Raw genomic sequence first — 57,671 nt, forward strand, 5'->3', positions numbered from 1 at the left:
TTATAGCGCACCGGGGGGCTTGCGGCAAGACCCCGGGGGTGCCTCAGGATGGTCGGCCGAGGCCGGACCCCGCGGAAAGAGGAGCCGTGCGGAGCCGCTGCTCGACGCGGTGAGCGGGGAAGGGCCGTCCGTACCCGCGCGGACCGCGCGGGATCGTCGCACCGGGCCGACGCGTGCCATGACCACGGTCGGCCCCCATCGGAGCCAAGGACGTGAACCCCCTGACCACCAGTGCCTTCGACCTTCCCGACCGCCTCTCCCCCAAGGCCGACCCGGCGCTGATCGCCGACGACGAACAGCACTTCGCGGCCGTCGCGGAGTGCCTCGAGCAGTCGGTCGCCGAGGTGTCCGACCGCCTCGGCGTCCTGCGCAGGGCGCCCGGCGGCACCGGCCGGGAGGCGATGGACCGGGACGTGGAGATCCACCGGCTCACCGCCCGCCTGCGCGTGCTGCGTCGCTTCGGCCTCGACCTGTGCCTGGGGCGCATGGTCGGCGCGGACGGCTCCGGGCCCGTGTACGTCGGACGGCTCGGCCTCACGGACGGCGCGGGCCGCCGGCTGCTGCTGGACTGGCGCTCCCCCGCGGCCGAGCCGTTCTTCGGGGCCACCCACGCCCGCCCGATGGGGCTGGCGAGCCGCCGCAGGTACCGCTGGACCCGCGGCCGGATCAGCGACTACTGGGACGAGGTCTTCGTCCCGGACGGATTCGCCGGGCACGCCGCGCTCGACGACCAGTCCGCCTTCATCGCCAGTCTGGGCAGCAGCCGGTCGCCCCGGATGCGGGACGTGCTCGGCACCATCCAGGCCGACCAGGACGCCGTCATCCGGGCGGGGTCCCGCGGCACCCTCGTCGTCGACGGCGGTCCGGGCACGGGGAAGACCGTCGTCGCGCTGCACCGCGCCGCCTACCTCCTCCACTGCGACCCCCGCGTCGGCCACCGCCGGGGCGGCGTGCTGTTCGTCGGTCCGCACCGGCCCTACCTGGAGTACGTCTCCGACGTCCTGCCCAGCCTCGGCGAGGAGGGCGTGCGGACCTGCGTCCTGCGGGACCTCGTCGCCGAGGGGGCCTCGGCGGGGACCGAGGCCGATCCGGAGGTGGCCCGCCTGAAGTCGTCCGCGGACCTGGTGAGGGCGATCGAGACGGCCGTCCGGTTCTACGAGGAGCCGCCCGCCGAGGGGATGACGGTCACGACCCACTGGTCCGACGTCCGGCTGAGCGCCGACGACTGGGCCGCGGCGTTCGAGGCGGCGGAACCCGGCACTCCGCACAATGAGGCGCGCGACCAGGTCTGGGAGGAACTGCTCACCATCCTGGTGGCCAAGCACGACGACGAGGCCTGGGCACAGGACGGCGACGTCCCGGCCGACCTGCTCCGCAGGTCGCTGGCGCGGAACAGGGAGCTGGTCACGGCCTTCGACCGGGCCTGGCCGCTGCTCGAAGCGACCGATCTCGTCGAGGACCTGTGGTCGGTGCCGGCCTATCTGCGCAGGTGCGCTCCCTGGCTCGGCCCCGACGAGGTGCGCAAGCTGCGGCGCGCGGACCCCCGGGCCTGGACGGTGTCCGACCTGCCGCTCCTGGACGCGGCACGGCAGCGGCTCGGCGACCCGGAGACGGCCCGGCGCAGGCGCCGGCGCGAGGCACTCGTCGCCGCCCGGCACGAGCGCATGGCGCAGGTCGTCGACAACCTGATCGACGCCGCGGTCGACTCCGGGGCCGACGGCGACGACGGCGAAGGCCTGGTGACGATGTTGCGCGGCGAGGACGCCCGGGTCAGCCTGGTCGACGAGTCCGAACTGCCCGTCGCCGACCCGGATCTGCTCGCCGGCCCGTTCGCGCACGTCGTCGTGGACGAGGCCCAGGAGCTGACCGACGCCGAGTGGCAGATGCTGCTGCTGCGCTGCCCGTCCCGGAGCTTCACCGTGGTCGGGGACCGTGCCCAGGCCAGGCACGGGTTCACCGAGTCGTGGCGGGAACGGCTCGAGCGGGTCGGACTCGACCGGATCGAGGTGGCGTCCCTGAGCATCAACTACCGGACGCCGGAAGAGGTCATGGCGGAAGCCGAGCCGGTCGTCCGGGCCGTGCTCCCGGACGCCAACGTACCGGTCTCCGTCCGCGGCAGCGGCGTTCCCGTCGTCCACGGATCCGTCGCGGAGCTGGACTCGGTCCTCGACACCTGGCTCGCCGCACACGGCGACGGGACCGCCTGCGTCATCGGTGCTCCCGCGTTCCGGGCGACGTCCCGCGTCCGGTCGCTGACCCCGGAGCTGTCGAAGGGGCTCGAGTTCGACCTGGTCGTCCTCGTCGACCCGGAGGCGTTCGGCGAGGGCGTCGAGGGAGCGGTCGACCGCTATGTCGCGATGACCCGGGCGACCCGGCAACTCGTCGTCCTCACCAGCCCCTGACGGCGGCCGGACACCCGTTCCCGGCCGAGCCGGGTGCGGTGCGGCCCGCGGGCCGCGGGCGGGCGGGGGCGGTCCACGGCGTACGGTCGGGGTGCAGGCCCTCGAGCCGGACCGTCCCGGACGGGACCGGCACCCCGCGCAGCCGTACCGCCCCGCACAGAGGAGAAGCGTTGCACCCCGACACCCCACCGCCGGCCGGAGCCGAGGCCGAAACGGAGACCGACGCCGCCTTCTGGCGGGAACGCCGGGTGTGCTTCCTCGCCACCCGGCGCCCGGAGGACGGCAGTCCGCACCTCGTGCCCGTCGGGGTCACCTACGACCCCGAGACCCGTGTCGCCCGCGTCATCAGCGACGCCCGGAGCAAGAAGGTCCGCAACGTGCGCCGGTCCGCCCCGGGGACCGTGGTCGCCGTCAGCCAGGTCGACGGCCGGCGCTGGTGCACCCTGGAGGGCCCCGCCGTCGTCAGGGACGACGCCGAGTCCGTGGCCGAGGCCGAGCGCCGCTACGCCGAGCGCTACCGGCAGCCGCGCGTCAACCCGAACCGGGTGGTCATCGAGATCACCGTCACCCGCGCGCTGGGCACCGCCAAGCCGCCCGGCTGGTGACGCCACAGGTCCGCGCGGCGGCTCCGGCGGCAAAGGGGTGATCCGCGGGACGGGCGGACGCCCGGCCGGTTCACCCCTGGTGACACGCGGCCGGGGCGGTGCGCGGAACGGCCGGACGGGGCCGCCCGCCGCGTGGCGGGCGGCCCCGTCCGGCCGCGCGTGCCCGGTCCGCCGGGTCCCGGCTCAGCCGACCGGCGCCGCCGGGTCCTTGCCCGCCGGCGCGGCGTCCGGGGCGCCGGCCTCCTCGGCGAGGCGCTCCATGCCGCTGGTGGTCTTCAGCGGCTTCTCCTTCAGGAACACCACGGCGACCAGCGCGAGCAGCGCGAACGGCGTGGCGACGAGGAACAGGTCGGCCGTGGCGACGCCGTAGGCGTGCTCGACGACGGCCCGCACCGGGGCGGGCAGCGTGGACACGTCCGGGACGCTGCTCCCGCCCGAGCCCTCACCGGCCGGCACGGTGATGCCCGCCTCCCGGAAGCCCTTGGTCATCTCGCTGGCGACCCGGTTGGCGAGGATCGCGCCGAGGACGCTGGTGCCGATGGTGCCGCCCATGCTGCGGAAGAAGGACAGCACGGAGGTCGCGGCGCCCAGTTCGGCGGCGGGCACGTCGTTCTGGGCGGCGAGCACCAGGTTCTGCATCAGCATGCCGACGCCGACGCCGAGCACCGCCATGTAGAGGCTGAGGAGGGCGAAGGGGGTGTCGGCGTCGATCGTGGAGAGCAGCCCGAGACCGACGGTCATGGTGACCGCGCCCGCCACCAGGTACCGCTTCCACTTGCCGGTCCGGCTGATCACCTGTCCGGCGACGGTCGACGACACCAGCAGGCCCATGATCATGGGCAGGCTCATCAGACCGGCGACGGTCGGCGACTTGCCCAGGGAGATCTGGAAGTACTGCGAGAGGAAGACGGTCCCGCCGAACATGGCGACACCGACCAGGAGGCTGGCGACGGTGGTCAGCGTCACCGTGCGGTTGCGGAAGATGTCGAGCGGGATGACCGGCTCGGGGGTGCGGGCCTCCACGAGGACCGCGGCGAGCAGCAGCACCACGCCACCGCCCGCGAGGGCGGCGGTCTGCCAGGAGATCCAGTCGAACTCGTTGCCGGCCAGCGACACCCAGATGAGCAGCGCGCAGACACCGGCGACGATCAGGAAGGCGCCGAGCCAGTCGATCCGCACCTCGCGCCGCGCGGTGGGCAGCCGCAGCGTGCGCTGCAGCAGCACGATGGCGAGCAGGGCGAACGGCACGCCGATGAAGAAGCACCAGCGCCAGCCCAGCCAGGAGGTGTCGACCAGCACACCGCCGATCAGCGGTCCGGCCACGGTGCCCACGGCGAAGACGGCACCGAAGATGCCGGCGTACTTGCCCAGTTGGCGGGGCGGGATGATGGAGGCCATCACGACCTGCGCGAGGGCGGTCAGACCGCCCGCGCCGATGCCCTGCACGACCCGGCTGAAGATCAGCAGGCCGATGCCTTCGGAGAAGCCCGCCAGCAGCGAGCCGACCACGAACATGCCCAGCGAGAGCTGGAGCAGCAGCTTCTTGTTGAAGAGGTCGGACAGCTTCCCCCACAGGGGCACCGTCGCGGTCATGGCCAGCAGTTCGGAGGTGACGACCCAGGTGTAGGAGGACTGGCTGGCGCCCAGGTCGGCGATGATCGTGGGCAGCGCGTTGGACACGACGGTGCCGGCCAGGATCGCGACGAACATGCCGGCCATCAGGCCGGACATGGCCTGGAGTATCTGCCGGTGGGTCATGGAGGTGGGAGGCGCGTCGTCGGGCGCCGGGGGTGGGGTCACGGGATCTCTTTCGGTGATGGTCGGACGGTCCGCACGGGCCGCACGGCGGCACAGGGCGGCGCGCTCGTGGGCGCGGACCGGACGGCTGGGACGGTGGCCGCGGCCGGAAGCCGGGCGGCCGACGCGGTGACTCAGGCGGGAGGAGCCGGAAGGCCGGCGGCGAGGAGGGCGAACACCTCCCGGAAGACGTCGGGGAAGGCCGCTTCCTCCTGCCGGGCGCACCAGTGCTCCACGCTGATCCGCACCGCGGTGCCCGCCACCGCGGCCAGCAGCCGCGGGTACAGGTCGAGCGCCCTGCGCCGTTCCTCGTCGGAACCGGCTCCGGGGGCGGGCACGGACGCCGGCCGGCCGCCGGAGCGGATGCGCGCGGCGATGACCTCGGCCAGTTCGGTCTCGTCCGCCAGGTGCGCGCCGAGGCTGCGCACCAGCAGGTGCGGCGAGGCGTGCAGCACCCGGGCGTGCAACTGCCACAGCTCGTGCTGCTGCTCCGCCTCGGCGAGTTCCGCCGCCATGGCGTCGCGCAGGGCCTCCAGCGGGGAGAGCGCGGCCGGCGCGTCGAGCACCGCCTGTCGCATCCGTGCGCCCGCGTCCGCGTCGATCACGACGAAGGCGTCGTCGCGCGTGTCGAAGTAGTTGAAGAAGGTCCGTACGGACACCCCGGCCGCCGCGCTGATCGCCTCGGCGGTGACCTTCTCCGCACCGTGCTCGGCGGCCAGCCGCACCGCGGCCTCGGCGAGCGCGGCACGCGTCGCCCGCTTCTTCCGCTCCCGCAGACCGCCCCCCGCGGCACCCTTCTCCGACACGACGTGCATGCTATGCAAAGATGCACGTCGTGCAAAATTAATAACGGGTCCGCTCGGGCCCCGGTGGCCGGCGGGCCGGCCGGAAGGACCCGTCACCGGGTCCGGCGCGCCGGGGCCACCGTCCGCTCCTCGGCGTCGTCGCACCGGGCCGGCCGTCCCCGCACCCTCCTGAGCGCCTCCGCTGGCGCGGCGGCGCGGGTCCCGGCAGCGTGGAAGGGCGCGGAGAACGACTGCTGAGCGAGGTGGCCATGCAATCCTCCGAAGTACCCCGGGTGGTCGTGGGGGTGGACGGATCCCCCTCGTCGTACGCCGCCCTGCGGTGGGCGGAACGCTACACACGGGTCGTCGGCGGTGTCGTCGAGGCGGTCCACGTCTGGGACACGCCGTCCTCCCGGGGCTGGAGCGGACCGGCGATCGACCCCGCGTTCGACCTGCAGCAGGCCGAGGAGCGGTTCGCGCAGGAACTGCGGACGGTCTTCCCGGACGGGCCTCCCGCCGGACTGAAGGAGCACCTGGTCGAGGGCGACCCGTCGGAGGTGCTGATCCGGGCCTCGGAGGGGGCCGCGCTCCTCGTCCTCGGCCGCCGGGGGCGGGGCGGCTTCACCCGAGCGATCCTGGGGTCGGTCAGCCAGCGCTGCGCCCAGCACGCGGCCTGTCCCGTCGTGGTGGTCCCCCGGGACCGGGATCCCGGGCACTGACCTCCCCACCGGTCGCGGCCGGCCGTTCGCCGCCGGCGCACGTGCGGGGGCCGCTCGGGCCCGCCGTGTCCCCGGCGCGGGCCGGCGCGGCGGCCACGCCTCGGGGCGCACGGCCGGAAGGCGCGGAGGACGGCCGCGGTGTCACGCGTCCTGGACGCGCCGGAAGGGGCGGTCCGCCTCCAGGGCGAACGCCACCTCCAGGAGCGTCCGTTCGCTGCCGGGGCGGCCGGAGAACATGACGCCGATGGGCATCCCGTCCTCCGTCGTGCTCACGGCCGGCACCGAGAGCGACGGTGTGCCGACGACGTTGTCGAGCGGTGTGAACGCGACGTAGGCGAGGATCCGCTCGATCAGCGCCGGGTAGGGAACGGCCGGGCTGAGGCGGCCGATCGGCGGTGTGGTGTGGGCGAGCACGGGGGAAAGGAGGAGATCGAGCCCGCGGAACGCCGCCGCGTACGCCTCCCTCGTGCGCTTCAGCCTCCGCAGCACGCCCGGGGTGCGCCGCCAGTTCTCCAGGTAGGCCTCGCGCAGCCCCCGGCTGAGGCCGTCCATGCGGTGCCGGTCGAAATCCGCGCCGAGGGTCCGGCCCGTGGCACCGATGAGGAACGACAGCAGTCCCCAGTAGGTGAGGAAGTCCTCGGTGAAGCGGGGGTCGAGGGCCGGCTCCACCGGCTCCACGGTGTGGCCGAGGCGTTCGAGCGTCGCCGCCGTCTCCGTGACGGCCGCCCGGGTCGCGGGGTCGCAGCGGACACCGTTCGGGGAGTCCAGCAGGAACCCGATGCGCAAGCGCCGCTCCGAGGGGCCCTCGACCAGGCCCAGGGGCGGCAGCTTCGGGTTGCGCCAGTACCTCTCGGCGGCCGCGAGGAACGCGGCGGTGTCCCGCACGGAACGGCTCACGACGCCGTCGGAGACGATGTCGAGGGGCAGCCGGTGGCTCAGGGCGTTCGCCAGGACCCGGCCGCGGGTCGGCTTGAGGCCGACGAGTCCGCAGCAGGCGGCGGGGATGCGGATCGAGCCGCCGCCGTCGTTGGCGTGCGCGATCGGCACCGCCCCGGCAGCGACGAGCGCCGCGCTGCCGCCCGACGAACCGCCCGCCGAGCGGCTCGTGTTCCACGGGTTGCGGACGGGCTCGGCGCCCTCGTACTCCGTGGTCGGGCTGAACCCGAATTCGGGCAGCCGGGTCTTGCCCAGCACCGTGACGCCGCTGCTCAGGAACTGCCGGGCGAACGGCGCGTGCCGCCGCGCGGCCCTCGGGGTGAAGGCCGTGCTGCCGTGGCCGGTGGGCAGGCCCAGGTAGTCGGTGTTGTCCTTGACGAAGGTCGGCACCCCGGCGAAGGCGCCGGCCGCCCCCGTGGCGTGCACCGGGGCGTCGATGTGCACCTGGACCGCGTTGAGCCGCGCCTCGACCGCCCGTACCCGCTCGGCCGCGGCCCGGGCGGCCTCGGCGGCACCGACCTCCCCCCGTCGGATCGCCTCGGCGAGACCGACGGCGTCGTGTTCGCCCAGGGCGTCGTCCCGGAAGGCGTGCACCGTGGTCCGTTCCTCGAAAGTCGTCACCGCTACCCCAGCCCCGGCCGTGTGCATGGTCGTCCACCATCATTCCTTACCGGCGGGTAACAGGCGAGGGGGCCGGAGCCGCCCCTCGGGATGACGCGCCCGCGGACGCCCCTCGGCTCCCCCCTCCCCCGTGGGCGAGCGGGTTCTCACGACTCCGCGCCACGGGGGTTCCCGCACCGCCGCCGCCTCGGCGGCACGGCCGCCCACCGCCACGGCCGCGCCCGGGCCGCCCCGGCGTCCGGCGTGGTGACCCCGCCGGACGCCGGCGCCGCCGCCCGCGCACGGGCCGCGCGCACGCCGGCGGCGGATCCGCGGCAGGGAGGGCGGGGGGCTCCCCGGACGTGCCGCGGCAGGGATGAAGCGGCTCTCTCCCGAGAACGCGCGCGGTTCCCCCGCGCGCCGGCTTTCACACGCTCTTTTTTGTGTCACGTACATGACGGAATTGTTGACGGCGGGTCAACCCTCTTGTCCTGTACATGATTTATGGGTGAGGCTTGCTCGCGGCCCGGGACGGAACGCAACGCTCCAGGCCGGGGTGCGCGATCACGCGCGCCCACCCCCACAGACGCGTGCCCCACCCAGGCGCGCCGCCTAGAGGAGGATTCCCTCGTAATGGCACAACTGCGTAGCAAGAGAATGCGGTTCGCCGCGATCGCCGGTGTCGCGACGGCCGCCCTGGCCTGCGGGCTCACCTCGGTCCCCGCCCAGGCCGCACCCGCCGAGGGCACGGTGCTCGCCGCCGGCTCCCCCACCGCGGTCAAGGACAGCTACATCGTGACGCTGAAGAAGGGCGCCGGGTTCAAGGCGTCCTCGGCCGCGGGCAAGGACCTGGTCGAACGGTACGGCGGCAACGTGAAGAAGACGTTCGGCAGCGCGCTGAACGGCTACACCGCCGCCCTCTCCGCCACCGAGGCCAAGCGCCTGGCCGCCGACCCGGCGGTCGCCTCCGTCGAGCAGAACCAGCGGGTGAGCATCACCGCCACGCAGTCCAACGCGCCGTGGGGCCTGGACCGCATCGACCAGACCTCGCTCCCGCTGTCCCGCACCTACACCTACCCGGACAGCGCGGGCAGCGGTGTCACGGCCTATGTCATCGACACCGGCGTCCGCATCACGCACCAGCAGATCAGCGGCCGCGCCAGCTACGGTTACGACGCCGTGGACGGCGACACCATCGCCTCCGACGGCAACGGCCACGGCACCCACGTGGCCACCACCATCGCCGGATCCACCTACGGGGTGGCCAAGAAGGCGAAGATCGTCGCCGTGCGGGTGCTGGACAACAACGGTTCCGGGACCACCGCCGGGGTCATCGCCGGCGTCGACTGGGTGACCAAGAACCACTCCGGCCCCTCGGTCGCCAACATGTCGCTCGGCGGCGGCGTGTCCACCACCCTGGACACCGCCGTGCGCAACTCCATCGCGAGCGGCGTCACCTACGCGGTCGCCGCGGGCAACAGCAACGCCAACGCCTCCTCCTTCTCCCCCGCCCGGGTGACCGAGGCCCTCACCGTGGGCGCCACGACCAGCACGGACGCCAGGGCGAGCTACTCCAACTACGGCTCGGTGCTGGACATCTTCGCCCCCGGCTCCTCGATCACGGCCGGCTGGCACACCGGTGACACCGCGACCAACACCATCTCCGGCACCTCGATGGCGGCCCCGCACGTCGCCGGAGCGGCAGCGGTCTACCTGGCCGGCCACACCTCCGCCACCCCGGCCCAGGTCGCCTCGGCCCTGGTGAGCGGTGCGACCACCGGCAAGGTGACCAACCCCGGCTCGGGTTCGCCGAACCGGCTGCTGAAGCTCGTGCCGTGACGTCCGGTTCCGCGGCCCGTCGGTGATCCTGTGATCGGCCGGTCCTGAACCGCGGTGCCCCGGAGGCCGGCCCGTCCGCCCGCCTCCGGGGCACCCCGGCGTCCCGTGGCGGGATGCGCCCCGGTGAGACCTCCCGTGAAAGGCAGGACGACCGTGCGTTCCCCCGAATCCGTCCACGACCGCCGCCGCCTGCGCCAGTGGCTGGCCGGTGAGGCCCTCGCCGACGGGGTCTCCCGGCGCGACATGTTCCGGCTCCTCGCGGCGGCCGGTCTCGCCGGTGCCGTTCCCGTGTCGCTCGGCGCTCCCGCCGCCGCGGCGACGGGCATCCGGGGCGCGGCGGACGCGCCCGGCATCGTCAAACCGCTGCCCGACGCGTGGTTCACCGTCCGCGGCACCAACGCCGAGACCCGGTTCGCCTCCCTCGCCGGAACCGGCTACCACACGCCCAACGACCGCTTCTTCGTCCGCAACCACACGGCGACCCCCGTGCTCGCCGCCGACGACTGGTCGCTCACCGTCTGGGGCGACGGTCTCGCGCACGGCCGCCCCGTCGAGTTCACCCTGGACGACCTCAAGCGGCTCCCCTCCGTCACCCGCAGCGCGTTCGTCGAGTGCGCCGGCAACGGCCGCAGCCTCTTCGCCACCCAGCAGGGCCGAAGCGCCAGCGGCACCGCCTGGACGCTCGGCGCGATCGGCGCCGCCCGCTGGCGCGGCGTCCGCCTCGCCGACGTGCTCCGCCGCGCCGGCCTCGGCCACCGTGCCGTGGACGTCATGCCCCGCGGTCTCGACGCCGACTACGTCACCGCTGACGGCATCGACCTCGGCCGGGTCCGCCGGCCGCTGCCCCTGTCCAAGGCGCTGGACGACGTCCTGCTCGCCTACGAGATGAACGGCGAACCGCTGCCGCACGACCACGGGCACCCGGTGCGCGTGCTCGTGCCGTCCTGGATCGGCATCGCGTCCATCAAGTGGGTCGGCGACATCCAGGTGTCCGCGCGACCGTTGTACTCGCCCTGGAACACCGACTTCTACCGCCTGTTCGGCGACTCCCACCCGGCGGAGGGCGGCGCCCCGCTGACCCGTCAGACGCTCAAGAGCGCCTGGGAGCTCGACCGGGACGCCGGCCTGCGGGCGGGCACCGTGCACCACCTGACCGGCCGGTCCTGGTCCGGGACGGGCGGTGTGGTCCGGGTCGAGGTCAGCACCGACGGCGGCGGCACCTGGCGCACGGCCGGGCTGCACGACGCGCCCCGCCGCCACGGCTGGGTCCGCTGGTCCACCCGCTGGCGGCCGCCGGCGCCGGGCCCGTACACCCTGCTGGCCAGGGCGACGGACTCCACCGGTCGTACCCAGCCGGACACCACGGTCCACAACACCCAGGGCTACCTGTTCGACGCGGTCGTGCGGCACCCGGTGCGGGCCCTGTGACCCGCGCCGCCGTCAGGAGGCCGCTTCCTGCGCGTAGGCGCGGTGTCGGGCGTCGGTGAAGGTGTACGGGGGCCAGGGGCCCAGGAAGCGGATGCGGACGGCGGGCTGACGGGCCCGCACCTCGCTCAGCACGGTGCCGACGGCGTCGATGTCCTCGTGCCGGACGAGCAGGGCGGCGGACAGGACGCCCGTCTCGTCGGCGGTACGGTGCGCGGGCCCACGGTCGCGGAAGTCCTCGGCGACGGACAGCAGGCGCTGCCGGATCTCGGCGTGCAGCGAGTCGGCGAGTCGTCCGGCCTCGTTCCGGGCCTGCTGCTCCCGCTGCTTGGCCAGCAGCCTCCGCATGCCGGGGGACCGGCCGTCGAGCCCGGCCTCCCGCGCGCCCTCCTCCGGGTCGCCGGCCGCGGCGGCCGTGCGGTCCACGGTGATCTCCACCCGCAGTTCGCACCGTCCGGCCAGTTCCTCGAGCTGTCCGGTGATGTCCGCTTCCTGCTCGGTGATCCAGTCCGCCAGACGTCGTTCGGCGCTCCGGCCGGACGCGGCGTCGTCGGCGACCAGGACGTTGAAGGTCATCGGCAGGATGCTGCCGGTCCGTTCCCAGACGGCGGTGACCGCCCGGTTCTGCTCCGCCACCCAGCGGCGCACCTGCTCGTCGTCGCCCTGGAAGGGGGCCGGCGTGGCGTCGTGCACCAGCGCGGCGACGGTGGTGCCGGGGACGCCGACCAGCCGCAGCGGGCGGCCGTCGAGTCCGGTGACGCCGTCGGCGGCGCCCTGCCGGTCCGGGACCAGCGCGTACACGTACAACGCGGTGTGCTCGGTCATTCGCCCGCCTCCTCCGCCCAGCGCCGCGGGTTGATCAGCTTGTCCACGACGTCGTCGACCACCTCGTCCAGACCGCGGTGCAGATCGGCGACCGAGGAGACGATGCCGTGGTCCTCCTTGATCTGCTCCAGCGCCTCGTCCAGTTCCAGCAGGGCGTCCGCCAGGCGCTCGGCCTCCTCCGGGGTCAGGTCGCCGCCGTTCATGCGGCGCAGCGCCTGGCGGTCCAGCGCCTCCTGGATGACCTCCACCAGGGTGACCACCAGGGACAGCACTCCGTGTTTGAGGCTGTTCTCGTCGACGGTCAACGGCATGTCGGTTCCCCACCCTCCTGCTGCTGTGCTCGGTTCCTCGTCCGCCCGCTCATCCGGTCGCCGCCACGGGACGGGCCGGGCCCAACCGCTCCACCCAGGCAGCCGGATCGTCGGCGGCCAGCCGCACCTCGTCCCCCGCGGTGGTGCGCAGCGCGAGGACGCTGCCCTCCCCGGCGGGTCCGTGCCCGGGCAGGCGCCGCGCCCCGGCGATGTGCGCCGTGGGCAGCACGAGCGCCGGCCGGGAGTCCACCGGGGACTTCCAGGTCAGCCGGTCGGCGGTCAGCCGGGCCTGCCCGCCGCGCCACAACGGGCCCGACCGGCGCGGTTCCCGGTACCACAGGTGCCCCTCGGCGAGCGGTGGCTCCTCCTCGGCGGCGGCCCCGGGCGCAAGGGCGGGCGCGAGGCGGCCGGCGCGGGCCCGGGTGAGCAGGTCGTGCAGCGTCTCCGGTTCCCGGGCCGAGAGCACCTCCTGCCCGCCGTCGGCCACCGTCACCTTCAGGCGCAGGCGCTCCTCGCCGCCGACCGTCCGCTCCGGCTCCAGGCGCACGGCGCGCACGGCGGCGAGTTCGGTCTGCCACAGGATCTCCCGCGGTTCCTCGCGCAGGACGACGAGACGCTGGTCGGTGAGGTAGACGGTGCCGGGCCGCCAGCCGGTGTAGACGCCCTCCGTCAGCAGATGGCCGCCGCTCGTCCGGTGGACGACGCCCTCCCCCTCCCTGAGGTCGAGGGCGCGGCGGGCGGCGGACCGCTCGGCCCAGGCGCGGGTGGCGTCGTCCCAGTGGCGCATCATTCCGTACTCCAGCATCGTCTCCATCCCGGCGACGGCCGCCCGGATCGAGACTCCGATCAGCGGGATGTCGGCCACGGCGACGATGAGGTCCAGGTGCAGGACCGCGCCCTTGTTCAGCAGGACCTCCACCAGGTCGTCCAGGGTCACCCGGGGGTCCCGCGTGGGCCGCATCGGGGACCGGTCAGCCGTCACGCCGCTGCGCCTCCCGCTCGGCCGGGGACGGTGCGGACGCCCCGTCGGCCCCGTCCCCCTCGACGGCGGCGGTGCCGTCCTGGCCCGCGGTCACGGCCGCGGGGGCGTGCTCGGCGCCGTCCCGGGAAAGGGCCTGGGCGCTGCGCCACCCGCACCAGGGACACCACTGGTTCAGCAGTTGCTCGACGGGAGCGCGCTTGCCGCACGCCGGGCAGGTCTCCTTCTCCTCCCGGGTCTCACGCCACGCGGCGGTCTCCGTGTCCGTGCCGGAGGGGAACTCCAGCCCGTAACGGGCAGCCGTCTCGAACGAGGCCAGCGCCGCGCGCAGCCGGATGCCGAGCAGTTCCACCCCGGCCACCGAGACCATGATGTCGGCGTTCAGCACGAGGCCTTTGTCCAGCAGGGTCTCGACCACGTGCGCCAGGCTGCCCTCGCCGTCCCGCCTGGGCTGCATCGGGGTCACGGCCGCACCCGGCACCGTGCGGGCGGACGGGTCGCGCGGGGGGACCGCCGGGGGGAACCCGCTGTCGCTCGGCGTGATCCTTTCGGGATAGCTGCTCATTCCAGCCGTTTAACCGTTCTTCCGTCACTCACACACCGACCGGACGGCCGACGGGCACGGACGGGGTGCCGATCGGCCCGCCCGCGCACCGGGTGTCCGCCGGGCGGGCCGACGGCGCGGCGGGGTGCCCGCCGGGCGGCGCGCGCCCGGCGGGACGTGCCGGCCCCGCTAGGAGAGCACCTCGTCCATGGACTCCTCCCGCCAGCGGCGCAGGAGTTCGTGGAAGGCGACGGCGCCGTGCGGGTAGGCGGTCGGGCCGCCCGGGCGGCCGCGCCCTTCGCGGTTGTAGTAGCCGGGAGTGCACTCGGCGTGGAACCGCTCGTGGTCGGGCGCGCCTTCCGCCAAGGCGGCGATCCAGGCGTCCTCGGCCTCGCGGGACGGTTCGACGAGGGCGCCCCCGGCCTCGGCGAACGCCATCGCCCCGGGGGGCGCCGCCACCGGCATCGCCGTGAACGCCGACCCGGCCGCCCACGGCCCCGCGGCCCTCGGCCCCCACTTCGTCAACCTCGGCCGCCTGGCCCGGCCCGAGGAACAGGCCGCGGCCATCCTGTTCCTCGCCTCGGACGCGGCGAGCAACATCAACGGCGCGATCCTGCCGGTGGACGACGGCTGGGCGGCGGTGTGACGCCGCGCCGGGTGCGCCCCGGCTTCCCCGGCCGACGCCTCACCGGTCCCCGTGGTGCTCCACCGGGGTGACGATCGCCCCGGGCAGCGCGTCGGCCCGGCCCTCACGGGCCCGGGCCCCTCCCCCTCGGTTCGGGACCGCGGCGGGCGCGGGGGGCCGTCAGCGCGGGCGTGTGACGAAGACCTGCCGGTCACCGGCGGTGGACGACTCCCCCAGCAGGTCCCGCGGCACCGCGTCGTACGCCACCGCGCGGCCGTGCGCGTCGAGGGTCGGACCGGACGCCGGCCTCTGGTTGGCGGTGCCGTCGGGCCGGGCGGTGACCATGTCCGTGCGGCCGGTGCGCAGGTCCAGCAGGTAGATCACCTGGAGCGGGCCGCGGGGCTCCCGCTCCTCGGCCGCCACGAAGGCGATGTGCCGGCCGTCCGCGCTCAGGCGGCCGGTGTGCGTGGCGAACTGCGGCTTGGGACCCAGGATGTGGCGCAGCGTTCCGCTCCGCAGGTCCTTGAGGAAGACGTCACCGGTGTCGTTGGTGCCCCTGGGCCGCAGGGTGCGGCACGTGAGGCGGAAGACGACGTGGCGGCCGTCCGGGCTCATCACCGGGTCGTCGACGCCGCGTTCGGCCGGGTCGTCCACGCACTCGGGGTCGACCCGTACCCGCTCGTCCGTGCGGCGGTCGAGTGCGTAGACGTGCGCCTCGCGGTCCTCGGGGGCGTCCGCCCCGGGGTCCGACGCCAGGTAGGCGACGTGCCGGCCGTCATGGCTCAAAGACGGTCTCGCGACCCGTTGCTCCTCGCCGGCCAGGGGGTCGTCGAGCCACTCGCCGGTGCCCCGCCGAAGGTCGCGCAGACGGATGAGGGAGCGCTCCGCCGCGTCCTCCGTCGGTCGGGCCGTGAAGGTGACGTACCTTCCGTTCCCGCTGATGAGCGGCGCGTTCGCGTTGCTGAACCGGGCATGGACGCCGTCGCTGACCGGTTCGGTGCGGCCCGTGCGCACGTCGTACACATGGGCCCGGGTCCCGTCCAGCGTCGGGAAGGCCACCCGCGTGCCGTCGGCGCTGAGGGACGGGGCGGTGTACGGCGCCCCCTTGTCCATGCCGTCGGTCAGGTCGCTGGCCCAGTGCACCCGCCCGGTCCGCAGGTCCTTCACGTAGACGTCGTGGACGTCGTCGGTGTCGCCCGGCGCCAGATTCGAGGCGCGTGACCAGAAGGCCACGTAGCGCCCGTCGGCGCTGATCGCGGCGTGCCGGCTCTGCTCGTTCCCCAGCACGTCGTCGGACGTGACGTTCGCGTATTCCGTGCCCGGCTTCAGTTCCAACGCCCCCGCGGGCGTCGTCTGCACGGCCGCGCACGCCGTCGCCACGGCGGCGACGGCGGCCGCTCTCCACCCAAGACGCATGCTTCCCCCCGGTCGACACGTCTTCCCCGCCCCGCGGCCGGGGCTCGCCTCCATGCAACCGGCTCGCAGATGCGCGGTCAATGCGCCCCTTTCCGTACAACCCGCGGGCCCGACCGGCCGTCCGCGCCCGCGCGTCCGGGAGGGGCCGCCCCGCGGACCGGCCCGGGACCGCCCGCGACAGGGCGTCCGGCCGCCTCGTGGCGGGGTCCGCTTGACCTTGACACCGTGACAAGGTCTTCACTGCGGCCGAGGAGGTGGTCCCGATGACCCTGCCGGAAGAGGACACGAACACGCCGCGGGCTCCGCGGGGGCTGGAGAGCAGCAGTCCGTCGGTGCGGCTGCGGACGGCGATGAGGATCGGCACGACCCCGGACCCCCGGTTCGTCGACGAACTCGTCGAACGCTGCGCGATCGAGCCCGATTTCTCCGTGCGCGAGACGCTCACCTGGGCCCTGACCCGCCACCCGTCGTCGACGACGGTCCCCCGACTCGTCGACGAACTCCGTTCGGAGCGTGCGCAGGCGCGGAGCCAGGCGTTGCACACGCTGTCCAAGATCGGGGACCGGCGGGCGTGGCCGGCGGTCACCCGGGCGCTTCTGACCGATGCCGACGACGAGGTGGCGCGGAGCGCCTGGCGGGCGGCGGTCGCCCTGGTGCCCGAGGGGGAGGAGCCCGGGCTGGCCGGGGTGCTGGCGACACAGCTCGGGCGCGGCGGGCGTGAGACGCGGTTGAGCCTCAGCCGGGCGCTGGTCGCGCTCGGCGAGGTGGCCGTGCCGGTCCTGCGGGGCGCGACGGCGGATCCCGACCCCCGTGTACGGGAGCACGCGATCGCCACGCAACGGCTGCTGCGGGACCCGGACGCCGCGTTCGGGTTCGCGATCGAGGAGGCGAAGCGCATCGTGGCCCTCGGCACGAACGGCCAGGAGGAGTGAGAGACCGTGTTGATCGGTGAGGTGGCACGACGGTCCGGGGTCAGCGCCCGCATGCTCAGGCACTACGACTCGCTCGGCCTGGTGCGGCCGACGGGGCGTTCCGGGGCCGGCTACCGGGAGTACTCCGAGGAGGACGTCCGGCGCATCTTCCACGTCGAGAGCCTGCGGGCGCTGGGGCTGTCGCTGCGGGACGTCGGGCGCGCGCTGGACGACCCCGGCTTCGCGCCCTCGGAGCTGGTCGACGACCTCGTCCGCCGGACCCGAGAGCGCATCGCGCGGGAGACGGAGCTGCTCACGCGGCTCCGCCGGATCGGCGCCGCGGAACCCGCCGACTGGAAGGACGTCCTCCAGACCGTTGCGCTCCTGCAGGCCCTGGGGTCGGAGAACGCCGGCCGGCGCCAGCGCGCGGCCCTGTCCTCGGTGGTGGAAGGGCCGGTGCCCGTGGAAGCGCTGGTCGAGGCGGTCCTGAGCGAGACGGACCCGAACGTCGCCGGAGCCCTCCGGTGGGCACTGGCGCAGTCGGACGGCGGCGGATGGGCACTGCTGGCGGAGGGCCTCGGCTCACCGGTGGCCGAGGTGCGCGCGCGTGCCGTCCGGGCCGTCGCCGAGTTCCCGGACGACGGGGCGACCGCACTGCTGCGGGACGCCCTCACCGACTCCGACCTCGTGGTCCGCCGGCGTGCGGCCCTGGTGCTGGGGGCACGCGGAGTGGCCGAGGCGGTCCCGACCCTCATCGACATGATCGTCGAGGAGGTGAACGACGTCGACGCGGCCGACGCGCTGAGCACGCTGGCGAGTGATCCCGCCCGGGCGGACCGGATCGCCGCCGGGCTCGTCGACCGCCTCACCCACGGCACCACCGGGGCGTTCGCACGCCGACGACTGACCCAGGCGCTCGCCGACGTCCCGGGGGACGCGGCGTCACGCGCCCTCGCCGACCTGTCGCACGACGAGGACCGCGCCGTCGCGCTCACCGCGGCCTACGTCCTCGAGCTGCGCAAGGCACGCTGACGGTCCCTTCCCCGACGTCGGCCCCCGCCTCCACGGACGGGCGTGCGGGTCGCCCGCGCACGGGCTGCCGCCTCGGGCGCGGGCGACGTCGTCGGGGTTCACCGGTGCCCCGTCGGCCCCGCCTCCGTGTCGAAGGCCACGAAGCGCAGTTCCGAGGTGTACCGGCGTCCCTCGTCGTCGCGGAGCCAGGTCTGCTCCGGCGTGGGCAGCATCTCCGTGATGGTGACCGTGCCCCGCGGGTCCCTGCGGGCCAGCCGGCGCAGCGTCTTGGCGAGGATCGTGACGTACACGGGGCTGTCGAAGTCGACGTAGAACGGCCGGGGTTCGGCCGGGGAGACGACGAAGACGTAGCGGGGCAGGCCGAGTCGGGCGCGCCAGCGCCGGGCGCGGACGAAACGGCGGGCCTCGTCCTTGTCGTCGGCGAACCCGGCTTCCGACGCGGGCAGTCGCCAGGTCTCCCGGGCCACCACCAGCCGGTCGACGGTGACGCGCGGCGTGTGGCCCTCCTGGGGCAGGAGCCGGAAGAGGTCCATCGACAGGGTGGTCAGGACGTGCGAGAAGACGTCCGCCACCGGGAACCGCGCCCCGTCCGGAAGCCGGACGACGAGGTCGCCGTCGTGCTCCTCGACGACGGCGTCGGCGCTGTGCACGGCCCGGGGGCGGGCGGGGTCCGCGGTGAAGTCGGTCAGGGCGACCTGGTAGTCCCGGGGCCGCAGCAACGTCTGCCGGACCCGGGCGGACAGGCGGGCGCGGTGCTCCTTGGGGATCAGCGGCAGCAGGCGCGGTCCGGGGTGGTCCCGGTCGGTGAGCCGGACCAGTTCGCCGGCGTCCGGGTGCTGGTGGGTGAAGAGGGAGGCGCCCAGCGTGTTGGCGGCCAGGTGGAGTTCCCCGAGGACGAGGGTGAAGTCGCCACGGGCCACCGCCTCGGGGCCGTCGGCGGCGACCATGACGTCCGGACTCAGGTAGCGGGCCGCCGTCCAGCCGCCGGAGCCGGTGAAGGCCTCCCGCACCGCCGCCTCGATGTCCGCGGAACGGACGGCCACGCGGCGGGCGTCCGCGGGGGCCGCGAGGATCCGCCGCCAGGTGGCGGCGAACTCCTCCTGGAGCTCGTCGGCGGTGGCCCGCGCGGTCCCGTGCAGCACCGGCAGGCAGGCGAACCAGAAGGAGGCCAGGTCGACCGGCCCCTCGGCGGCGAGGCGTTCGTACACCGCGCGCGTCCCGGTCCGGACGGCGGCGGCGAGCCGCGAGGTGAGCCAGCCGGCGCTGTCCATCAGCAGTCGCAGCGGGCGCAGCGCCTCCAGCGCCTCGGGACCGAGGCGGGCCGTCGCGGAGCGGCGGGAGTCGGAGTACACCAGCGCCCGGCACGGCGCGGTCGATACGGACTTCTCCCGTACGGCGGCGGTGTCGGTCAGCTCGGTGAACTCCCGCTCCAGGTCGGTCAGCGCGCCGACCAGCGCGTCCACGTCGCGGGCGGCCGCCACCGCCGCGCGGCCCTCCTCCAGCCGGTCCAGCGCGGCGAGCCCCCGCCGGCGCGGTTCCGGCGCGCCGACGGTCTCCAGCCAGGCCCGCAGGTCCCGGTCGGGGTGGGTGCCCGCGGGCACGTCCAGGCGCCACACCACCCAGCGGCGGGCGACCAGGTCGGCGAGAACGGCGGGCACGTCGTGGTCCGGGAGCGCGGCGGCGATCGCCCGCGCCGGGCGGACGCCGTCGCAGAGGGCGAGGACGGCCGCGGCCCCGGCACCGACCGTCACCGGACGCCTGCCGGGCACGCGGACCCGGTCGCCGTCCACCGTGACGAAGGGCACCCGGCGGGGGGCGACCCACTCCCGCAGGCCGGGATCGGCGTCCAGTGTCCTGGCCAGCGCGTCGATGCCCCAGCTCGCCCAGTAGACGGTGGACTCGGCGATCAGCCCGGAGCCGGTGTCGACGGTGACGGCGTGCGGCGCGGCCGGGTCCCAGCGGCCCCAGCCGACGGGGCCGAAGAAGCCGATGGTGTCGTTCTTCACGCAGAACCGCTGCCAGTAGTGGGCGACCAGTTCCTCCCGCTGGCGGGGCATGCTGCTGCGCTTGTCCACGCCCGGCCTCCAGCGCAGGAACGGGGCGATGCCGGAGGTGAGCACCGGACGGTTCTGCCAGGCCACCGCCTCCCGGAAGGACGGCGCGCGGGCGATGTCCTGGAGGGTGTGCGCGGTCTCCACGGCGGCGTCGGCGAAGAGGCGGGCGAAGTCCGCCCAGTCGGCGCCGTCGAGGGGGGCGTCCGCGTCGAACTTGTCGGCGGCCTCGGCCAGTCCGGGCGGGGCCAGGCGCAGCACGCCGTCGGCGGGGAAGCCCGGGCCGCGCAGGGCGAACTGCTCCCACAGCCGCCAGCGGCCGAGGGACGGTACGGGGTCTTCGGTCATGGCGGGGCTCTCCTTGGCGGACGCGGTGCGGGCAGGGGGTGCGGCGGGGAGGGCGGGACACCGGGGCCGGTGCGCCCCGGCCTCCCGGCTCCCGGTCCCGGTGCGGGCCGCACCGGGGGCCGGGGCCGTGGGGCGCGCGGGGGTGGGTGCCGGGCGGTGGCCGCGGGGATCAGGCGCGGCCGTGGTCGGCGTCGACGACCTCGGCCAGGTCCCGCGGCGTGGGGTAGGCGAAGACCAGGGAGACCGGCACCTCCGCGCCGAGGATCTCCTCGAGGCGTCCGGTGATCTGGAAGGCGGTGAGCGAGTCGCCGCCCGCCTCGTAGAAGTCGGTGTCCTCGGTCAGGTCGGGCAGGCCGAGCACGTCGCGGAAGATGTCGACGAGCAGGTCGGCGGTGCGGGTGGCGATGGCGGCGTTCTCGGTCATGGTGTGCGCTCCTCGATGGTGGTGGTCGCCACGGGCGTCCGTGCGGGTGCGGCGGTGCCGGTGCGGTGCGGGACGTGCAGGCGGGCGGGGGTGTTGCCGCCGGAGACGACGGCCACGGCCCGTTCGCGGCGGCCGGCGCGCAGGGCTCCGGCCAGGGCGACGGCTCCGCTGGGTTCGGCGTCGACGCCGAGGCGGTGCAGCAGGGCGGCGGCGGCGAGGATCTCGGCGTCGCCGACGGCGATCAGGTCGTCGACGCGGTCACGGATGATCGGGTAGGGGACGCGCCCCGGCCGCTGGCCGCGCAGGCCGTCGGCGACGGTGGTGCAGGGCGGCAGCTCGACCGGGTGTCCGGCGGCCAGGGAGCGGGCGTAGCGGGGTGTCCGGGCCGGTTCGACGCCGACGATCCGGACCGGGTGGTCCGCGGCGGCGAGGCAGACGCCGGCGAGGAGTCCGCCGCCGCCGGTCGGGACGTACACCGTCTCGGTGCCCGGGGCGTCGGCGAGGAGTTCGGCGCCGACCGTGCCCTGCCCGGCGACCACCAGGGGGTGGTCCGAGGAGGGCACGAGGGTGGCGCCGGTCTCCCGCGCGAGCGCGCGGGCCCGTTCCTCCCGCTCGGCCACTCCCCCGCCCACCCGGACGGTCTCGGCGCCGAGCGCGCGGACGGCGGCGGCCTTGGCGGGGTCCGCGCCCGCCGCGAGGACGACGGTCAGGCGGATGCCGAGGGAGCGGGCGAGCCGGGCGAGGGCGATGCCGTGGTTGCCGGACGAGCCGGTGACGACCCGCTCGGCGTCCAGCGCCAGGACGGCGTTGGCGGCTCCGCGCGTCTTGAACGAGCCGCCGTGCTGGAGGTGTTCGGCCTTCAGCAGCAGTTCCGGGCCGTGCGCCGTCCGCACCGGGCCGCGCAGCAGGGGCGTGCGGCGGACGTACGGGGCGATGCGGACGGCGGCCGCGGCGACGTCGGCGGGGCCCGGCAGGGTGCCGGCCGTGGTCGGCCGCAGGCCGGTGGCGGTCACGGGGCGCTCCCGGCGACCAGCCTGCGCCGGTCCGTCTTGCCGCCGCGGGTGGTGGGCAGCGTGTCGTGGCGCCGGAAACCGCGGGGCATCAGGTGCGGCGGCAGCGAGCGGGCCAGGTGGGCGCGGAGTTCCGCGTCCGTGGTGGCGGTCAGGTCGCCGGTGACGTGGGCGGCCAGGTAGACGCGTCCCCGGTCGTCGGTGTGCGCGGTCACCGCGGCGCCGCTGACGCGCGGGTGGGCCAGCAGCGCGCCCTCGATCTCGGCGGGGTCCACCCGGTAGCCGCGGATCTTGACCTGCCGGTCGGTGCGGCCGGCGTAGGTCAGGCCCTGCGGGCCCCACCGGCCGAGGTCGCCGGTGCGGTAGAGGCGGGCGCCGGGCGGGCCGCAGGGATCGGGCAGGAAGCACGCGGCGGTGCGGGCCGGGTCCCCGCCGTAGCCCCGGGCGACGCCGGCGCCGCCGATGTACACCTCGCCCACGGTGCCGTCGGGGACGGGGACGAGGTCGGCGTCCAGCACCCGGACGACCGTGCCCGGGCGGGGCACGCCGACCACGTCGGCGGCCGTGTCGGGCTCGGCGGGGACGACGTGGCGGGTGGTGGTCATGGTGCACTCGGTCGGGCCGTACTGGTTGACGAGCGTGCCCGGGACCACCCGCCGGCCGCCGGCGGTGAGGAAGGGGCGCAGGGACTCCCCGCTGGAGGCGACCAGGGCGACGCCGGCCAGCGGGCCGGCCGGGTCCGGTTGTCCGGCCAGGTGGGCCAGGAAGGACGGGGTGGTGCTGAGCAGCGCGGTCACCCGGTGTTCGCGTACGGTGCGGGCGAAGTCGGCGGGCCGCAGCAGCCGGGAGCGTTCCACGATCACCAGGCGGGCCCCGGCCAGCAGCGGGGCGAAGGTGTCCCGCAGGGAGGCGTCGTAGCCGAGCGGTGCCGTCTGCAGGGCCACGGTGTCCGGACCGAGGCCGAAGGCGCGGGCGGTGTCGCGCAGGTAGGCGTCGAGGGCGTGGTGCTCGACGAGGACGGGACTGGGTTCGCCGGTGCTGCCGGAGGTGTGGCTGACGTAGGCCAGGGCCTGCGGGTCGACCCGTGGGGGCGGTGTCGCGGGACCGTCCGGCGCGGTGGCGGCGGGCCGGTCCAGGAGGATCGCGGGCAGGCCGGTGTCCAGGGCGCGGGCGTGTGCGGAGGTGGTCAGGAGCAGGCGGGCGCCCGCGCTGCGGAGGAAGGCCGCGAGGCGGTCGCGGGGCTGGGTCACGTCCAGGGTGAGGAAGGCGGCTCCGCAGCGGATGACCGCGGCCGTCGCGGCCACCGCGTCGGCGCCGTGCTCGACGGCGACGGCGCACACCGTCTCCGGCCGGGCGCCGTGGGCGCGCAGCAGCCGGGTCAGCTCGTCGGTGCGGGCGGCGAGACGGCCGTAGGTGATCCGACCGGCGGGGGTGTCCAGCGCGACGCGCTCCGGGTGGCGGGCGGCGTGTGCGGCGAGGTCGTCGGCGACGGTGCGCATCACGCCTCCCCGGTGCCGGTGACGGTCAGGTCGACGGCCACGAAGCGGAGTTCGGAGGTGTAGCGGTGCCCGTCGGCGTCGGTGAGCCAGGCCTGTTCGGGGGTGGGCAGCATCTCGCTGACCTTCAGACGGGCCCCGGGGTCCTCGCGGGCGAGCCGGCGGGCCGCCTTGGCGAGGATGGTGATGTACACGGGGCTGTCGAAGTCGACGTAGAACGGGCGGGGTTCGGTCGGGGAGACGACGAACACGAAGCGGGGCAGGTCGTGGCGGCGCTGCCAGTGCCGGGCACGGACGAACCGGGCGGCCTCGCTCTTCTCGTCGGCGAAGTCGGCGTCGCGGACGGGCAGGTGCCAGGTCTCGCGGGCGACGGTCATCCGGTCGATGGTGATGCGCGGGGTGTGCTCGCCCTCGGGCCGGAGGGTGAAGCGGTCCATGACGCGCTGGGTGAGCGTGTTGGCGTAGGCGTCGAGGACGTCGTGGACGGTGCCGTCGGGCAGGACGGCCGTCAGGCGGCCGTCCCGGTCCTCGACGCGGACGTCCGCGCTCGGCACCACGTGCGGGCGGTAGGGGTCGCCGGTCTGGTCGACCAGGGTCACGCAGGTGTCCTCGGGCCGGTCCAGGGAGGGCCGGCTGCGGGTGGACCACTTCAGCGGCAGTTCCTTGGGCAGCGTGGGCAGCAGGCGGGGGGCGGGGAAGTCGCGGGTGGTCTCGGCGACGAGCCGGTCGCGATCGGGGTGCTGGTGGACGAAGAGGGAGGCGCCCATGGTGTTCAGCGCGCAGTGCATCTCGCCGAGGACGAGGTCGACGTCGCCGCGGGCGAGGGCGTCCGCGTCCTCGGCGACGACCAGGACGTCGGGGCTGACGTAGCGGGCGAGGGACCAGCCGTCGCCGGGCTCGTCGAACTCGTGGCGCACCCGGTCGGCCAGGTCGGCCGCGGTCAGGCGGACGCGGCGGGCGCCGGCCGGGAGGTCGAGGATCCGGGCCCACTTGGCGCGCAGTTCGGCCTGGACGGCGTCGATCAGGTCGCCGGCGTCGGGGTGCGGGGAGGGCAGGGTGTGCATCCACAGGGTGGCGAGGTCCACCGGGGTGCCGTCGGCGCCCAGGCGGGCGTGGACGGTGCGCAGGCGGGCGCGGACGGCGTCGGCGAAGCGGTTCGTCATCCAGCGGGCGGCCGTCAGGCACAGCTGGAGGGGTTCCAGGTGCTCCAGCAGGGCGGGTCCGGCGGTGGCGGTGGCGGACCGCCGGGCGTCGGAGTACACCAGCCCGCGGCAGGGGGCGGTGCGCGCGCCCTTGGCGCGCTGGGCCTCGCTGTCGGTGAGGGCGGCGAAGTCGGCCTCCAGGGCGCCGATCGCGGCGGTCAGCGCGGTGGCGTCGGTGCCGGCGGCGCGTACGGCGTCCCGGCCGCGCTCCAGCACGGCGAGCTTGGCGAGTGCCCGGTCGCGGGCGGCCCCGTCGGGGACGCGTTCGAGGATGCGGCGCAGGGCCAGGTCGGGGTGGGTGGCGGCGGGCACCTCCAGGCGCCAGGACACCCAGCGCCGGCGGACCAGCTCGCGCACGGTGCCGTCGGCCTCGTCGGCGTCCAGGCCCAGTTCGGCGGCGAGGGCGGCCACGTGCCGGGTGCCGTCGCAGTGCCGGAGCACGGCCTGCTGGAGCTCGCCGACGGGCTGGGCGGGCCGCCCCGGGACCCGTACCGCGCCGTCCTCGCAGCGCACGAAGGACATCCGGCGCGGCGGGATCCACCGCATCAGCTCCTCGTCCTCGGCGAGCACCTTGGCCAGGGCGTCGACGGCCCAGCCGGAGAAGTAGACCTCCTGCGCCGCGAGGAAGCCCCGGCCGGCGTCCACGGCGACGGCGTGCGGCGCGGCCGGGTCCCAGCGGCCCCAGCCGACGGGGCCGAAGAAGCCGATGGTGTCGTTCTTCACGCAGAACCGCTGCCAGTAGTGGGCGACCAGTTCCTCCCGCTGGCGGGGCATGCTGCTGCGCTTGTCCACGCCCGGCGTCCAGCGCAGGAACGGGGCGATGCCGGTGCGCAGCACGGCCGGGTTCTGCCAGGCGAGGGCCGCCTGGAAGCGGGGCCGGGCGGCGACCTCCTGGAGGTGGCGGGCGGTGTCCACGGCGGCCGCCGACACCTCCTCGGCGAAGGCCTGCCACTCGGGTCCGGACAGATCGGTGCCGGGGCCGAACTTGTCGGCGGCCTCGGCCAGTCCGGGCGGGGCCAGGCGCAGCACGCCGTCGGCGGGAAAGCCCGGGCCGCGCAGGGCGAACTCCTCCCAGAGCCGCCAGCCTCCGCCCGGCAGCAGGACCGGTGCGTGCTCGTCCGACATCGCGTGCTCCTTCCGGAAAGGGGGTGCGCGGGGAGGCCGCGCGGCCCGGCCGGGCGGTGGTCGCCGGCCGGGCTGCCGGGCTCCCGGCCGGACAGCACCGTCCCGCGCCGGGGGCGGCACGCACCAGAGAAGATCCGGCAGCAACGCGCGCCGCGGGCTCGGCGCGTTCGTCCCTGCCCCGGGCGGGCGGCCGCCCGGCACGCTGGCGGCGTCGGCCCCTACCTGCGGCCGGCCCCATCACCTGCGGGAGGTTCACCGTGACGCAACCCCACTCCACGGCCGGCGCGGGCACCGGCGAGGCCCGTCCGGACACCGACGAGGTGTACCTCGTGGTGCGCAACGACGAGGAGCAGTACTCGATCTGGCGGGCGGACCGCGAGGTGCCCGCCGGCTGGCACCCGGAGGGCCGGCGGGGCAGCCGGCAGGAGTGCCTGGACCACATCGGCGTGATCTGGACGGACATGCGCCCGCTCAGCCTGCGCCGCCGGCTGGCCGGGGCGGATGTCTGAGCCGCGGGCGGGCCGGCTGCTGGACCGGCCGGCGCACGCCCCGCCGCCGGCGCCGCCCGGGCCGCCGGGCCCGGCCGTGCTGGACCTGTCCGGGCTGCGGCACCGGACGCGGGCGCCGGGCCCGCGCGCCCTGCGGGGACCGCTGGAGCTGTACCTGGCCCACGTCGGGGTCCAGGACCGGCGCACCCTGCTGGACGCGCGGGAGCTGCTGGACACGGAGGAACGGGCCCGGGCCCGCGCGTTCCGGCACGACCGCGACCGCGACGCGTACGTGGTCGCGCACGCGGCCCTGCGCGACGTGCTGAGCGCGCTGCTCGGCGTGCGCGCCGAGGCACTGCCCCTGGCGCGGGAGCCGTGCGCGGGCTGCGGCGGGCCGCACGGGCGGCCGGTCCTGCGCACGCCGGGTGTGCACTTCTCCCTGTCGCACAGCGGGGACCTGGTGCTGGTGGCGCTCGCCCCGGCACCGGTCGGCGTCGACGTGGAGGGTCTGGCCACGGCCCGGGCGGTGCTCGGCGCGCAGTCGGCGCTGCACCCGGCGGAGGCGGACGAGCTGGCGCGGCTGCCCGCGCACGAGCGTCCGGCCGCGTTCACCCGCGCCTGGGTGCGCAAGGAGGCCTACCTGAAGGGGCTGGGCACGGGGCTGGTGCGCGACCCGGCGCTGGACTACGTGGGCACCGGGCCGCTGCCGGCCCTCCGGGAGCCGGGGTGGAGCGTGCGGGACGTCCCGGTCCCGGCGGGGTACGCGGCGGCGGTGGCCCTGCGAACGCCCTGAGGGCGTACGGGCGAACACGGCGGGGGCCGGTCCGGTGGACCGGCCCCCGCCGTGGTGTCGCGGCGTGGCCGCGCAGCCCGGTGTCCCCGAGGGGGCGGGAGCACGATGCCTTCACCAATGACTCACCGACACAAGGGAGTCGGCGCGCTACGATCACCGGCGTGACCGCTCCGGAACCGACCATCGTCGCCACCTCCGGGGGGCATCGCGTCGGCGCGCGCACCCGGGTCCTCTTCGACTCCCTGGTCCACCACGCGGTCGACCTCTCCGGTGTGCACGGCAGGCGCCCCCGCGTCCTCTACCTGGGCACGGCGGTGGGCGACGCCGAGCACGTCACGGCACGGGTGGGCGAGGCCGCCCGGGTCGCGGGCTTCGACCTCACCCCGCTCCACCTCTTCCCGATGCCGAACGTGGAGGACGTCGAGGGCACGGTGCTCGACCACGACGTGGTCTGGGTGATGGGCGGCTCGGTGGCCAACCTGCTCGCCGTGTGGCGGGTGCACGGACTCGACGAGGTCCTGCGGCGCGCGTGGCGCGCCGGTGTGGTCCTCGCCGGCGTGAGCGCGGGCTCCATCTGCTGGTACGAGGGCGGCACGACGGACTCCTTCGGCCCCGAACTCCGCCCGGTGACCGACGGGCTGGGCCTGCTGCCGTACGGCAACGGGGTGCACTACGACAGCGACGGGGGCCGGCGTCCGCTGATCCACCGGCTGGTCGCCGAGGGCGTCTTCACGACGGCCCACTGCACCGACGACGGGGTGGGACTGGTCTACCGCGGCACCGAGTTGGCCGAGGCCGTGACCGAGCAGCGGGACAAGGGCGCGTACCTGGTGCGCCGGGACGGCGATCGGACCGTGGAGGAGCGGATCGAGCCGCGGCTGCTTCCCGCGCCCCCCGGCTGACGGACGCACCGCGCCGCGGGGGCCCGGCCGCGCGGGAGGACGGGAGGCGGTGCCCGGCCGGTGCGGCCTCGTGTCCACGGCCTCCCCCTCCCCCGCGTTCGTCCCGTGCCCCGCGTCACACCAGGCCGTGGCGTACGGCGTGGGCGACGGCGTGGGCCCTGTTGCGGGCCTGCAGCCGGGCCATGATCTCGTAGATGACGTTCTTGACGGTGTGCTCGGAGCAGCCCAGCAGCAGGGCGATGTCCGCGTTGCCGTACCCCTCGGCCATGAGGCTCAGCACCGAGGCCTGACGGGCGGTCAGGGCGGGCCGGCCCCCGCCGTCGGCGGCCGGGTCACCGGGGCGCGCGCCACCGGTCAGCAGGTGGGAGAGCTCCGGGTAGGGGATGCTCGGGTGCGGGTGGGCCGCGCGGCGCACCGCCGCCGCCAGGCTCTCCTCGGTGAGGTCGGCGGTCCGCAGGACGACCGCCCCGGCCCGCAGCGCGAGCCGCAGGTCCGTCCGGCCGACGGTGTCGCACACGAGGACCAGCGGGCCGGTGTCCGGCCGGCCCCGCAGGGCCCGGGCGACGTCGGCGGCGGCGACCACGGTGACGGTCCCGGGTCCGCCGTGCTCCGGCGCGCAGGCCAGCCCGGCCCGGCGGGCCACGCCGCGGACGCGGTCCGCGCCGTGCGAGGGCGTGATGCGCAGGACGACGGGTGCGGGCGCCGGGCCGGCACCGGGCACGGGGGGCGCGGCGGCCAGGGTCGCGGTCACAGCAGACCCGCCCGGAGCGCGTAGGCGACCGCGTGGGCGCGGTTGCGCAGCCGGAACCGCTGGGTGATGTCGTGGACCACGGTGGTCACGGTGCGCGGCGAGTAGGCGAGCCGCTGGGCGATCTCGGCCGTCTCGTGGCCGTCGGCGAGCAGCCGCAGCACCGAGCGTTCCCGGTCGGACAGCATGCCCTCGGCCCAGCCTCCGGTGCCGTGCCGGACGTCGGCCGGGCGGTCCAGGAGCTGTTCGAGCAGGCGGGGCGGCAGGGTGCAGTCGTCGCGGGAGGCGGCCAGCACCGCGTGGGCGAGGCGGGGCGCGTCCGCGTCCCGGCGCGGGAGCAGGCCGCGGGCGCCGGCGGCGAGGGCGTGCAGGACGTCGCCGGAGGCGAGGGCGCCCGCCACCAGGACGACGGCGGGGCTGTGTCTCAGGGCGCGGGTGGCGCGCACCATGTCGAGTTCGGCCGGTCCGAGGCGGTCCACGGTGAGGACAGCGACCCGCGCGTCCGCGGGCTCGCACACGGTCAGGTCCGGGCAGGCCAGCAGGGTCGTGCGCGTGCCGGCCTCCAGCACCGGGTCGAGGGCGACCACGCCGACGGTCACGGGTGCTCCCATCTGCTACTCCTAGGTAGTTCGTCCGCCCGGTCGTGCACGCTCCGGGCGGTGCTGCGGTGGGGACTGCGCACCACCGTGCCGTGGGCGGGGATGCGTGGGCATCGGTAACCGGTCCCCACCTTTCCGGCCGAGGGGGCCGTCCCCGTCGGCGTCCGCTCCCCCGCGACCGCCTCGCCGCCCGTCGTGCGGCGCCCGCCGGCGGACCGGCGCGGTGGCGGTGATCTGCGGGTGGGGGTCCGGGGGCCGGTGCGGGGGCGGGTGGGAGCGGGCCCTGGGGGTCCGTACCCCGAAGAGCGGGGGCACAGGGGGGCCGACGCACACGCCGGGTGCTGGCACAAGGGCCGAACGCGCAGAACCGCGTCCCCCCGCGGCGGCCCGCTACCCATGCGCGCCGACCGGACGAGCAGGCCGCCGACCTGCGGCTTCCTCGGTCGGCGGGCCGGCCGGCGCGTGGAGTGCGGCGGGGGCCGCGCAGAATATGGGGGACGCTTACCCATGTGGGGGGTGCGGCCGGTCTGCGACCTTCTTTCCCGTGACTGAGACCGCCAGCCTCCCGACTCCCCGGAGCACCGACCTCCCGCCCTCGTGGTGGGCGCCGGCGCTGTCCCTCGCGGAACGGCTCGCCGCACCCGGCCTTCCCGGGGCGCCCGCCGAAGCCGCCGCCGTGCCCGCCCCGTGGGCCGCCGGGGACGCCGAGGGTTTCGCCCTGCGGCTGGCCCACCTCGGCGTGGCCGGCGCCACCGCCGCGGCGCTGGCCGGCGAGTCCGCCGAGCGGCTGGCCGGCCGCACCGCCAAGCCCGACTGGGCGTGGTACGCCGAAGCCGCCCTGGCGAACGCCGCGGAGGAGCCGGCGGGGCCGGCCCGCGGAGGCGAGGGACCCGACGCCTTCGCTCCCGTCGTGCGGCCGATCGTCGCCTTCGCCACCGCGCGGCTGGCCGAGCTGCTGCCCGCGGCCGCGGAGGGCGAACCGGCCGTGTGGCGCGACGCGTTCGCGCGGCGGCTGACGCACCAGCTGGTCCGGCAGGCGGCGCGGACCCTGGTCCACGAACTCGACACGGCGCGGCGCGCCGGACGGCTGGCCGGTGCCGGCGCGCGCGAGCGGTTCGACGCCTTCGTCGCCGCCACGGGCACCCGCCGGGGCCTCGGGGCCCTGTTCGCCGCCTACCCGGTACTGGCCCGGATGCTCGCGCGGACCGCGCTGGACGCGACCGCGGCCACCGCCGAGCTGGCGGCCCGCTTCACGGCCGACCGGGAGGACCTGACCGCCGGGCTCCTCGGCGGACGCGACCCGGGACCGCTCACCGGGGTGGACCTCGGCCGCGGGGACGCCCACCAGGGCAACCGGTCCGTCGCGATCCTGCGTTTCGCCGGCGGGCGGCTGGTCTACAAGCCGCGGCCGCTCGGCCAGCACGCCCTCCTCGACGACCTGGTGGGCTGGCTCAACGCCAAGGTGCCCGGGCTGGGCCTGCGCACCCCGCGCAGTGTGCGCCGCGAGGCGTACGGCTGGCTGGAGTTCGTCGAGCACCGCTGGTGCCGGTCGGTGACCGAGACCGACGCCTTCTACCGGCGCCAGGGCGCGCTGCTGGCCCTGCTGTACGCGGTGGACGGCGCCGACATGCACTACGAGAACGTCATCGCCTGCGGCGACCAGCCGGTCCTGGTGGACGCCGAGACGCTGCTGCACACCGGGCTCGCGCAGTCCATGACGGCGGGCGCCGACCCGGCGGCGGACGCGCTGCAGGCGTCCGTGCACCGCACCTGCCTGCTGCCGCACCTGCTGATCGGGGAGCACGGGGCCCTGGACATCTCCGCGCTCGGCCGGTCCACCGACGGCACCTACCCGAGCGAGGGCCTGCACTGGCGGGACAGCGGCCTGGACACCATGCGGGCCGTGCGCGGTCCCCTGCTCAGCCCCGCGGCGCACAACCAGCCGCTGCCCGCCGGCCGCCTCCTGGAGGGCGCCGACCACCGGGCCGCGCTGCTGGAGGGCTTCCGCGCCGCGTACGCGGCGCTCGCCGCCGACGGGCACGAACTGCTGGGCGAGGAAGGCCCGCTGGTGTCCGGCGCGGACCGGCCCGCCCGGCTCATCGCCCGCGCCACCCGCCTGTACGCGGCACTGCTGGAGGAGTCGACCCACCCGTCGCTGCTCGGCGACGCGCTCGCCCGGGAGGGTGTCTTCGCGGTGCTGTGGACGGAGTCCGAGCACGACGAGGCCCGCCGGCGGCTGATCGAGCACGAGACGGCGGCGCTGTGGCGCGGGGACGTCCCGCTGTTCACGCACCGGCCGTCGGGGACCGCGGTGCGGGCCGACGACGGCACGTGGCTGCCCGGCGTGCTGCCGGTGGCGGGCCTGGCCTCGGTGCGGGGAAAGATCGCCCGGATGGACGAGGTCGACTGCCACGACCAGGAGTGGATCATCACGGCCACGATCGCGGCGCGGGGCGCGGGATCCCCTCTGCGGCGTCCGCGGTCCGAGCTGGCGGTGGGGCCGGTGCCGGCCGTCGCGCCCGACGCGTCCCGGCTGCTCGCCGCCGCGTGCGGGATCGCCGACGAACTCGCCGCCCGCGCGGTCCGCGACGGCGGCCGGACCAACTGGCTCGGCCTGGAAAGGGTGTCCGGCCCGCACTGGGCGGTGCTGCCGATGGGCGCCGGACTCGCGCAGGGCTACTGCGGAGTGGCGCTGTTCCTGGCGCACACGGACGCGCTGGCCGGAGCGGGCCGGTACGCCGCGCTCGCCCGGGAGGCGGTCCGCCCGCTGCCCGCCCTGCTGAAGGCCCTGGCGGACGATCCCGAGCTGAGCGCGGCGGCCGGACCCGGCGCGTACGACGGTCTCGGCGGCATCGTGTACGCGGTGCTGCGGCTGTCGGCGCTGCTCGGCCCGGGGCCGGCGGACTGCCTGCCGGACGCGCTCACCGCCCTCGGACACGCCGCGTCCGCCTCGCCCGAGCCGGGGTTCGCCGGCGGTACGGCCGGAGCGCTGACCGCCGCCGCCGCCGTGCACGAGGCGACCGGTGCCCCGGCGGCGCTGCGACTGGCGGACGTCCTGGCGGACCGGCTGCTCGGCGCGGTGACCGGCGCGGACGGGAGCGTGCCGTCCGGAGCCGGCGGGTCAGGACGCCCGAACGGCCTCCCCGCCGGTTTCGCCGACGGTGCCGCGGGCATCGCCTGGGCCCTGCTGCGGTACGCCGCCCGCCGCCCCCGGGACACCGCCGCGCACACGGCCGCCGCCCGGGCGCTGCTGGACACCGCGCTGCGGGACGCCGGGGCGGCCCCCGCGGACGCGTCGTGGTCCAGGGGACTCGCCGGAGCGGCGGCCGTCGCCGCCCACTTCTCCCCCGCACCCGGCCCGCCCGGCGTCGCGGTCCGGCCGGCGGACACCGGCGTCCGCCCCGACCTCAGCCTCGGACAGGGCACGCTCGGCACGCTGGAAGCCCTGGCCGTGCGCGCCGGACTGGGCGACCGGGCCGCCACCGACGCGCTCACCCGGCGCGCCGGCCAGGCACTCGCCCTCGTCGAGGCGCAGAGCCACCGCTGCGCCACCCCCGACCACGTTCCCTCCCCCGGGCTGCTCGACGGACTGTCCGGCATCGGGTACGGGCTGCTCCGCCTCGCCCACCCCGGCACCGTCCCGTCCGTCCTGCTCCTGTCCCACCCCGACCACTGAGACCGGCAAGACGCCCCGGAACCACGGCACTTCCACCTCCACCCCCGTACCCGCCGTACGGACACCAGAAGGGGACCACCGATGGACCAGCACCTGACCACCACCGCCGCCGCCGACTCCGTCCCGAGCACCGCCGAGGAGCAGGACGCGGCGGGCGGGATCACGCTCACCGGCCGCAACCGCGCCTGCGCCCGCGCCCGCGTCCTGGCCGGGATGGTCCTGACCAGCGGCATCGTCATCACGCTGACCTCGCTGGACACCTCGGTCTCCGCGCCGAACTGACTCCTCGCGGTCGTCACTTCTCGTGATGGCGCGGGCCCGCCGGCCGGGCCCGCGCCGCGGTGCGTCCGGCACCGGCCTCCGCCTCCGGCACGGCGTCCGCCCGCTCCGGGCCGGGGCCGGGTGACATGACGGTGCGTAACCTGCGCCGATGCGATCTGTCACAGATTCCGACATCCTGATTATCATCTGCGTCCATGCGTTCCCATGCGCCTTCCCTCGTCGGGCGGGACCCTCAGATCGGCCTGCTCGAAAGCGCCTTGACCCGGGCGAGACAGGGACGCGGCGGTGTCGTCTTCCTGGTCGGCGAGGCCGGAGTGGGCAAGTCACGGCTCGCCGCGGAGGCCGTGGGCGGCGCGCTCGGCTCCGGGATGCGGGTGCTGCGGGGCCGCAGCAGCACCACCGGACCGGCGGTGCCGTTCCGTCCGCTCACCGAGGCGCTGATGCCGCTGTTCCGCGGCGGCGAGCCCCTGGACGACGCGGCCCTCGGCCCGTACCGGCCGGTCCTCGGGCGGCTGATACCCGAGTGGGACACCGGGGAGCGTGAGGGCAGCTCCATGGTGATCCTGGGCGAGGCGGTGCTGCGCCTGCTGCTGGCCGCCGGACGCGGACAGGGCCAGTTGCTGCTGCTGGAGGACCTGCACGACGCCGACCCCGAGACGCTCGGCGTCCTCGAGTACCTGGTGGACAACCTGGAGTACACGCCGGTCCTGCTGCTGGCCACCGTCCGGACCGATTTCAGCGACGCGCTGGACCTGGCGCAGTCCGCCCGCCGCCGGGGCACCGCCGCCCTCGCGGAGCTGCCGCCGCTGACCCGGCCCCAGGTGGAGGAGATGACGGCGGCGCACCTGGGGGCGGACGGCCCGCACGAGGTGCCGCCGGCGGTCCTGGACCGCCTGTGGGAGGACAGCGCGGGCAGTCCCTACCTGGTCGAGGAACTGCTGCAGTCCATGATCGGGGCGGGCACCCTGGTGCAGGGCACCGACGGCTGGCGCGCGGTGGGCGACCTGCGGCGTGACGTCTCCTCCACGCTGGCCCGGGGCATCCTGCGCCGCATCGACCGGCTGGGCGCGCAGGGCCTGACCCTGCTGTCGGCCGCCGCCGTGCTGGGCCGCCGCTTCCCGCTCACCGTGCTCCAGCGCATGACCGGCGCCGACGACCGGACCCTGCTGAGCCATCTGCACGCGGGCGTCGCCGCCCGGCTGGTCATCCCCGACGAACCCGCCCCCGACTGGTACTCCTTCCGCCACTCCCCCACCGTCGAGGCCCTGTTCACGCAGATGACGCCGGGTCAGCGGGCGGAGCTGGCACGGCGGGGCGCGCGGGCCGTCGAGGAACTGCACCCGGACCTCGAGGGCGACTGGTGCGCGCTGGCCGCCGGTCTGCGCTGCGAGGCCGGGGACCGGGTGGAGGCGGGACTGCTCTACGCGGACGCCGGCGGGCGGGCCCTGGCGGCGGGTGCCCTGGGCTCGGCCGTGACGTTGCTCGGCCGGGCCGAGGAGCTGCTGGCCGGGGCCGGCGATCCGCAGGCCCGTGCCTCGGTGCTGGAGAACCTGCTGCCCGCGCTCGCGGAGGCCGGTGACTTCGCCCGCGCCTTCGACCTGGCCGAGGACCTGCACGCGCTGGGCGGGGCCGGGCTGAGCGCCGTGCGACTGGCCACGCTGCACACCCGGCTGGCCAAGGTGGCGCACACGGCGGGCCGGTGGAGCGACGGCAACCGGCAGATCGTCCGGGCCCGCGAGGTCCTGGCGGCGGCCCCGGACGAGGCGGCGACCGCGGCCGTCGACGTCACGGCCGCCTACCTCGCGCTGGACACCCCGGGCCCGGACCGCACCCAGCACGCGGAGAAGCTGGCCCGCTCGGCGGTGGACACCGCCGAGCGGCACGGCCTGCCGGTCGTCGTCTGCCAGGCGCGGGAGCTGCTGGCCACCGTCGCCCGCGAGCGGGACCCGGAGGAGTCCGCGGACATGCTCCGGCAGGCGCTGGAGACGGCGGAGCGGCACCGGCTGCCCCTGCAGCGCATGTACGCGGCCACCCGCATGAGCGGCAACGCCTGGCTCGCCGAGGGCGACACCTCCGGCCTGCTGGCGGCACGGGAGGAGGCGCTGCGGCTCGGCTCGGTGAACATCGTGCACACGGTGGACGGCATCCTGGTCCTGGACGCGGTGCTGCGCGGCGACCACGAGGCCGCGCGGTCGGCCGCGGCGGACTGCCTGGCGGTGGCGCGGCGGCTGCGCCTGGCGCCCGTCGTGCGGTACGTCCTGATGGCGCGGGCGGCCCTGGAGGCGCACCGCGCGGACCGGGCGGCGATGGAGGCGGCGCTGGCGACGTTCACCGAGTGGGACGGCGCGGGCTCGCAGGAGGAGCCGCTCAGTCTCGGTCTGGCCCGCGCCTTCTGCGCGCTGCTGGAGGAGGACCGCGACCTGGCGCGCGCCGAACTGCGGGCGGTGCAGGCGCTGGAGGCGGGCAACCCCTCGACCTACCACCTCGGCGGCACCCACGGCCTGGTCCTGCTGCTGGACGTGCTCGCCGGCGACGCGGACCGGGCCCGGCACGAGGAGACCACCGCCACCGCGATGGCGCGGATGCGGTGGAACCGCCAGTTCGTGCTGCTCGCCGACGCCGTGCTGCTGGGCCGGGAGGGCGCGGGGCCGCGCGCGGCGGCGGCGGTGCAGTCGGCGCTGGCGGCGGCGGAGCCGTATCCGCTCGCCCGCCACCTGGGGCTGCGGCTGATCGCGGAGGCGGCGCACCAGGACGGCTGGGGCGATGCGGTGGGCTGGCTGCGGCAGGCCGAGCACTACTTCCACGAGCGGGACGTCGCGGCCGTCACCGGTGCCTGCCGGGCGGCGCTGCGCCGCTTCGGCGCCCCGGTGCACCAGCACCGCTCCGGCACCCGCTCGATCCCGCGGGAACTGCTCGCCCAGGGCGTGACCGTACGGGAGTTCGACGTGTTCCGGCTGCTCGCGGAGCGGCTCAGCAACAAGGACATCGCCGACCGGCTGTTCATCTCGCCCCGCACGGCGGAGAAGCACATCGCGAGCCTCATCGCCAAGACGGGGGCGGCCAACCGCGCGGACCTGTGCGCGCGGTCGGCCGCCCTGCGGGAGTAGCGCCCGGGCTGCGGGGAGCCGCCTACCGCATCTCGCGCACCGCCCTGGAGCCCAGCACCGCCAGGCCGGTCGCGGCGAGCACCGCGGCCACCACCGAGAACAGGGCGAGCGCGCCCCTGCCGGCCAGCGCACCGCAGACGATCAGCGACAGCGGGGCGACGGCGTAGCCGAGCACCATGTCGACGGAGACGACGCGGCTGAGCACGTCCCGGGGGATGTTCCGCTGGATCCAGCTCAGTCCGAACACGCCCTGGAAGCCGATGGCGAACCCCATGGCGAGGACGGTCGCCACGACGACCGGGGTGCTGTGCACCAGTCCCAGGACGGCCATCCCCGCGCCGAGCCAGCCGGCCAGGGCGGCCACCAGCAGGCCGACCCTGGGCCGCCCGCCGAGGGCGCCGCCGGCGAGCGTGCCGAGCACGGCTCCCGCGGCGAGGGAGCCGTTGAGCACGCCGAGCGTGGCCGAGCCGCCGCGCAGCACCTGGTCGGCGAGGGTGGCGAAGCCGACCGTGAAGGGTCCGGCATAGCAGAAGTTGACGGCGGTGTCGAGGACGACGACGGTCCGCAGCCGCGGGTCGCGGGCGGTGTACGCGACGCCCTCGCGGATGCGGGCGGCGAGGGACGCCTGCTTCTCGGGCGTGGCGTCCGTGTCGGCGCGGGGCGCCCTGGGGCGGGTGCGGACGCGGGCCACGCACAGGCCGCACAGGGCGAAGCAGACGGCGTCGACGAGGAAGGCGACCGGCGCCCGGGTCAACGCGATGACCAGGCCGCCGACGGCCGGACCGAGGACGGCGGCGGTCCGCGCGCCGGCCCCCATCAGCGCGTTGGCCGGGGTGAGCAGTTCGTCGTCGACCACCGAGGGCAGGATGGAGACGCGCGCGGGCTGGAAGAAGGCGTCGACGGTGCCGAAGGCGGCGGCCGCGGCGCACAGCATCCACACCGTCAGGTTCCCGCTCAGCCCGGCCAGTCCGACGGCCGCCATCAGCACGGCCCGCGTCCAGCTGGAGGCGACCATGAGGGTGCGCGGGGACATCGAGTCGCCGAGACTGCCGCCGACCAGGGTGAACAGGGCGCGGGGGACGGCCTGGAAGGCCAGGACGTAGCCGAGGGTGAGGGTGGAGCCGGTCAGGCCGAGGGTGATCCAGGAGAACGCGACGACGCTGAAGCCGTCGCCCAGCAGGGACAGCGCCTGCCCCGTCCACAGGAGCCGGAAGGACCGGTGCCGGACGGGGGCCCACAGGCGTGGGCCGGCGTCGGCGAGGGTGGTGGCCATGGGGTGCCTTTCGTCGGACCGGGGCCCGGTCAGTAGTGGACGGGCAGCGCGGTGAGGCCGCGGTTGAGCAGGGAGGGCTGCCAGGTCGGGCGGCCGGGGTCGGCGAGGGTCAGGCCGGGGTGGTCGCACACCAGCGTGCGGACGGCGGCCACGGCGACCAGGCGGGCCAGGGCGGCGCCGATGCAGAAGTGGGCGCCGAAGCCGAAGCCGAGGTGGGTGGCGCCCGAGCGGCGGACGTCGAACCGGCCGGGGTCGGGGAAGCGGGCCGGGTCGCGGTTGGCGGCGGCGGTGACGAGGAAGATCCGGTCCCCGGCGCGCAGGGTGCGGCCGTCGAGGTCGAGGTCGCGGGCGGCGGTGCGGATGGACATCTTGGACGGGCCGTCCAGGCGCAGGGTCTCCTCCACCGCCCCCTGGGCCAGTTCGGGTTCGGCCCGTACGGCGGCCAGCTGGTCGGGACGGGTGTGCAGGGCCAGGACGGTGTTGGCGATGAGGTTGCTGGTGGTCTCCCCGCCGGCGAACGCCATCTGGGTGAGCATCCCGACGAACTCCTCCTCGGTGACCGAGTCGCCGACCCGGCCCTCCCGGAGCACCTGGCTGATCAGGTCGTCGCCCGGTTCGGCGCGCCGCCGGGCGACGAGGGCGCCTAGGTAGTCGTCGAGGCTCACCAGCGCCTGGAGGGAGGCCCGGTACTCGCTCTCCTCCTGGGCGGTGCCGAGGACGAGGTCGGCGACGCGGGCGTTCCAGTACCAGAAGGAGGGCCCGTCGGTGGGCGGGACGCCGAGCCAGCGGGCGAACACCAGGGCGGGCAGCGGCCTGGCGACGTCGGCCAGGAGGTCGCCGGTGCGGCCGGGCGTCGCCCTGCGGGCGAGGACGGCCCGGGTCGCCTTCTCGGTGAAGGCGCGGTAGCGGGCCACGGCGCGGGCGGCGAACGCCTCCTGGAAGACCTGGCGCAGCCTGCGGTGCTCGGGCGGGTCGTTGAAGACCATCCAGCGCGAGAGGATCCCGAAGGCCCGCTCGGCGTCCTCGCGGGCGCCCTGCGGGACGGCGTCCATCAGGGGCCGCACCCGGTCGGCGGAGACCGCGGGGTCGCGCAGGCAGCGCATCACCTGGTCGTACCCGGTGACGAGCCAGGCGTGGTGCAGGGGGCTCCAGTGGACGGGCGCGTGGTCGCGCAGGGCGTCGAGGTGGCCGTAGGGGTCGGCGATCATGTCCGGGGAGAGCAGGTAGCGCTCGGTGAGGACGGGAGCGTGGGTGGTCATCGGTTCTCTCCCGTCCCGGTGCGCCCGGCGGGGGCGGCGGTCCTCGCGGTGCCGGATTCCTCGATGCCGGTGAGCAGGCCGGCGATGCCGCGCACCCTGGGCTCGGCCATCATCGACATGTGGTCGCCGTCGCTGACGTGCAGCGTGAGTCCGCCGCTGGCCGTCTCGCGCCAGCGGGCGACGTAGGTGTCGTAGTCGACGTCCAGGCCGGGCATGGTGCGGCCGCGCGGCAGCCCCGCGGCCTCGCTGCCCACCACCAGGTGCACGTGGCCGGGGTACGGGCGGACCTCGTAGGCGGCGAGGGCGGCGAGCAGCGAGTGCCACACCTCGATCGGGGCGCCCTCGACGAGGGCGGCCTCGGCCGGGCTCATGCCGGCTCCGAGCAGGGTGGCGGTGAGCTCGGCGGTGGCCCGGTCGCGCTGCGGGGAGGGCGGCAGGTCGCGCAGCCGGTCCCGCAGGCGCAGCGCCTCGCGCAGGTCCCGGGTGACGCCCTGGAGCCGGGCGCGGGCGGCGGGGTTGGGCAGGTAGGGCTCGATGAGGACCAGCGGGGCGACGGTGTGTCCGGCCCGGTGGAGCTGGGTGGCCATCTCCAGGGCGATGTTGGCGCCCATGGACCAGCCGAGCAGGGCGTGCGGGCCGGTGCCGCCGCGTTCGGTGATCTCGGCGACGTAGTTGGCGGCGATGCCGGTGACGGTGCTCGGGTCGATGCCGCCGAGCAGGCCCCGCGCCTGGAAGGCGTGCACGGGACGGCCGGGCGGCAGGGCGCGGGCGAGCGGGACGAACCAGGCGGCGCTGCCGCCGGTGGGGTGCACGCACCACAGGGGCTCCCCGGTGCCCTCGCGCAGCCGTACCTCGGAGGTGACGGCGGCGGGCAGGCCCTCGCCCGCCGCGCGGACGGCGTGCCGGGCGAGCCGGGCGAGGGTGGGGTGCTCGATCAGGTCGCCGACGGAGACCGGCAGGCCGCGCGCGGTGGCCATCAGGGAGACGCGGACGGTGGACAGGGAGCTGCCGCCGATGCGGAAGAAGTCGTCGTGGACGCCGATCCGGGACAGCCCGAGGACCTCGCGCCAGATCTCGGCGAGGACCTTCTCGGCGGCACCGGACGGGGCGACGTACTCGGTGTCGGCGCGGTCGAGTTCGGCCGGCGGCAGGGGCAGCGCCCGCTTGTCGGTCTTGCCGCTGCGGTTGACGGGCATCTCGTCGAGGACGACGAACCGCGCGGGCACCATGTAGCCGGGCAGGGAGGTCCGCAGGGCGCCGCGCAGCTCCTCCGGAGCGGGCCGGTGCCCTCCGGAGAGGACGAGGTAGGCGACGAGGGCGGGTTCACCGGGCAGGTCGGTGCGGTGCAGGACCACCGCCTGCCGGATGTCGGGCAGTTGCCTCAGGGCGTGCTCGATCTCGCCCAGCTCGATGCGGAAGCCGCGCAGTTTGACCTGCGAGTCGCGGCGGCCCAGCCACTCCACGGAGCCGTCCGGCCGGTGGGTGCCGAGGTCGCCGGTGCGGCACAGGCGCTCGCCGGGGGCCCCGTACGGGTCGGGGACGTAGGTGGCGGCGGTCAGGGCGGGCCTGCCGAGGTAGCCGCGGCCGACGGCGTCGCCGCCGAGGTAGATCTCGCCGGGGACGCCGGCCGGGACCGGCTGGAGGTCGTCGTCGAGGACGTGGACGCGGGTGTTGCGCATCGGGGTGCCGATGGGCGGGCGGCCCCGGCCGGGGGTCAGCTCGGCGGCGAGGGACCACACGGTGGTCTCGGTGAGGCCGTAGACGTTCTGGAAGCGGCGGCCGCGCGACCACAGGTCGGCGAGTTCGGCCGGGCAGGCCTCGCCGGCGACCTGGAGCACCCTGAGGCCGGGGAAGGTGTCCTCGCCGAGGACGGCGAGGGCGCTGGGCGGCAGCATGGCGGCGGTGACGCGGTTCTCGCGCAGGGTGCGCGCGAGGTCGGGTCCGGGGCGCAGGTCGTCCCCGGGGGCGGTGACGAGGCAGCCGCCGTTGGCGAGGGACCAGGTCAGTTCCAGGATCGAGGCGTCGAAGCCGAAGGAGGCGAACTGCAGGACGCGGTCCTCGGGGGTGGGGTCCACCAGGTCGCGCTGGCCCTCGAGCATGTTGGACAGGCCGCGGTGCGCGACGGCGACGCCCTTGGGGGTGCCGGTGGAGCCCGAGGTGTAGATGATGTAGGCGAGGGTGTCGGCGTCGGCCTCCGGGCCGCCCGGCACGGGCTCCTGGTGCTCCGCGGGGGCGTCGAGGTGGACGACCGGCCCGGCGAACGGCACCGTGCCGGCCAGGGCCCGCTGGGTCAGCAGCACCCGCATCCCGCTGTCCTGTGCCATGAACGCGAGCCGCTCGGTGGGATGTTGCGGATCCAGCGGCAGGAACGCGCCGCCGGAGCGCAGCACGCCGACGGCGGCGCGCACCAGGTCCGGGCCGCGTTCGGCGCAGATGCCGACCACCGTCTCGGGCCCCACGCCGAGCCGCCGCAGCCGGCGCGCCACCTGCTCGGCCTGCTCGTTCAGTTCGGCGTACGTGATCCGCTGCCCGAGGTGCTCGACGGCGGTCGCCTCCGGGGTGCGGGCGGCGTGGCCGGCGATGTGCTCGTGCAGGAGCAGCGGGGAGGACGGGACGACGGGACCGCGGGCCCAGTCGTCGAGGGCGGTGGCGCGGGCGGCGCCGGTGAGGGCGGGCCGGGTGACGCGGCCGTCGGGGGCGGCGGTCATGGCCTCCAGCTGGGCGCAGTACACGTCGGCCAGTTGCTCCGCGGTGGCGGGGGCCACGTACGCGGGGTCCACGTCGAGCGTGAAGGCGTTGACACTGGCGTTGACCAGCAGCGGGAACATGGTGCGGGCGATCTCCAGGGAGTCGTCCCAGGAGTCGTGGGAGAGGCGGTGGAAGTTGACGTAGTTGAAGACGGCGTCGGTCAGCCGCGGTTCGGTGGGCCGGAGTGCGGCGATGCGGACCAGCGGGACCCTGCGGTGCGCCAGCATGTCCTGCTCGGCCCGGAAGACGTCCCGCAGGTAGGCGAGCCAGGTGCCGCGCGGGCGGGCCACCCCGAACGGCACGGTGTTGAGGAACAGTCCGCGCATCCGGTCGGCGCCGGGCAGTTCGGGACGGCCGTTGGTGACCAGGCCGATGCTGTGGCCGAGGACGCTGTCGTCGCGGTCGGCGAACAGGCTCATGGTGTGGTGGAAGGCGGTCATCAGCACGGTGCGGCGCGGTACGCCCGCTTCCCTGGCGAGCCGGCCGATGCGTTCGGCGAGGTGGGCGTAGGAGCGGCGGACCTCGTGGACCGGCGGGTGGTCCCCGGCGGCGCCGTCCGTGCGGCGGCGGAGGGTGACCGGCCGCAGCTCGGCGAGCCGGTCGCGCCAGTACGCCAGTGACTCCTCGCTCGCCAGCGCGGCGCGTTCCAGGGCGACGTACTCGGCGAACGGCGGCGCGTTCGGCGGCTGTGGTGCGGTGCGGTGGGCGACGGCCTCCCGGTGCAGGGCGAGCAGGTCGGCGACGAGGGAGGTCAGGCTCCAGCCGTCCAGGACGACGTGGCAGTCGGTGAGGACGAGCCGCAGGTCGTGGTCGGTGACGTGGTGCAGGTGGATGCGGACCAGGGGGGCGGCGGCCAGGTCGAAGCGGCGGTCGAACTCCTCGTCGACGAAGCGGCGCAGGCGCGCCCGCTGCTCCTCGCGCGGCAGGGCGCGCAGGTCGGTGTAGCCGACGGGGAGGTGGGCGGTGCGGTGGACGAGCTGGAGGGGCTCGCGGTAGGAGACGAGGTCGACGGAGGTGCGCAGGATGGGGTGGCCGGCGACCACCGCGTCCACGGCGGCCTGGAAGGCGTCGAGGTCGAAGCCCTCGGGGACGGTGATCTTCAGGTCGGTGACGTTGTGGTAGGCGCCGCGCCGGGGGTCGGCGAGCATCTCGTGGAGCATGCCCGCCTGGAGCATGGTGAGCGGGTAGGCGTCGGCGAGGTGGTCCGGCAGCCGGCCGGCGTCGGCGGGGTCCAGCTGGGAGAACGGGGCGACGGGCTCCGGCGTGTCGGCCGCGTCGGTGACGAGCGCGGCCAGGTCGGCCAGGGTGCGGGCGCGGAAGACGTCGGCGACGGTGAAGGCGAGCCCGGCGAGGCGGCCCAGGCCGACCAGGCGCAGGGCGAGGATGGAGTCGCCGCCGAGGTCGAAGAAGTTGTCGGTGCGGCTGACGTGTTCGGCGCCGAGCACCTGGCCCCACACTCCGGCCAGGGCCTGCTCGACGGGCCCCTCGGGCGCCGCGTGGGCGCCCTGTCCGGCGGCTCGGGCGCGCACGGCGGTCAGCGCGGCGCGGTCCACCTTGCCGTTGGCGGTCAGCGGCAGCCGCTCGTGGCGCACGAACAGCGCCGGGACCATGTAGTCGGGCAGGCTCAGCCGCAGTCCCTCGCGCAGGGCGGGCGGGTCGAGCGGGCGGGCCTCGGCGGTGACGACGTGCGCGACCAGCCGGGCCGTGCCGCCGTCGGCGCGGGCCACCACGGCGGCGTCCCGGACGCCGGGCAGGGCGCGCAGCGCGGTCTCGATCTCGCCGGGCTCGATCCGGTGGCCGCGGATCTTCACCTGGTGGTCGGCGCGCCCCACGTAGGCGAGCCGGCCGTCGGGGAGCACCCGCACCAGGTCGCCGGTGCGGTACATGCGGGCGCCGGGGGCGCCGAAGGGGTCGTCCAGGAAGCGTTCGGCGGTCAGTCCGGGCCGGTTGCGGTAGCCGCGGGCGACGCCGCCGCCGGAGACGTACAGCTCGCCGACGGTGCCGGGCGGGACGAGCCGGCCCCAGGGGTCGAGGACGTACCCGTGCTGCCCGGCCAGCGGCCGTCCGATCGGCGAGCGGACCGTGCCGCGGACGTCGTCCTCGGTCACGGTGTGGATCGTGACGTGCACGCAGGTCTCGGTGATGCCGTACATGTTCACCAGGGCGGGCCGGTGCCCGGGGGCGGTGAACCAGTCGCGGTAGTCGCGCACGTCGAAGGCGTCGCCGCCGAAGATCACCGTGCGCAGGGCCAGGTCGTCGAAGCCGGCTCCGGCGTCCTCCAGGTGGGCGCGCAGGCCCTTGAAGGCGGCGGGGGTCTGGTTGAGGACGGTGACGCGCTCCTCGCGCAGCACGCGGTGCACGGCCGCCGGGTCGCGCACCTCGTCCGCGCCGAGCACGACGACGCGTCCGCCGCCGGTGAGCGGCGCCCACAGCTCCCACACGGAGAAGTCGAAGGCGGGCGAGTGCATCAGCGTCCACACGTCGGCGGGGCCGAAGTCGAAGTGCCGGTCGGCGGCGGCGAGCAGCCAGGCCAGGTTGGCGTGGGTGACCTCCACGCCCTTGGGGCGGCCGGTGGAGCCGGAGGTGTAGATGACGTACGCGAGGTCGTCCGGGGCCGGCACGCTGTCGCCGCCGTCGTCCGGGGCGGTCCCCTCGTCGGAGTCGAGCAGCACGAGCCGGGCGGGCAGGGAGTCGACGGCGGCGCGCGTGGCGGTGTCGGTGACGATCAGGTCGATGCCGGCGTCGGTGACGGTGAACGCGCGCCGGGCCTGCGGGTGGGAGGGGTCGAGCGGCAGGTAGGCGGCGCCGGCCCGCCAGATGCCGAGCAGGGCGACCGCCAGGTCGGGGGTGCGGTCGAGGCAGACGCCGACGAGCGAGCCGCGGGCCACTCCGGCGGCGCGCAGCCGCCGTGCCAGCGCGGAGGCGCGGGCGTCGAGCCGGGCGTAGGTCAGGAAGCGGCCGGATCCGCTGACGGCGACGGCGTGCGGGGTGCGGGCCGCGTGCTCGGCGAACCGGTCGGGCGCGGTCCGCGGCTCGGGGGTGAGGGTGGTATTGGTGCCCGCGGGGCCGTCGGGGCCGAGGAGGTGGCCGCGTTCGGCGGGGATGAGCGGGTCGATGGCGCTCAGCGGGGTGTCGGGGGTGGCGCAGAAGGCCTCGAGCAGGGTGACGGTGTGCCGGGCGAGGGCGGCGACCGTGGCCTCCTCGAACAGGTCGGTCCGGTAGACGAAGGCCAGCTCGGTGCGGTCCTCGCCGTCGCGCAGGTCCAGGGTGAGGTCGAACTTGGCGGTGGTCAGGCCGATCGGGTACGGCGTCCCGGTCGCCCCGCCGAGGGCGAAGCCGGGCGCGGTGGCGCCGGACTGCGTGTAGAGCACCTGCACCAGCGGGTTGCGGGCCAGGTCGCGCTCGGGGCTGAGCGCGTCGACGACCCGCTCGAACGGCACGGACTGGTGCTGGAAGGCCTCCAGGACCCGCTCCCGGGTGCGGGCGAGCAGCGTGGCCGGGGTCGGTGCGTCGGAGAGGTCGCCGCGCAGCACCAGGGTGTTGACGAAGAAGCCGACGAGCTGCTCGGTCTCGACGCGTTCCCGGTTGGCGACGACGGTGCCGACGGCGACGTCGTGCTGCCCGGTGTGGAAGGCGAGCGCGGCCTGGAAGGCGGCCAGCACGGTCATGTAGGTGGTGGTGCCGGCGCGGCGGCCCAGTGCGGCGAGCGCGTCGGTGAGGGCGGGCGGCAGGGTGACGCGGTGGACGGCCCCGCGGCCGGAGGGGGTCTCCGGCCGGGGGTGGTCGGTGGGCAGCTCCAGCGGGGTGAGCCCGGCCAGGCGGGTGCGCCAGTGCTCCAGCGCGGCGGACTGGTCGTCCTCGTGCTGCCGGATCGCGTAGTCGATGTAGTCCAGCGGCAGTTCGGGCAGCTCCGCGGCGCGTCCCCGTGTTCCGGCGCGGTACAGCTCGGCCAGGTCGCGGACGAGGAGGTCGAGGGACCAGCCGTCGGAGACGATGTGGTGCATGCCCAGGACGAGGACGTGGTCCTCGGCGGCGGCGCGCACCAGGGTGGCCCGGAAGGCGGGTTCGCGGGCGAGGTCGAAGGGGCGCAGGGCGGCCGCGTGCACGGCGGCAGCCAGCCGGCGTTCACGGTCCCCGGCGTCCTCGCCGGTCACCTCGGTCACCTCCAGGACCGCGCCGCCCGCGGGCAGGACCCGCTGGTGGGGGACGCCCTCGTGCTCGGGGAAGACCACGCGCAGCTGCTCGTGCCGGGCGGCCAGGCCGGCGACGGCGGCGGTGAGGGCCGGCACGTCGAGCGGGCCGGTCAGGCGCCAGGCGGCGGGGAGCAGGTAGGTGGGCGCGCCGGGGTCGAGCCGGTCCAGGAAGTACAGGCGCTGCTGGGCCGCGGACAGCGGGATCCGCTCCGGGCGCGGCCGGACCCGGGCCGGGCCGGTGTCCCGGGCGGCGGCCCGGCCGCGCAGCCGCTGTTCCAGCAGGCGCCGGGCGGCCGGGGACAGGGCGCCGCCGGGGGTGACGGGGCCGGGACGCACGTCGGGTGTGGTCATGGGGGCGCTCCGATCTCGGTTCTGGAGGGGAGGAAGTCGGTGAGGGGCGCGGTCGCCGGGTGGTGGCCCGCCGTCCCGGCGGCCGCGGTGGGGCCGGGACGGCGGGCGGGGACGGCCGGGGCCGGGTGTCAGAGGTCGGCCGTGAGGGACAGGTCGATCTCGTCGTCGCTCATCTGCGAGATCAGCTCCAGCAGGCGCCGCTCCACCTCGGCGGCGAGCCGTTCGACGGTGGGGTGCTCGAACAGGTCGCGGACCTGGAACGGGCAGTCGAAGGCGGTCCGCAGGCGGGAGGCGACCGCCACCGCGCGCAGGGAGTGGCCGCCCAGGGCGAAGAAGTCGTCGTGGACGCCGACCTTCGGCAGGTCGAGCACCTCGCACCAGATCTGCGCCACGACCGTCTCGGCCGGGGTGCGCGGTGCGACGCCGGCGTGCGGCGCGGGCGCCGCGGGCTCGGGCAGGGCCGCGGTGTCCAGCTTGCCCTGCACGGTCAGCGGCAGGGCGTCCAGGAGGACGAACGCGGAGGGGACGAGGTAGTGGGGCAGACGGGCCCGGCAGTGGGTGCGCAGGGACTCCTGTGACAGCCCGCCGCCCGCGGCGTACCCGACGAGGGCCGTCTCGCCGTTGAGGGTGCGCACCACGACGGCCGCCCCGCTCACCCCCGGGTGCGCGCGGAGCACCGCCTCGGCCTCCCCCGGTTCGACGCGGAAGCCGCGGATCTTGACCTGGTCGTCGTTGCGGCCGAGGAACTCGAGTTCCCCGCCGGGCAGTCGGCGTACGACGTCGCCGGTGCGGTAGAGGCGGCCGCCGGGCGTGCCGAACGGGTCGGGCACGAACCGTTCGGCGGTGAGGGCGGGCCGTCCGAGGTACCCGCGGGCCAGCTCCGGTCCCCCGAGGACGAGTTCTCCGGGCACGCCGGGCGGTACGGGTTCGCCGAGCGGGTCGACGACGTGGGCGCGGCGGCTGCCCAGCGGGCGGCCGATGGGCACCCGGCCGGCCGGGGCCGAGGTGACGGTGTGCGCGGTGGCGGAGATCACCGCCTCGGTGGGGCCGTACGTGTTGACCACGGGCACCCCGGGCAGGTGCGCGAACCAGCGCTCCAGGGGGTCGGCGGGCAGCGCCTCTCCCCCGGTCACCAGCAGCCGCAGGGAGGCCAGGCGGGGGGCCAGCACGTCCAGGCGGGCCACCAGTTCCGTCCAGTACGAGGGGGTCAGCTCCATGACCGTCACCCGCTCGGCGGCGACACGGGCGGCCAGCTCCTCCGGCGCCCAGATGTCGTCGGGGCGCACGAGCACCGTCGCCCCGGTGCTCAGCGCGGGCAGGATCTGCTCCAGCGAGGCGTCGAAGGAGGTCGAGGCGAAGGTGAGCACCCGGTCCCGCGCGGTCAGTCCGAACGCCTCGCGGGCGGTGGCGACATGGGCGTCCAGGGCGTGGTGCTCGATGCCGACGGCCTTGGGGCGGCCGGTGGAGCCCGAGGTGAAGATGACGTAGGCGAGATCGTCTCGGCGGGGGGCGTGGCGGGGTCCGTCGGGGTCGGGGAGGACGTCGCCGACGTCGACGGCGACGGCCCCGAGGGCGGCGGCGCGGTCCCGGGTGCCCGCGTCGCACACCAGGTGCCGTACCGCGGCCTCCTCGCCCATGTACCGCAGCCTCTCCCCGGGGAGCCGGGGGTCGAGCGGGACGTAGACGCCGCCCGCCCGCCAGACGGCGAGCATCGCCGCCACGGACCACACGCCGCGGTCGACGCACACCCCCACGGCGTCGCCCGGGGCCGTGCCCGCACGGATCAGGGCCGCGGCCAGTCCTCCGGTGAGGGCGTCCAGGCGGGCGTAGTCGAGGGTCGTGCCCTCGCAGACGACGGCCGGGGCGTGCGGCGGGCCCGCCACCTCGAACGGCGGTGCGGGTTCCGCGTCCCGTCCGGCGTCCGCGACGAGGTGCCGCCGCTCGTCCGCCGAGAGCAGGGCGGCCTCGTCGGCGCGCGCGGTGGGGTCGGCCAGCAGCGCCTCGAGGACACGGCCGACGTGGTGGGCGAACCGGGTCGCGGTGTCCGGGTCGAACAGGTCGGCGGCGTACTCGACGTTGAGCGCGAAGCGGTCCGGCCGGACCACGAAGGTGGCGGTCAGGTCGAACTTGGCCGACCCCCAGGGCAGTGCGACGTCGGCCGTCTCCAGACCGGGCAGGCCGATGCCGGTCGCGGAGGACTCCTGGACGTCGACCATGGCCTGGAACAGCGGGTTGCGGGACAGGTCGCGTTCCGGGCGCAGCCGCCCCACGACCTGTTCGAACGGCACCTCCTGGTGGTCGAAGGCGCCCAGGACGACGTCGCGCACCCGGTCCACGAGCGTGTGGAAGGCCGGCCGGCCGGACAGGTCGGTGCGCAGGACGACGGTGTTGACGAAGAAGCCGACCAGCGGCTCCAGTTCGAGCCGGCCGCGTCCGGCGACGGGCGTGCCCACGCAGATGTCGGTCTGCCCGGTCCAGCGGGCCAGCACCGTCTGCGCGGCGGCCAGCAGCACCATGAAGCGGGTCGCGCCGCGCTCCCGGGCGAGGGCGTCGGCCCGGTCGACGAGTGCGCGGGGCAGGTCGATCTCGACCGCACCGCCCCGGCCGGTGAAGACGGGGGGCCGCGGCCGGTCCGTGGGCAGTTCCAGCACCGGGGCGGCCTCGAGCACCCGCTCCCAGTAGGAGAGTTGCGGTTCCAGGGCGCCGCTGTCGGCACGGTCGCGCTGCCACACGGCGAAGTCGCCGTACTGCACGGGCAGCGGCGCCAGCGGAGCGCGCCCGCCCGCCCGGCGGGCCGTGTAGTGCCGGCCGAGTTCGTCCAGCAGCACATCCTTGGACCAGCCGTCGGTGACGGCGTGGTGGAAGGAGAGCAGGACGACGTGGTCGTCGTCGGCCAGCTCCCACACGCCGGCCCGCAGCAGCGGCGGCCGGGCGAGGTCGAAGCGGCGGGTGGCGTGCGCCGCGGCCAGGCGCCGTACGGCCTCAAGGCGTTCCGGCTCGCCGGCGGCTTGCGGGGCCCGCTCCCAGAGCAGGGGCACCGCGACCGGGTCGCAGACCTGCTGCACGGGGCGGCCGTCGACCTCGAGGAGGGCCGTGCGCAGCACCTCGTGCCGCTCGACCAGGTCGTCCAGGGCCGCCTGCCACGCGGCACGGTCGAGGCCGCCGCGCACCCGCCAGCAGTACCACAGCAGGTACGACTCGCCCTGGTCGGAGGTGCGGTCCAGGAACCACAGGCGTTCCTGCGCGAAGGACAGCGGAAGCGGCCGGCCGCGGTCGACGGGGACGATCCCGGTGGCACCGCCGGCCCGGGCGGCGGCCACCCTCGGGGCGAACTCCCGGACGGTGGGGTGCTCGAAGACGGTGCGCAGTTCGATCTCGCGTCCCAGGCGCTGGGCGATCCGGGAGACCGCCATGGTGGCGAGCAGGGAGTGGCCGCCGAGGTCGAAGAAGCCGTCGTCGATGCCGATCCGGTCCAGGCCGAGGACGTCGGCCCACACCTCGGCGACGATCCGCTCGGTCTCGTCGCGGGGCGCGGTGTACGCGGGGTCGTCGGCGGGGCGGGTGTGGGCGGGGTCGGGCAGGGCGGAGCGGTCGAGCTTGCCGGAGACGCCGACCGGGAGGGCGTCCAGGACGACGAACTCGGACGGTACGGCGTAGTGCGGCAGGTAGCGGGCGCACCAGGCGCGCAGTTCCGCCCGGTCGGGGGCGGCGGGCGCGTCCGGGGCCGGTACGACGTAACCGGTCAGGCTGCGTCCGGTGGCCCGGTCGGGGCGGACGGCGGCAGCGGCGACCGACGGGCAGGCGCGCAGCACGGTCTCCACTTCGCCGAGTTCGATCCGGAAGCCGCGGATCTTGACCTGGTCGTCGCGGCGGCCGAGGAACTCCAGCTCGCCGCCGGGCGTCCAGCGCGCGAGGTCGCCGGTGCGGTAGAGGCGGCCGCCGGGCGGCCCGTAGGGGTCGGGCACGAAGCGCTCGGCGGTCAGTGCGGGGCGCCCGAGGTAGCCGCGGGCCACCTCCGTGCCGCCGATGAGGAGTTCGCCCTCGACGCCGACCGGCACCGGCTCGCCGTCGGCGTCGACGACGTACACGCGGCGGTCGCCCAGGGGCCGGCCGATGGGCACGGTGTCCCCCGGCGGGCCGTCGGCGTCGTGGGTGGTGGCGGTGACCGTGGTCTCGGTGGGCCCGTACGCGTTGCAGACCCGCACTCCGGGGACGGCGGCGCGCCAGGCGGCGAGGGTGTCGGTCGGGACGCTCTCGCCGCCGAGGATCAGCAGCCGCAGGGAGCCCAGGGCGGCGGCCTGCCGCCGGTCGAGGGAGAGGGTGAGCTCCGACCAGTAGGTGGGGGGCACGTTGACGACGGTGAGGCCGTGCCGCTGGACGATCTCGGGCACCTGGGTGGGCAGCCAGGGCTCGTCGGGCCGCATGACGACGGTGGCGCCGCAGGTGAGGGCGGGCAGCACCTGGTCCAGTGAGGCGTCGAAGGCGAAGGAGGCGAAGGCCAGCACCCGGTCCGCGGAGGTGATCCCGAAGCGCCGCCGGGCGGCGGCCACGTGCGAGGCGAGGGCGGCGTGTTCGACGCCGACGGCCTTGGGCCGGCCGGTGGACCCGGAGGTGAAGACGACGTGGGCCAGTTCGCGGGGGTGCGGCCGGTGGCGGGGACCGTCCGCGGCCGGGTCGACCGCGGTGACGTCCACCGTCACCGGCGCGAGCGGAGCGGCGGTGCCGACGGTGGCCGGTTCGGCGACCACACAGGCCAGTCCGGCCTCCTCGGCCATGTACCGCAGCCGCTCGGCGGGGAGTTCGGGGTCGAGGGGCACGTAGGCCCCTCCGGCCCGCCAGACGCCCTCGATGGCGGCGACCGACCACGGGCCGCGGCGCAGGAGCACGCCCACAAGATCGCCGGCGGTGACCCCGGCGGCCCGCAGCGCGGCGGCGAGCGAGCCGGTCATGGCGTCCAGTTCCGCGTAGCTGACGCCGTCCTCCCCGCAGCGCAGCGCGAGGGCGTCGGGACGGCCGGAGAAGGCGACCGGCGGCGCGGGCTCCGCCGGTCGGTCGGGCGCCTGGTGCCAGTCGGGGCGGGGACGGCCGCGTCCGCCGGGGACGTCGGGCAGGGCGCGCAGCAGGTCCGCCACGGGGGTGTCGGGGCCGGCCAGGACGGCCCCGAGCAGGGCCGTGTAGGAACGGGCGAAGGCGCGCATGGTGGCGGCGTCGAAGAGCGCGGTGGCGTACTGGAGGACGGCGGCGATGCTGCCGTCGGTCCGCAGGGTCAGGTCCAGGAAGACGTCCAGCGGGGTCTCGGCCAGCGGCGGTTCGACCAGCGTCACCTCCAGGCCGGGCATCCGCACCGGTCTGATCGGCGCGTTGAGCAGGGTGAAGGAGGCCTGGGCGAGCGGGTGCCGGGACAGGTCCCGGGTGCCGCCGAGCGCGCCGACGACGAGGTCGAAGGGGGCCTCGGCGTGGGCGAGGTCCACCGGCACGCGGCCGCGCGCCCGGTCCAGCAGGGTGGTGAAACCGGGGCCGCCGGACAGGTCGGCGCGCAGCACGGCGGTGTTGACCAGGGGGCCGATGAGCCTGTCGGTGCCCGGCCGGGACCGGTCGGCGAGCGTGCTGCACACGGCGACGTCGGTGCGGCCCGCCCAGTGCCCGAGGAGCGCCTGGTAGACGGTGAGCAGGAGGGTGTAGCGGGTGACGCGCCGGGCGCGGGCGAGGGCGTCGACCGCGGCGACCAGGTCGGCCGGCAGGTCGAAGCGGACCACGTCGCCGGAGCCGTCCCAGACGCGCGGGCGCGGGCGGTCGGTGGGCAGGTCGAGCGGGGTGAGGCCGTGCAGCCGTTCGCGCCAGTGGCCGAGGAGCCGCTCCAGCCGTTCGCCGCGCAGCCGTTCGGACTGGGCGCGGGCGTGGTCGGTGTGGCGCAGGGCGGGCGGGGCGACCGTCTCGCCGCGGTAGCCGGCGGCGAGCTCGTCCAGCAGGACGCCCCACGACCAGCCGTCCACGGCGATGTGGTGCACCTCGACGAGCAGCAGGTGCTCCTCGGGCGCGACGCGGGCGAGCACCGCCCGCACCGGGTGCTGCGCGGACAGGTCGACGGGGCGTCCCAGCCGGCGCGCGAACAGTTCCTCCGGTCCGTCCGCCTCGATGCGCTCCAGCTCGACGCCCGTGGGCGGGTCGACCACCGGTACCGGCTCCCCGTCGACGGCGCGGAACCGGGTGCGCAGCACCTCGTGCCGCGCCGCGATCCCGGACAGCGACCGCTCCAGCCGGGCCGCGTCCAGCGGACCGCGCAGCCGCAGGACCAGCGGGAGCATGGATCCGGTGGAGGAACCGGCCAACTGGTCCAGGAACCACAGTCGGCGCTGCGCGAAGGATGCCGTGTGGGAGTCGACGTCGTTCGGAGCCCTGTCGTGGGCCGGGCCTGCTGTCACTGTGAGCCTCCAAGCGGTGTTTCGCAGCAGACTGCCGCCGGCGGCCCGGGGCCCATAGGGAAGAAGACGCAGCACCGCGAGCAGAACGGACTGCCGTCACGGACACCGGCGCACCCGTGCTGCGTGATCCGCCCGCCGCGGCGTGCGGCGGGACGTCCTCGGCGACGGCCGGAGCGCCCTCCGCTCCCACGGCCGCGCCGCCCCGCGCGGGCGGCCGGGTGGACGACGGCACCGCCTGCCTCAGGCCCCGGGGCGCCGCCCGCTCCCGGGCGGTGCGCCCGACGCGCCGGCCGCGGTGAGGTCGTCGTAGACCAGCAGGCCGTCCTCGCGCAGCCGCACCCCGGGCGTCGGTGTGTGGGGGTGCGTCCGCCCGTCGTGCATCAGGTGGCCGACCGGTGTCCCTCGCGCCAGGGCGGCGAAGTCGGCGATCAGACGGCGGTGGCAGCGCCACCAGACCGCTTCGCTGCACATCACGGCCGTACGCGCCACGGCCGCCTGGTCGAGCAGCCGTTCCGCGGCGGCGACGAAGTCGGGGGACCTGGTGTGCGCGGCGTAGCCGCGGAAGGAGGCGTTGCGCCAGACGACGTCCGGGCTGTCCGGAGCCGGTTTGCGAAAGCCGCCCAGGTCCCGCTCCCACCGGTAGGTGATCCCCTGCTCGGGCATCCAGGAGCTCAGCCGCTCCCTGGCCATGTCCGGATCGCGACGGCTGCCCGGCGCGATGCGCACGTCGACGACGGCGGTCACGCCGGCGTCCCGGAGCAGCCGGGCGATCCGGTCGCGGTCGGCGGTGCCGTGCCCGAAGGTGATCAGAAGCGGTTCCATGTCCCACCCGGCAGCCGTACCCGGAAGACCCGGAAGATCTGAAAGGCCCGGAAGACCCGGAAGACCTGGGAGGAGTGGCGCGACGGGCCCCGGCCCGCGCCCGCCGCCCGGCCCGCGCCCGCCGCCCGGGCGGCGGGCGCGGGCCGGGGCCGGCTCCTCGTCCGGTGGGTGGTGCGCCCTGCCGGGGACGGCCCGCCCGACGGCACGGGACGCCCCGGTGACCACGGCCACGCCCTCACGCACGCACACCACCGGCCCTTTCCGCCTCTCTCGTCCGATGGACCGCCCGGCCACCGGGCCGTCGCCTTCCTCGGTGGGCGAGTTCCCCGGAAGTGCTCCCCCACGTCACCCGGCCCCCCTCCGGCGGGGCGGGGACGGCCGTACCGCCCGCCCGTCGGACGGTTCTCCCGGCCCGCCCGTGCGCGGCGGGATCTGCCGCGGGCGGCCGATCGCCCGCGGCAGGCCCCGCCCCCGCCGGTCCCGGGCGGGCCGGGTCTCAGCCGCCGCCCGAGCAGACGGTGCCGTTGAGGCGGAAGACCGTCGGCTGCGGGTTGGGCCCGTCGTTGGCGCCGACGAAGCCGAACGAGGCCGTCGACCCGCCGTCCGGGGCCAGCGGTCCGGCACCCTCGGGGGCGGTCACCCGTACGTGTCGGCCGGTCTGGTGGAACGTGGCGTTCCAGCCGGAGGACACCGACTGGCGGTCGGTCGGCCAGTCCCAGTCGACGGTCCAGCCGGTGATCGGGGTGTCCGAGAGGTTCCGGACGGTGACCGTGGCCACGAAGCCGTTGCCCCAGCTCGTGTCGCGGTGGTAGGTCACCGCGCAGGCGGCGTCCGACGGGGTGCCGGTGGTGAAGGTCAGCGGAGCGGAGGGGGCGGAAAGCCGTCCCGAGGCGTCGGCCGCCAGCACGTTGACCGTGTGGGTGCTGCCCGGGGGCAGGTTCCGCAGGGTCACGGAGGTGCCGGTGGTCTCGCCGACCAGCCGGGTGCGGGCGCCGTCGCGCGCCTGGACCAGGTAGCGGGCGGCGCCCCGCGCACCTTCCCAGGACAGGCGCGCGGTGGTGTCGGTGACCGTCTCCAGCCGCGGGGTCCCCGGGGTCCCGGCGTCGGAGGCACCGGGACCGGTGCCGGCTCGGGGGGTGAGGGTGAGGGCGAGCATCCCGTACGGCGGCACGGTGACCCGGGAGGCGGACGCCCCGCCGTCGGTGACGTCGGTGATGTCGCCGTCGCCGCGCGCGTAGCGGCTGACCTCGGGTGCGGCGGCGGACGGGGTGAAGCCCGCGTACTCGAGGTCCACGGTCCGGGCGGCGTCCGGGTCCTTGTTGACGAGCAGGACGCTCAGACGCCCGTCGCGACGGTGCACGGCGTGCGCGGAGACGTCCTGCGCGGAGGACGCGGCGGCGACCAGGGTGTCGCCCGCGGTGCCCAGTTCGCTGGTCATCTTCATGCCGTAGTAGGGGTGGAACGGTGTGTTCGGCGCCGGTTCGCAGACGTCACCGGTGCAGCCACCGCTGGAGAGCATCCCCATGTCGCCGTAGTCCGTCTCGCCGTCGACGGTGGTGATCCGCCCCGCGCCGTTGTGGGTGTTCCACCAGTCGACGGTGAAGACGCCGTTCTCCAGGGCCGTCAGATACGCGTCGGCGGCGAACAGCCCGTTGGGGCGGGCGGTCAGCATGGCACCGCCGGTGTTGGTGTTGATCTCGGTGAGGGCGATGCCGATGCGCGGTGAGTCGGCGCCCGCGTACCGGTCGAGCTGGCTGCGGACCTCCCGCAGCTCGCCGGGCAGCCTGGTCAGCCTGGCCATGGCGTCCTCGGCGGTGGTGTCGGCGCCGCCCGCGTACCAGTGGACGCTCACGAAGTCGATGACGTCGGTGACCTCGGAGAGCACGGTGTGGTTCCAGTCGCCCGGATCGCCCTCGCCGACGACGCCGTCCGGCCAGTGGCCCGGGGTGGTGAGCACCGCGCCGATCTTGATGGTGGGGTCGACGGCCTTCATGGCCCCGGCGTAGGCGCGGACCTGGCGGGCGTACTCCCGGGGACTCTTGTCCTCGTGCTCGTCGTGCTCCCAGCCGTTGCCGTAGTGGCCGTTGCCGTAGATCTCGTTGCCGATCTCCCAGTACCGCGCGCCGTAGTCCTTGGTGACGTTCGCGTACCGGACCCAGCCGGCCGCCTCCTCGGGCGTGCCGGAGCCGTAGTTGGCGATCAGGATCGGCTGGGCTCCGGCGGCGCGGACGGTGCCCATGAAGGAGTCGAAGTCGGTGCCGGGGGCGACGTATCCGCCGGGTGCCGTGTGCGTTTCCCAGTGGTAGATGTCCGCGTACGAACCGCCGGGGTAGCGCATCGCCCCGACGTCGGCCGCCTTCATCAGGGCGGCGACCTCGGGGTCGTTCATGTGCGCGTCCCAGACGGCGGCGTTGACGCCGCGTGCGGTGTCGGACAGGCGGCCCAGCGATGCCTGCGTGTTGATCCGGACGGCGACCTCCGCGGCGGGGGCCTCCCGCGCGGTGGCGGACGCGGCACCGGCGGCGAGCGGCGGGGACAGCAGGGCGAGCGCGGCGGCCAGGGCGGCGGCGGTGCGTGCGAGGTGACGGGGGCCGGCACCGGCCGGTCGGCCGGATCTCTGCGACCGGGGCAGCTGCGGCAGGGGCATGCGGGTCCTCCCTCGGGGTCCGGCGGCACGGGCGGGCGGCGGGTGCCGGCCCCGTGCGGCCGGACGGGCGGGGTGCCGACGCGGCAGCAGGACGTTCCGCGTCGGTGGCACGGGGAACGGTGCGTGGATGCGGTGCGGTCGTGCACGGGCGGGGCGGCGGTCGGACCCCCGCCGATGGGAGCGCTCCCATGATGGGAGTGCCGTGACCTCCTGTCAACGGACGGGACGGGGGAACACGAGGCGGGCTCCCCCGCGGCACCCGGGGCGGCGGGCCGGGCACGGTTTTCCCCGGGGGTGTTCCGGTCGTGGGCCGGGGTGTGTCCGCGCGACGACGGGGGAACTTGGTCCGCCGGGGCGCGGCCCCGGTGAGAGGAGTCCTTGTGGCGGCATCGACGTCGGCGGGAGGCGGTCGGCCCCCCGGCGCCCGGGAGACCGGGTACGAACCGGATCCGCACCGGTGGCGGGCCCTGTGGGTCACCCTGGTGGCCGGTTTCATGAGCCTGCTGGACGTGACGATCGTGGCGGTCGCCCTGCCCACCATCCAGCGCGACCTGCACGCCTCCCCCGCCCAGGTGCAGTGGGTGGTGTCCGGATACGCCCTCTCCTTCGCCCTCGCCCTCGTCACCGCCGGGCGCCTCGGCGACGCCCTGGGCCGGCGCCGCATCTTCCTGCTGGCCCTCAGCGGCTTCGTGGCCTTCAGCGCGGCCTGCGGAGCGGCCCCCGACATCACGCTGCTGGTGGTGGCCCGCCTCGCCCAGGGCCTGGCGGCCGGCTTCATGGCCCCGCAGAACTCCGCGCTCATCCAGCAGTTGTTCCGCGGCGCGGAACGCGGTCGCGCCTTCGGCTTCTTCGGCGCGACCGTCGGCATCTCCTCGGCCACGGGTCCGATCCTCGGCGGCGCCATCCTGGCCCTGGCCTCCGGCCCCCAGGGCTGGCGGTGGATCTTCTACGTCAACGTCCCCCTCGGCGTCCTCGCCGTCCTGCTCGGCCGCCGCCTGCTGCCCCGCACCCGGCGGACCGGCCGGGCAGACGTGGACCTGCCCGGCGTCCTGCTCCTGGGCGCCGGTGTCCTCGGGGTCATGTACCCGCTGGTCCAGGCGGACTCCGGGGGCATCGGCCGCCTGTGGTGGCTGTTCCTCGCCGGTGTCGCGATCCTCGCCGTCTTCGTCCGCCGGCAGCGCCGTCTCGTCGCCCGGGACGCCCAGCCGCTGCTCGACCCGCGCCTGTTCACCACGGTGCGCGGGTACGCCGCCGGCGCCGGTGTCGGCACGTTGTACTTCGTCGGCTTCAGCGGGGTCTGGCTGGTGTTCGCCCTCTTCTACCAGCACGGCCTCGGCTTCTCCCCGCTGCTGTCCGGCCTCGCCGTGACCCCCTTCGCCCTCGGGTCGGCGAGCGCGGCCGTGGTCGCGGGCCGGCTGGTGGACCGGTTCGGCCGCCTGCTCACCGTGTGCGGCCTCCTGGGAGTGATCACCGGCCTGGGCACCACCGCGCTGCTGCTCCGTTTCGCGCCCGTCGACATCGCCCCCTGGGTCGCCGCCCCGGCGCTGCTCCTCGGCGGCATCGGCAGCGGCTTCGTGGTCTCCCCCAACATCACCATGACCCTGCGGGACGTGCCCGTGCGCATGGCGGGTGCGGCGGGCGGCGCCCTGCAGACCGGGCAGCGGCTGGGCGCCGCGGTGGGGACCGCCGCCCTGCCGGGCCTCTTCTACCTGGTGCTCGGCGGGAGCGGCGACTACCGCGGCGCCCTCGTCACCGCACTGGGCGCCGCCCTGGCCGGCATGGCGGCGTCCCTGGCCCTCGCCCTGTCCGACTGGCGGCGCGACCGGCGGACGCACCGGCCGCACCCGAAGTGCCCGGACGAGGTCGCCCACTCCCCGGTGCACGCCCGGCACACCTGAACGGTCTCGGCCGTCACCGGGTCCTCGTCCTGCGTGCGGAAGCCGGCACGCCACCA

35 protein-coding genes and 2 pseudogenes are annotated in these 57,671 nt (G+C 75.9%); 15 read left to right on the plus strand and 22 right to left on the minus strand.

Annotated features, from left to right (window positions below):
* Positions 1-212 precede the first annotated feature (212 nt).
* Complete coding sequence (gene helR / locus CP969_RS06240) at positions 213-2,402, plus strand: RNA polymerase recycling motor ATPase HelR (protein WP_016827454.1); 2,190 nt, start codon at positions 213-215, stop codon at positions 2,400-2,402.
* Between the two features lie 170 nt (positions 2,403-2,572).
* On the plus strand, positions 2,573-3,007 hold the full coding sequence (locus tag CP969_RS06245) for a pyridoxamine 5'-phosphate oxidase family protein (protein WP_004991617.1): 435 nt from the start codon (positions 2,573-2,575) through the stop codon (positions 3,005-3,007).
* 183 nt (positions 3,008-3,190) lie between these two features.
* Here the strand turns inward: CP969_RS06245 and CP969_RS06250 are convergent, their stop codons facing one another.
* Both CP969_RS06250 and CP969_RS06255 read right to left on the minus strand, forming a co-directional pair.
* Positions 3,191-4,765 (minus strand): MDR family MFS transporter, encoded by a 1,575-nt coding sequence (locus CP969_RS06250; protein WP_016827453.1) that lies wholly within the window; start codon positions 4,763-4,765, stop codon positions 3,191-3,193.
* A 173-nt stretch (positions 4,766-4,938) separates the two neighbouring features.
* Complete coding sequence (locus CP969_RS06255) at positions 4,939-5,619, minus strand: TetR/AcrR family transcriptional regulator (RefSeq protein ID WP_004991615.1); 681 nt, start codon at positions 5,617-5,619, stop codon at positions 4,939-4,941.
* A 239-nt stretch (positions 5,620-5,858) separates the two neighbouring features.
* Between CP969_RS06255 and CP969_RS06260 the strand changes: the two genes are divergently transcribed.
* Positions 5,859-6,308: a universal stress protein gene (locus tag CP969_RS06260; protein WP_039831310.1), complete on the plus strand. Its 450-nt coding sequence runs from the start codon at positions 5,859-5,861 to the stop codon at positions 6,306-6,308.
* 141 nt (positions 6,309-6,449) lie between these two features.
* On the opposite strand, the gene CP969_RS06265 is transcribed toward CP969_RS06260, so the two are convergent.
* Positions 6,450-7,865, minus strand: a complete 1,416-nt coding sequence (locus CP969_RS06265) for an amidase (RefSeq protein ID WP_016827451.1) — start codon at positions 7,863-7,865, stop codon at positions 6,450-6,452.
* Between the two features lie 612 nt (positions 7,866-8,477).
* Between CP969_RS06265 and CP969_RS06270 the strand changes: the two genes are divergently transcribed.
* Positions 8,478-9,683 carry a S8 family peptidase gene (locus CP969_RS06270; RefSeq protein WP_026085378.1) on the plus strand — a complete coding sequence of 402 codons (1,206 nt, stop codon included), beginning with the start codon at positions 8,478-8,480 and terminating at the stop codon, positions 9,681-9,683.
* 153 nt (positions 9,684-9,836) lie between these two features.
* Positions 9,837-11,111: a sulfite oxidase gene (locus CP969_RS06275; protein ID WP_016827449.1), complete on the plus strand. Its 1,275-nt coding sequence runs from the start codon at positions 9,837-9,839 to the stop codon at positions 11,109-11,111.
* Positions 11,112-11,123: 12 nt separating this feature from the next.
* Here the strand turns inward: CP969_RS06275 and CP969_RS06280 are convergent, their stop codons facing one another.
* The 5 genes and pseudogenes from CP969_RS06280 to CP969_RS06300 all read right to left on the minus strand — a co-directional run.
* Entirely contained in the window at positions 11,124-11,933 is an 810-nt protein-coding gene (locus CP969_RS06280; protein WP_016827448.1) for a GvpL/GvpF family gas vesicle protein, read from the minus strand.
* Positions 11,930-12,244, minus strand: coding sequence for a gas vesicle protein K (locus CP969_RS06285; protein ID WP_004991594.1), 315 nt, complete (start codon positions 12,242-12,244; stop codon positions 11,930-11,932). The genes CP969_RS06280 and CP969_RS06285 overlap by 4 nt, the downstream gene beginning before the upstream one ends.
* A 49-nt stretch (positions 12,245-12,293) precedes the next feature.
* Positions 12,294-13,226, minus strand: coding sequence for a gas vesicle protein (locus tag CP969_RS33740; protein ID WP_208868514.1), 933 nt, complete (start codon positions 13,224-13,226; stop codon positions 12,294-12,296).
* Positions 13,216-13,788, minus strand: coding sequence for a gas vesicle protein (locus tag CP969_RS34430; protein ID WP_016827446.1), 573 nt, complete (start codon positions 13,786-13,788; stop codon positions 13,216-13,218). Before CP969_RS34430 ends, CP969_RS33740 begins: the two co-directional genes overlap by 11 nt.
* A gap of 168 nt (positions 13,789-13,956) precedes the next feature.
* Positions 13,957-14,205: pseudogene (locus CP969_RS06300) on the minus strand (monooxygenase); the annotation flags it as partial.
* Here CP969_RS06300 and CP969_RS06305 point away from each other — a divergent pair.
* Positions 14,126-14,413, plus strand: a pseudogene (locus tag CP969_RS06305) (SDR family oxidoreductase); the annotation flags it as partial. The pseudogenes CP969_RS06300 and CP969_RS06305 overlap by 80 nt on opposite strands.
* A gap of 159 nt (positions 14,414-14,572) precedes the next feature.
* Here the strand turns inward: CP969_RS06305 and CP969_RS06310 are convergent.
* Positions 14,573-15,808, minus strand: coding sequence for a TolB-like translocation protein (locus CP969_RS06310; protein WP_099156188.1), 1,236 nt, complete (start codon positions 15,806-15,808; stop codon positions 14,573-14,575).
* Between the two features lie 263 nt (positions 15,809-16,071).
* Between CP969_RS06310 and CP969_RS06315 the strand changes: the two genes are divergently transcribed.
* Complete coding sequence (locus tag CP969_RS06315) at positions 16,072-16,740, plus strand: HEAT repeat domain-containing protein (RefSeq protein ID WP_016827442.1); 669 nt, start codon at positions 16,072-16,074, stop codon at positions 16,738-16,740.
* A gap of 6 nt (positions 16,741-16,746) precedes the next feature.
* On the plus strand, positions 16,747-17,751 hold the full coding sequence (locus CP969_RS06320) for a MerR family transcriptional regulator (protein WP_016827441.1): 1,005 nt from the start codon (positions 16,747-16,749) through the stop codon (positions 17,749-17,751).
* A 98-nt stretch (positions 17,752-17,849) separates the two neighbouring features.
* On the opposite strand, the gene CP969_RS06325 is transcribed toward CP969_RS06320, so the two are convergent.
* The 5 genes from CP969_RS06325 to CP969_RS06345 all read right to left on the minus strand — a co-directional run bounded on the left by CP969_RS06325 (position 17,850) and on the right by CP969_RS06345 (position 25,407).
* Positions 17,850-20,150 carry a lantibiotic dehydratase gene (locus tag CP969_RS06325; RefSeq protein WP_016827440.1) on the minus strand — a complete coding sequence of 767 codons (2,301 nt, stop codon included), beginning with the start codon at positions 20,148-20,150 and terminating at the stop codon, positions 17,850-17,852.
* Between the two features lie 169 nt (positions 20,151-20,319).
* On the minus strand, positions 20,320-20,574 hold the full coding sequence (locus CP969_RS06330) for an acyl carrier protein (RefSeq protein ID WP_004991569.1): 255 nt from the start codon (positions 20,572-20,574) through the stop codon (positions 20,320-20,322).
* On the minus strand, positions 20,571-21,587 hold the full coding sequence (locus tag CP969_RS06335; protein ID WP_016827439.1) for a threonine ammonia-lyase: 1,017 nt from the start codon (positions 21,585-21,587) through the stop codon (positions 20,571-20,573). Before CP969_RS06335 ends, CP969_RS06330 begins: the two co-directional genes overlap by 4 nt.
* Positions 21,584-23,083 (minus strand): amino acid adenylation domain-containing protein, encoded by a 1,500-nt coding sequence (locus CP969_RS06340; RefSeq protein WP_016827438.1) that lies wholly within the window; start codon positions 23,081-23,083, stop codon positions 21,584-21,586. The genes CP969_RS06335 and CP969_RS06340 overlap by 4 nt, the downstream gene beginning before the upstream one ends.
* Entirely contained in the window at positions 23,083-25,407 is a 2,325-nt protein-coding gene (locus tag CP969_RS06345) for a lantibiotic dehydratase (RefSeq protein WP_150474900.1), read from the minus strand. The genes CP969_RS06340 and CP969_RS06345 overlap by 1 nt, the downstream gene beginning before the upstream one ends.
* A 320-nt stretch (positions 25,408-25,727) precedes the next feature.
* Here CP969_RS06345 and CP969_RS06350 point away from each other — a divergent pair, with 320 nt between their 5' ends.
* The 3 genes from CP969_RS06350 to CP969_RS06360 all read left to right on the plus strand — a co-directional run bounded on the left by CP969_RS06350 (position 25,728) and on the right by CP969_RS06360 (position 27,590).
* A complete protein-coding gene (locus CP969_RS06350) occupies positions 25,728-25,916 on the plus strand; it encodes an MbtH family protein (protein ID WP_062193195.1) in 189 nt (62 codons plus the stop codon).
* The gene (locus tag CP969_RS06355; protein WP_150474901.1) at positions 25,909-26,688 is read left to right on the plus strand and encodes a 4'-phosphopantetheinyl transferase family protein; all 780 of its coding nucleotides are present in this window, start codon (positions 25,909-25,911) and stop codon (positions 26,686-26,688) included. Before CP969_RS06350 ends, CP969_RS06355 begins: the two co-directional genes overlap by 8 nt.
* 161 nt (positions 26,689-26,849) lie before the next feature.
* On the plus strand, positions 26,850-27,590 hold the full coding sequence (locus CP969_RS06360; protein ID WP_016827434.1) for a Type 1 glutamine amidotransferase-like domain-containing protein: 741 nt from the start codon (positions 26,850-26,852) through the stop codon (positions 27,588-27,590).
* Positions 27,591-27,705: 115 nt separating this feature from the next.
* Here CP969_RS06360 and CP969_RS06365 read toward each other — a convergent pair whose 3' ends face one another.
* Positions 27,706-28,341: a helix-turn-helix transcriptional regulator gene (locus CP969_RS06365; protein WP_016827433.1), complete on the minus strand. Its 636-nt coding sequence runs from the start codon at positions 28,339-28,341 to the stop codon at positions 27,706-27,708.
* Positions 28,338-28,949: a response regulator transcription factor gene (locus tag CP969_RS06370; protein ID WP_016827432.1), complete on the minus strand. Its 612-nt coding sequence runs from the start codon at positions 28,947-28,949 to the stop codon at positions 28,338-28,340. The genes CP969_RS06365 and CP969_RS06370 overlap by 4 nt, the downstream gene beginning before the upstream one ends.
* A 532-nt stretch (positions 28,950-29,481) precedes the next feature.
* Between CP969_RS06370 and CP969_RS06375 the strand changes: the two genes are divergently transcribed.
* From CP969_RS06375 to CP969_RS06385, 3 genes are all read left to right on the plus strand, one after another.
* The gene (locus CP969_RS06375) at positions 29,482-32,613 is read left to right on the plus strand and encodes a type 2 lanthipeptide synthetase LanM family protein (protein WP_223887061.1); all 3,132 of its coding nucleotides are present in this window, start codon (positions 29,482-29,484) and stop codon (positions 32,611-32,613) included.
* An 81-nt stretch (positions 32,614-32,694) separates the two neighbouring features.
* Positions 32,695-32,895 carry a hypothetical protein gene (locus tag CP969_RS06380; protein ID WP_016827430.1) on the plus strand — a complete coding sequence of 67 codons (201 nt, stop codon included), beginning with the start codon at positions 32,695-32,697 and terminating at the stop codon, positions 32,893-32,895.
* A 194-nt stretch (positions 32,896-33,089) separates the two neighbouring features.
* Positions 33,090-36,002: a helix-turn-helix transcriptional regulator gene (locus tag CP969_RS06385; protein ID WP_026085376.1), complete on the plus strand. Its 2,913-nt coding sequence runs from the start codon at positions 33,090-33,092 to the stop codon at positions 36,000-36,002.
* A gap of 22 nt (positions 36,003-36,024) precedes the next feature.
* Here the strand turns inward: CP969_RS06385 and CP969_RS06390 are convergent, their stop codons facing one another.
* From CP969_RS06390 to CP969_RS06415, 6 genes are all read right to left on the minus strand, one after another.
* Positions 36,025-37,275, minus strand: a complete 1,251-nt coding sequence (locus CP969_RS06390; RefSeq protein ID WP_016827427.1) for an MFS transporter — start codon at positions 37,273-37,275, stop codon at positions 36,025-36,027.
* Positions 37,276-37,304: 29 nt separating this feature from the next.
* Positions 37,305-38,534, minus strand: a complete 1,230-nt coding sequence (locus CP969_RS06395; RefSeq protein WP_004991550.1) for a cytochrome P450 — start codon at positions 38,532-38,534, stop codon at positions 37,305-37,307.
* The gene (locus tag CP969_RS06400) at positions 38,531-45,826 is read right to left on the minus strand and encodes a non-ribosomal peptide synthetase (RefSeq protein ID WP_150474903.1); all 7,296 of its coding nucleotides are present in this window, start codon (positions 45,824-45,826) and stop codon (positions 38,531-38,533) included. Before CP969_RS06400 ends, CP969_RS06395 begins: the two co-directional genes overlap by 4 nt.
* 128 nt (positions 45,827-45,954) lie before the next feature.
* Positions 45,955-52,248, minus strand: coding sequence for a non-ribosomal peptide synthetase (locus tag CP969_RS06405; RefSeq protein ID WP_016827425.1), 6,294 nt, complete (start codon positions 52,246-52,248; stop codon positions 45,955-45,957).
* Positions 52,249-52,488: 240 nt separating this feature from the next.
* Complete coding sequence (locus CP969_RS06410; RefSeq protein ID WP_016827424.1) at positions 52,489-53,070, minus strand: DUF488 domain-containing protein; 582 nt, start codon at positions 53,068-53,070, stop codon at positions 52,489-52,491.
* A gap of 496 nt (positions 53,071-53,566) precedes the next feature.
* On the minus strand, positions 53,567-55,717 hold the full coding sequence (locus CP969_RS06415) for a cellulose binding domain-containing protein (protein ID WP_016827423.1): 2,151 nt from the start codon (positions 55,715-55,717) through the stop codon (positions 53,567-53,569).
* 380 nt (positions 55,718-56,097) lie between these two features.
* On the opposite strand from CP969_RS06415, the gene CP969_RS06420 reads away from it, so the two are divergent.
* On the plus strand, positions 56,098-57,615 hold the full coding sequence (locus tag CP969_RS06420) for an MFS transporter (protein ID WP_016827422.1): 1,518 nt from the start codon (positions 56,098-56,100) through the stop codon (positions 57,613-57,615).
* The last annotated feature ends 56 nt before the right edge of the window (positions 57,616-57,671 follow it).

The sequence above is a fragment of the Streptomyces viridosporus T7A genome (assembly GCF_008704515.1).
Taxonomy (GTDB): domain Bacteria; phylum Actinomycetota; class Actinomycetes; order Streptomycetales; family Streptomycetaceae; genus Streptomyces; species Streptomyces viridosporus.

Coding starts and splice junctions, on each gene's coding strand:
- CP969_RS06285 (WP_004991594.1), bottom strand. CDS start 12,244: ATGCCGTTGACCGTCGACGAGAACAGCCTCAAACACGGAGTGCTGTCC.
- CP969_RS34430 (WP_016827446.1), bottom strand. CDS start 13,788: ATGAGCAGCTATCCCGAAAGGATCACGCCGAGCGACAGCGGGTTCCCC.
- CP969_RS06255 (WP_004991615.1), bottom strand. CDS start 5,619: ATGCACGTCGTGTCGGAGAAGGGTGCCGCGGGGGGCGGTCTGCGGGAG.
- CP969_RS06250 (WP_016827453.1), bottom strand. CDS start 4,765: ATGACCCACCGGCAGATACTCCAGGCCATGTCCGGCCTGATGGCCGGC.
- CP969_RS06315 (WP_016827442.1), top strand. CDS start 16,072: ATGACCCTGCCGGAAGAGGACACGAACACGCCGCGGGCTCCGCGGGGG.
- CP969_RS06340 (WP_016827438.1), bottom strand. CDS start 23,083: ATGCGCACCGTCGCCGACGACCTCGCCGCACACGCCGCCCGCCACCCG.
- CP969_RS06345 (WP_150474900.1), bottom strand. CDS start 25,407: ATGTCGGACGAGCACGCACCGGTCCTGCTGCCGGGCGGAGGCTGGCGG.
- CP969_RS06260 (WP_039831310.1), top strand. CDS start 5,859: ATGCAATCCTCCGAAGTACCCCGGGTGGTCGTGGGGGTGGACGGATCC.
- CP969_RS06310 (WP_099156188.1), bottom strand. CDS start 15,808: ATGCGTCTTGGGTGGAGAGCGGCCGCCGTCGCCGCCGTGGCGACGGCG.
- CP969_RS06415 (WP_016827423.1), bottom strand. CDS start 55,717: ATGCCCCTGCCGCAGCTGCCCCGGTCGCAGAGATCCGGCCGACCGGCC.
- CP969_RS06270 (WP_026085378.1), top strand. CDS start 8,478: ATGGCACAACTGCGTAGCAAGAGAATGCGGTTCGCCGCGATCGCCGGT.
- CP969_RS06395 (WP_004991550.1), bottom strand. CDS start 38,534: ATGACCACCCACGCTCCCGTCCTCACCGAGCGCTACCTGCTCTCCCCG.
- CP969_RS06280 (WP_016827448.1), bottom strand. CDS start 11,933: ATGACCGAGCACACCGCGTTGTACGTGTACGCGCTGGTCCCGGACCGG.
- CP969_RS06380 (WP_016827430.1), top strand. CDS start 32,695: ATGGACCAGCACCTGACCACCACCGCCGCCGCCGACTCCGTCCCGAGC.
- CP969_RS06325 (WP_016827440.1), bottom strand. CDS start 20,150: ATGACCGAAGACCCCGTACCGTCCCTCGGCCGCTGGCGGCTGTGGGAG.
- CP969_RS06410 (WP_016827424.1), bottom strand. CDS start 53,070: ATGGAACCGCTTCTGATCACCTTCGGGCACGGCACCGCCGACCGCGAC.
- CP969_RS06355 (WP_150474901.1), top strand. CDS start 25,909: ATGTCTGAGCCGCGGGCGGGCCGGCTGCTGGACCGGCCGGCGCACGCC.
- CP969_RS06385 (WP_026085376.1), top strand. CDS start 33,090: ATGCGTTCCCATGCGCCTTCCCTCGTCGGGCGGGACCCTCAGATCGGC.
- CP969_RS06390 (WP_016827427.1), bottom strand. CDS start 37,275: ATGGCCACCACCCTCGCCGACGCCGGCCCACGCCTGTGGGCCCCCGTC.
- CP969_RS06370 (WP_016827432.1), bottom strand. CDS start 28,949: ATGGGAGCACCCGTGACCGTCGGCGTGGTCGCCCTCGACCCGGTGCTG.
- CP969_RS06330 (WP_004991569.1), bottom strand. CDS start 20,574: ATGACCGAGAACGCCGCCATCGCCACCCGCACCGCCGACCTGCTCGTC.
- CP969_RS06400 (WP_150474903.1), bottom strand. CDS start 45,826: ATGACCACACCCGACGTGCGTCCCGGCCCCGTCACCCCCGGCGGCGCC.